The organism is Streptomyces sp. yr375, from assembly GCF_900110755.1.
Classification (GTDB): Bacteria; Actinomycetota; Actinomycetes; order Streptomycetales; family Streptomycetaceae; genus Streptomyces.
Genome location: NZ_FOFF01000011.1, coordinates 1 through 57289, shown reverse-complemented (window position 1 = coordinate 57289; position 57289 = coordinate 1). Strand labels below are relative to the sequence as shown.

At 71.4% G+C, this 57289-nt stretch carries 41 protein-coding genes and 8 pseudogenes (1 of these 49 cut by a window edge); 18 read left to right on the top strand and 31 right to left on the bottom strand.

Going from position 1 to position 57289, the window contains the following annotated elements; genetic code table 11:
* On the top strand, positions 1–570 hold the 3' portion of the coding sequence (locus BMZ82_RS14340) for an SAM-dependent methyltransferase (protein ID WP_093775555.1). The gene continues 237 nt to the left of window position 1, outside the view; 570 of the gene's 807 nt are visible here — the last part of the coding sequence; its start codon lies off the left edge, out of view; its stop codon occupies positions 568–570.
* 22 nt (positions 571–592) lie between these two features.
* Positions 593–1582: a phosphotransferase enzyme family protein gene (locus BMZ82_RS14335; RefSeq protein WP_093775553.1), complete on the top strand. Its 990-nt coding sequence runs from the start codon at positions 593–595 to the stop codon at positions 1580–1582.
* A 20-nt stretch (positions 1583–1602) separates the two neighbouring features.
* Here the strand turns inward: BMZ82_RS14335 and BMZ82_RS14330 are convergent, their stop codons facing one another.
* The 5 genes and pseudogenes from BMZ82_RS14330 to BMZ82_RS14310 all read right to left on the bottom strand — a co-directional run.
* Positions 1603–2136: a P-loop NTPase family protein gene (locus BMZ82_RS14330; RefSeq protein ID WP_177244501.1), complete on the bottom strand. Its 534-nt coding sequence runs from the start codon at positions 2134–2136 to the stop codon at positions 1603–1605.
* 95 nt (positions 2137–2231) lie between these two features.
* Positions 2232–3221, bottom strand: coding sequence for an MASE1 domain-containing protein (locus BMZ82_RS14325; protein ID WP_177244492.1), 990 nt, complete (start codon positions 3219–3221; stop codon positions 2232–2234).
* A gap of 119 nt (positions 3222–3340) precedes the next feature.
* Complete coding sequence (locus BMZ82_RS14320; RefSeq protein WP_093775548.1) at positions 3341–4189, bottom strand: PP2C family protein-serine/threonine phosphatase; 849 nt, start codon at positions 4187–4189, stop codon at positions 3341–3343.
* A gap of 143 nt (positions 4190–4332) precedes the next feature.
* Positions 4333–5025, bottom strand: coding sequence for an urea ABC transporter ATP-binding subunit UrtE (gene urtE / locus BMZ82_RS14315; protein WP_093775720.1), 693 nt, complete (start codon positions 5023–5025; stop codon positions 4333–4335).
* A gap of 32 nt (positions 5026–5057) precedes the next feature.
* Positions 5058–5351, bottom strand: a pseudogene (locus BMZ82_RS14310) (ABC transporter ATP-binding protein); the annotation flags it as partial.
* Here BMZ82_RS14310 and BMZ82_RS41780 point away from each other — a divergent pair.
* Positions 5346–5573 (top strand): annotated as a pseudogene (locus tag BMZ82_RS41780) (urea ABC transporter permease subunit UrtC); the annotation flags it as partial. The pseudogenes BMZ82_RS14310 and BMZ82_RS41780 sit on opposite strands and share 6 nt — an antisense overlap.
* Here BMZ82_RS41780 and BMZ82_RS14300 read toward each other — a convergent pair.
* A pseudogene (locus BMZ82_RS14300) lies at positions 5561–5971 on the bottom strand (transporter substrate-binding protein); the annotation flags it as partial. The pseudogenes BMZ82_RS41780 and BMZ82_RS14300 sit on opposite strands and share 13 nt — an antisense overlap.
* 241 nt (positions 5972–6212) lie before the next feature.
* Here BMZ82_RS14300 and BMZ82_RS14295 point away from each other — a divergent pair.
* Entirely contained in the window at positions 6213–6707 is a 495-nt protein-coding gene (locus BMZ82_RS14295) for a MarR family winged helix-turn-helix transcriptional regulator (RefSeq protein WP_093775546.1), read from the top strand.
* Here the strand turns inward: BMZ82_RS14295 and BMZ82_RS14290 are convergent.
* Both BMZ82_RS14290 and pgm read right to left on the bottom strand, forming a co-directional pair.
* Positions 6664–7810: pseudogene (locus BMZ82_RS14290) on the bottom strand (substrate-binding domain-containing protein). The gene BMZ82_RS14295 and the pseudogene BMZ82_RS14290 sit on opposite strands and share 44 nt — an antisense overlap.
* A gap of 316 nt (positions 7811–8126) precedes the next feature.
* Complete coding sequence (gene pgm / locus BMZ82_RS14285) at positions 8127–9767, bottom strand: phosphoglucomutase (alpha-D-glucose-1,6-bisphosphate-dependent) (protein ID WP_093775544.1); 1641 nt, start codon at positions 9765–9767, stop codon at positions 8127–8129.
* Positions 9768–9971: 204 nt separating this feature from the next.
* Here pgm and BMZ82_RS14280 point away from each other — a divergent pair, with 204 nt between their 5' ends.
* A complete protein-coding gene (locus tag BMZ82_RS14280; RefSeq protein WP_093775542.1) occupies positions 9972–10625 on the top strand; it encodes a lysophospholipid acyltransferase family protein in 654 nt (217 codons plus the stop codon).
* A gap of 571 nt (positions 10626–11196) precedes the next feature.
* On the opposite strand, the gene BMZ82_RS14275 is transcribed toward BMZ82_RS14280, so the two are convergent.
* Positions 11197–12282, bottom strand: coding sequence for a LacI family DNA-binding transcriptional regulator (locus BMZ82_RS14275; protein ID WP_256251905.1), 1086 nt, complete (start codon positions 12280–12282; stop codon positions 11197–11199).
* Positions 12283–12530: 248 nt separating this feature from the next.
* Here BMZ82_RS14275 and BMZ82_RS14270 point away from each other — a divergent pair, with 248 nt between their 5' ends.
* The 5 genes from BMZ82_RS14270 to BMZ82_RS14250 all read left to right on the top strand — a co-directional run bounded on the left by BMZ82_RS14270 (position 12531) and on the right by BMZ82_RS14250 (position 20214).
* A complete protein-coding gene (locus tag BMZ82_RS14270; protein WP_093775537.1) occupies positions 12531–13457 on the top strand; it encodes a carbohydrate ABC transporter permease in 927 nt (308 codons plus the stop codon).
* Between the two features lie 4 nt (positions 13458–13461).
* A complete protein-coding gene (locus BMZ82_RS14265) occupies positions 13462–14412 on the top strand; it encodes a carbohydrate ABC transporter permease (protein ID WP_093775535.1) in 951 nt (316 codons plus the stop codon).
* A gap of 112 nt (positions 14413–14524) precedes the next feature.
* Positions 14525–15862 (top strand): ABC transporter substrate-binding protein, encoded by a 1338-nt coding sequence (locus BMZ82_RS14260; protein ID WP_093775533.1) that lies wholly within the window; start codon positions 14525–14527, stop codon positions 15860–15862.
* Positions 15863–16004: 142 nt separating this feature from the next.
* Positions 16005–18062, top strand: coding sequence for a beta-galactosidase (locus BMZ82_RS14255; protein WP_093775532.1), 2058 nt, complete (start codon positions 16005–16007; stop codon positions 18060–18062).
* A gap of 124 nt (positions 18063–18186) precedes the next feature.
* Entirely contained in the window at positions 18187–20214 is a 2028-nt protein-coding gene (locus BMZ82_RS14250) for a glycoside hydrolase (protein WP_093775531.1), read from the top strand.
* Positions 20215–20225: 11 nt separating this feature from the next.
* On the opposite strand, the gene BMZ82_RS14245 is transcribed toward BMZ82_RS14250, so the two are convergent.
* From BMZ82_RS14245 to BMZ82_RS14225, 5 genes are read right to left on the bottom strand one after another with little or no spacing between them, the layout of a single operon-like run.
* Positions 20226–21146 carry an STM4011 family radical SAM protein gene (locus tag BMZ82_RS14245; RefSeq protein ID WP_093775530.1) on the bottom strand — a complete coding sequence of 307 codons (921 nt, stop codon included), beginning with the start codon at positions 21144–21146 and terminating at the stop codon, positions 20226–20228.
* Between the two features lie 10 nt (positions 21147–21156).
* A complete protein-coding gene (locus BMZ82_RS14240; RefSeq protein ID WP_093775529.1) occupies positions 21157–22500 on the bottom strand; it encodes an STM4012 family radical SAM protein in 1344 nt (447 codons plus the stop codon).
* Positions 22497–23330: an STM4013/SEN3800 family hydrolase gene (locus BMZ82_RS14235; protein ID WP_177244500.1), complete on the bottom strand. Its 834-nt coding sequence runs from the start codon at positions 23328–23330 to the stop codon at positions 22497–22499. Before BMZ82_RS14235 ends, BMZ82_RS14240 begins: the two co-directional genes overlap by 4 nt.
* 7 nt (positions 23331–23337) lie before the next feature.
* A complete protein-coding gene (locus BMZ82_RS14230; protein ID WP_177244491.1) occupies positions 23338–24510 on the bottom strand; it encodes an STM4014 family protein in 1173 nt (390 codons plus the stop codon).
* Entirely contained in the window at positions 24507–25463 is a 957-nt protein-coding gene (locus tag BMZ82_RS14225) for an STM4015 family protein (RefSeq protein ID WP_093775525.1), read from the bottom strand. The genes BMZ82_RS14230 and BMZ82_RS14225 overlap by 4 nt, the downstream gene beginning before the upstream one ends.
* A 229-nt stretch (positions 25464–25692) precedes the next feature.
* Here BMZ82_RS14225 and BMZ82_RS14220 point away from each other — a divergent pair, with 229 nt between their 5' ends.
* Together BMZ82_RS14220 and BMZ82_RS14215 are read left to right on the top strand one after the other, a co-directional pair.
* The gene (locus BMZ82_RS14220) at positions 25693–26019 is read left to right on the top strand and encodes a hypothetical protein (protein ID WP_093775523.1); all 327 of its coding nucleotides are present in this window, start codon (positions 25693–25695) and stop codon (positions 26017–26019) included.
* Between the two features lie 49 nt (positions 26020–26068).
* Positions 26069–27124 (top strand): annotated as a pseudogene (locus tag BMZ82_RS14215) (DUF6745 domain-containing protein).
* 24 nt (positions 27125–27148) lie between these two features.
* Here the strand turns inward: BMZ82_RS14215 and BMZ82_RS14210 are convergent.
* Positions 27149–27883 (bottom strand): FAD binding domain-containing protein, encoded by a 735-nt coding sequence (locus BMZ82_RS14210; RefSeq protein WP_093775521.1) that lies wholly within the window; start codon positions 27881–27883, stop codon positions 27149–27151.
* Positions 27884–28097: 214 nt separating this feature from the next.
* Entirely contained in the window at positions 28098–29216 is a 1119-nt protein-coding gene (locus tag BMZ82_RS14205; RefSeq protein ID WP_093775519.1) for a M23 family metallopeptidase, read from the bottom strand.
* A 304-nt stretch (positions 29217–29520) separates the two neighbouring features.
* Between BMZ82_RS14205 and BMZ82_RS14200 the strand changes: the two genes are divergently transcribed.
* A complete protein-coding gene (locus BMZ82_RS14200) occupies positions 29521–30459 on the top strand; it encodes an STM4015 family protein (protein ID WP_371271218.1) in 939 nt (312 codons plus the stop codon).
* Positions 30460–30494: 35 nt separating this feature from the next.
* Here BMZ82_RS14200 and BMZ82_RS14195 read toward each other — a convergent pair whose 3' ends face one another.
* Together BMZ82_RS14195 and BMZ82_RS14190 are read right to left on the bottom strand one after the other, a co-directional pair.
* Entirely contained in the window at positions 30495–33869 is a 3375-nt protein-coding gene (locus tag BMZ82_RS14195; RefSeq protein ID WP_093775515.1) for a pyruvate carboxylase, read from the bottom strand.
* A gap of 189 nt (positions 33870–34058) precedes the next feature.
* The gene (locus BMZ82_RS14190; RefSeq protein ID WP_093775513.1) at positions 34059–35846 is read right to left on the bottom strand and encodes an FAD-binding dehydrogenase; all 1788 of its coding nucleotides are present in this window, start codon (positions 35844–35846) and stop codon (positions 34059–34061) included.
* A 216-nt stretch (positions 35847–36062) separates the two neighbouring features.
* Between BMZ82_RS14190 and BMZ82_RS14185 the strand changes: the two genes are divergently transcribed.
* From BMZ82_RS14185 to BMZ82_RS14175, 3 genes and pseudogenes are all read left to right on the top strand, one after another.
* Positions 36063–37205, top strand: a complete 1143-nt coding sequence (locus BMZ82_RS14185; RefSeq protein ID WP_093775511.1) for a helix-turn-helix domain-containing protein — start codon at positions 36063–36065, stop codon at positions 37203–37205.
* A gap of 150 nt (positions 37206–37355) precedes the next feature.
* Positions 37356–39620: pseudogene (locus BMZ82_RS14180) on the top strand (immunoglobulin-like domain-containing protein); the annotation flags it as partial.
* 89 nt (positions 39621–39709) lie between these two features.
* Positions 39710–41278: a hypothetical protein gene (locus tag BMZ82_RS14175; RefSeq protein ID WP_093775507.1), complete on the top strand. Its 1569-nt coding sequence runs from the start codon at positions 39710–39712 to the stop codon at positions 41276–41278.
* Here the strand turns inward: BMZ82_RS14175 and BMZ82_RS14170 are convergent.
* The 12 genes and pseudogenes from BMZ82_RS14170 to BMZ82_RS14115 all read right to left on the bottom strand — a co-directional run bounded on the left by BMZ82_RS14170 (position 41271) and on the right by BMZ82_RS14115 (position 55108).
* Complete coding sequence (locus BMZ82_RS14170; RefSeq protein ID WP_093775505.1) at positions 41271–44138, bottom strand: DUF5682 family protein; 2868 nt, start codon at positions 44136–44138, stop codon at positions 41271–41273. The two genes, BMZ82_RS14175 and BMZ82_RS14170, sit on opposite strands and share 8 nt — an antisense overlap.
* On the bottom strand, positions 44135–45259 hold the full coding sequence (locus tag BMZ82_RS14165) for an ATP-binding protein (RefSeq protein WP_093775503.1): 1125 nt from the start codon (positions 45257–45259) through the stop codon (positions 44135–44137). The genes BMZ82_RS14170 and BMZ82_RS14165 overlap by 4 nt, the downstream gene beginning before the upstream one ends.
* Before the next feature lie 57 nt (positions 45260–45316).
* Positions 45317–46714 carry a VWA domain-containing protein gene (locus BMZ82_RS14160; protein WP_177244490.1) on the bottom strand — a complete coding sequence of 466 codons (1398 nt, stop codon included), beginning with the start codon at positions 46712–46714 and terminating at the stop codon, positions 45317–45319.
* Between the two features lie 8 nt (positions 46715–46722).
* Entirely contained in the window at positions 46723–48093 is a 1371-nt protein-coding gene (locus tag BMZ82_RS14155; protein ID WP_093775718.1) for a hypothetical protein, read from the bottom strand.
* Between the two features lie 54 nt (positions 48094–48147).
* Positions 48148–48645: pseudogene (locus tag BMZ82_RS41775) on the bottom strand (hypothetical protein); the annotation flags it as partial.
* A 259-nt stretch (positions 48646–48904) separates the two neighbouring features.
* A complete protein-coding gene (locus BMZ82_RS14145; RefSeq protein WP_371271213.1) occupies positions 48905–49270 on the bottom strand; it encodes a hypothetical protein in 366 nt (121 codons plus the stop codon).
* Positions 49271–49329: 59 nt separating this feature from the next.
* Positions 49330–49941, bottom strand: a complete 612-nt coding sequence (locus tag BMZ82_RS14140; RefSeq protein ID WP_093775716.1) for a flavin reductase family protein — start codon at positions 49939–49941, stop codon at positions 49330–49332.
* Between the two features lie 530 nt (positions 49942–50471).
* Positions 50472–51044: a YbhB/YbcL family Raf kinase inhibitor-like protein gene (locus BMZ82_RS14135; RefSeq protein ID WP_093775497.1), complete on the bottom strand. Its 573-nt coding sequence runs from the start codon at positions 51042–51044 to the stop codon at positions 50472–50474.
* Entirely contained in the window at positions 51041–51607 is a 567-nt protein-coding gene (locus BMZ82_RS14130; RefSeq protein ID WP_093775495.1) for a cysteine hydrolase family protein, read from the bottom strand. The genes BMZ82_RS14135 and BMZ82_RS14130 overlap by 4 nt, the downstream gene beginning before the upstream one ends.
* A gap of 27 nt (positions 51608–51634) precedes the next feature.
* A complete protein-coding gene (locus BMZ82_RS14125) occupies positions 51635–53464 on the bottom strand; it encodes an MFS transporter (protein ID WP_093775493.1) in 1830 nt (609 codons plus the stop codon).
* A 29-nt stretch (positions 53465–53493) separates the two neighbouring features.
* On the bottom strand, positions 53494–53934 hold the full coding sequence (locus tag BMZ82_RS14120) for a MarR family winged helix-turn-helix transcriptional regulator (RefSeq protein ID WP_093775491.1): 441 nt from the start codon (positions 53932–53934) through the stop codon (positions 53494–53496).
* Positions 53935–54472: 538 nt separating this feature from the next.
* Positions 54473–55108 carry a TetR/AcrR family transcriptional regulator gene (locus BMZ82_RS14115; protein ID WP_093775489.1) on the bottom strand — a complete coding sequence of 212 codons (636 nt, stop codon included), beginning with the start codon at positions 55106–55108 and terminating at the stop codon, positions 54473–54475.
* Between the two features lie 147 nt (positions 55109–55255).
* Here BMZ82_RS14115 and BMZ82_RS14110 point away from each other — a divergent pair, with 147 nt between their 5' ends.
* Positions 55256–56014: an SDR family NAD(P)-dependent oxidoreductase gene (locus BMZ82_RS14110; RefSeq protein WP_093775714.1), complete on the top strand. Its 759-nt coding sequence runs from the start codon at positions 55256–55258 to the stop codon at positions 56012–56014.
* 45 nt (positions 56015–56059) lie between these two features.
* Here BMZ82_RS14110 and BMZ82_RS14105 read toward each other — a convergent pair.
* Positions 56060–56583: pseudogene (locus BMZ82_RS14105) on the bottom strand (Tn3 family transposase); the annotation flags it as partial.
* A 463-nt stretch (positions 56584–57046) separates the two neighbouring features.
* On the opposite strand from BMZ82_RS14105, the gene BMZ82_RS14095 reads away from it, so the two are divergent.
* A partial coding sequence (locus BMZ82_RS14095) for a transposase (RefSeq protein WP_143098857.1) occupies positions 57047–57289 on the top strand: 243 nt, incomplete at its 3' end.

The window sequence follows — 57289 nt, the reverse complement described above, 5'->3', positions numbered from 1 at the left end:
ACCGGCATCCCCACCGAGCCGAACCTGCACCAGGTCGCGCAGTCCGTGGTCCCCGAGGCGCGGGTGGTCTACGCCGACAACGACCCGCTCGTCCTGAAGTACGCCGAGCGCCTGATGCGCAGCACCACTCAGGGCCGTACGACCTACGTCGAGGCGGACGTCAACGACCCCGGCACGCTGCTGAACTCGCCCGCGCTGGCCGAGATCCTGGACCTGGACCAGCCGGTGGCCCTGTCGCTCAACGCCCTCATGCACTTCGTCACCGACGCCCAGGACCCGTACGGCATCGTCGGCCGGCTGCTGGAGGTACTGCCCTCGGGCAGCGCGCTGGCCCTGAGCCACTGCACGCCCGACTTCGACCCGGCCACCTGGCAGAAGGTCACCGACATCTACACGGGCGCCGGCACGCCGGTGCAGTTCCGCGCGCAGAAGGACGTCGCCCGCTTCTTCGACGGGCTGGACCTCCTCTCCCCCGGCGTCACGGTCGGCCACCGCTGGCGCCCGGACGGCCCCGTCGAGGCCACGGACGCCGAGGTCAGCCTCTGGACGGGCGTCGGCATCAAGCCGTAACCAGGTACTGAGAGGTACGCACATGCAGCACATGGCCGACGTCATCGCGGACGCCTATGCGCTCGGCAGCGGGCCGTGGACCGTCGAACCCGTCACCCGTGGCGCGCTGGGGCAGATCTGGAAGCTGTCCGGGAACGGCTCGTCATGGGCGGTGAAGGAGCTTCTCTTCGGCTGCGACGAGGCGCAGGTCCGCCGGGAGTCCGCGCTGCGCGACGCCGCCGAGGAGCTGGGCATCGCCTCGCCACGGCTGCTGCCGAACCGCGCGGGCACCCACGTCTCGCGGCTGGCCCCCACGCCGGACGGGTCCGACGGGTCCTACGTGAAGCTGTACGACTGGGTCGACGGGACACGGGCGGACGCCTCCGACCCGGAGATCCTGAGCTGGTGCGGCCGGACCCTGGCCCTCCTGCACACGGCAGGCGCGGGCACGAGCGAGGCACTCGATCCCTGGTACGAGCAGTGCCCCGAGGCCGCCGACTGGGCGAGGCTCCACGAAGGGGTCCGGCGGGCGGGCCTGCCGTGGTCGGACGCGCTGGGCCGTTTCATCGCCACGTCGGCCACCGACCTCGCACCCCACGTCACGCCGTCCGGCACCGGCGACCGGGTGACCTCGCACCTCGACGTACAGCCCCAGAACGTGCTGGTCGGCCCGACCGGACCGGTTCTCCTCGACTGGGACAACGCCGGACCGATCCCGGCGGGCCGCGAACTCGCCCGCGCCGTGTACATCTGGTCGGGCGGCAACCACTTCGACGCCACCGCCGCCCGACGCGTGCTGCGGGCCTACCGGGAGGCCGGAGGGGGCCCGGTCGTCAAGGGCCTGGACTCCTTCTCGATGCTCTTCGCAACGGCCCTCAACTACATCCGCGTCCAGACCGAGTCCGCCATCGACCCGACCCTGACCCCGGCGCAACGCGACTTCGCCAGCCACCAGGCCGTCACCTCCCTGCACACGGTGCCCGACCTGACCGCGGTCTCACGACTGGCGGAAACGCTCGACGCCGAGTACTGACGGGGGGCTGACGAAGAGTGTCAGTGCTCCCGGGCGGGAAGGCGGTCCAAGCCCGTGTCGCGCATGATGCGGTCGACGGTCTGGGTGAGGGTGCTGTCGGCGCCGATGACGGTCTCGACAGCGCCCGGCAGCAGATCCAGATCCTTGTACCAGTCCCGCAGGTCCGCCTCGCCGACCTCGTGGGCGATCGGCTTGCCGGCGTGGCGTACGAGGGTTTCGGCGAACGGCACGTGGAGGTAGTAGCCGTGGGTCGGGCCGCGGTGGTCCGTACGCAGTCGCGCGAGCATGGCGGCGTAGCGGTCGGCGTACAGGATGCCCTCGATGACGACGTGATACCCGGCGTCCAGTGAGTAGCGGGCGACAGCGTCGATCAGGCCGACGTTCGCCGCGCCGGGGCGGTCGTGCTCGCGCAGCACGACCCGGCGGAGGTTGTCCTGACCGACCAGCGCCAGACCGCGGCCGAACCTGTCCCGCAGGCCGGCCGCCACCGACGACTTGCCCGAGGCGCTGTTGCCCCGCAGCACGATCAACCGGGTCTCCCGGGCACCCACCATCACCCCCGCCACGCTACCGGCGCCGACACGACGGCGGGGTGCTTCTCCGCACGGCCGACCGGCGGCAGGGAGTCGACGGCGGCGACCGGAGCCGCTCAGTGCTCCGTTTCCTTCGTCGGCCGGCCGGGTGGGGTCTCGCCTGCGGTGAGGTGTTCCAGGACCTCGACCAGTTCCTGGCAGGCGTGTTCCACGGAGCGTCTGGTGTTGCGTTGCTCGGTGATCACCGCGGAGAGGAGCAGCGCGGTGAGGGCCATCGTGCCGTTGAAGGCCTGGAGCTTGATCATCACCTCGACGCGGGTGAGGCCCTCGAAGGGGCCGACCTCGTCCGTCGCGGCGATCGTGGCCATGACCGATGTGAAGAGGGCGCACAGCATGCTGCCGGCGAGCTGGAAGCGCAGCGCCGCCCAGATCAGCAGCGGGTAGACGAGGAACAGCAGGCTGACGGGGCTGTGCGTGGCCAGGGGGACGAGGGCGCAGGCGGTCAGGGCCAGGCCCGAGGCCTCTTTCCAGCGGGACAGGCGCAGGGGGCGGCGCACCGTGTGCAGGACGAGCAGGACCGGGGTGACGATCAGCACGCCCATCGCGTCGCCGACCCACCAGGCCAGCCAGACGGGCCAGAAGCTGTGCTCGGCGAGCCGGTCGGTGAGGACGAGCAGACCGACGCCGATGGTCGAGCTGAGCAGCATGGCGGTGAGAGCGCCCAGGAAGACCAGGGCGAGGCCGTCCCGTAACCGGGCCAGGTCGGTGCGGAAGCCCACCCCGCGGAGCATGAGGTACGCGCAGACGGGGGCGGCGGTGTTGCCCACCAGGTTGCCGATCACCACGGGCCGGAGCGGGGTCAGGGACATGATCACGAGGAGGGCTCCGAGGGCGATGCCGACCCAGGAGCGGAGCCCGAAGATCAGCAGGCAGGCCACCGCCACGCCGGTGGGCGGCCAGATGGGCGTGAAGACGGCGCCCTCGACGACCAGCTCCCGCATGAGCCCCAGCCGCCCCGCCGCGTAGTAGCAGACGGCGACGGCCAGCGTCTCGACGGCGAAGACGGCTGGTCGGCGCAGATCCGGGGTACCCACCACAGCAGCCATCAGACACCGGCGCGCTGCCGTCGGCGAGGCGGGAGACACCGGGTCCGGGCCCTATGGCTGAACCCGGGGTCCGCCGGGCCCGGCCCTACGGCTCAACCCGGGGGCGTCCGGGCCCGGCCCTATGGCTCAACCCCGGGGGCGTCCGGGCCCGCCCGTCCGTCGTGGCGTACGACGAGCACGGCGGCGTCGTCCTCGTGGCCGACGCGCTCCGCGCCCTTGATCACCTCGGCGGCGAGCGCGGCCGCGTCCATGCCCGCGACGGCGGCGCTGCCCGCGAGCCGTACGACCTGGTCGAGGCCCTCCTCGACGTTCAGGGTCGGCCCCTCCACCACCCCGTCCGTGAGCAGCACGAACACTCCGCCCTGGGTGAGCCGGTACCGGGTGACCGGGTAGTCCGTGCCGCCTTGGACGCCGAGGGGCGGTCCGCCCTCGTCCTCGGCGACGCCGGACCTGCCGTCCGCCGTGGCCCACACGCACGGGACGTGCCCGGCCCGGGCGCTCTCCAGGATCCCGGTGGCGGGGTCGAGGCGCATGAAGGTGCAGGTGGCGAAGAGGTCGCTGCCGAGGGAGAGGAGCAGTTCGTTGGTCCGGGCGAGGAGTTCGCCGGGCTCGCCGGTGACGGAGGCGAGGGCGCGCAGGCCGACCCGGACCTGGCCCATGAACGCGGTCGCCTCTATGTTGTGGCCCTGGACGTCGCCGATGGACAGGCCGATGCGCCCGTCCGGCATGGTGAAGGCGTCGTACCAGTCGCCGCCCACGTTGAGGCCGTAGCAGGCGGGCGCGTACTGCACGGCCAGGCGGAATCCGGGGGCCGCCGGCAGGTCCCTGGGCAGCATGCCGCGCTGGAGGGCGAGCGCCAGCTCGACGCGGGAGCGCTGGAGCTCCGCGCGCTCGCGCGCCTGGGCGGTCAGCGAACCGAGCCTGGCCAGCAGCTCGTCACCGTCGTCCGTGGGGCGCTTGCGGAACATCGATCACTCCGGCGGGACGGCAGCTCGTCGGGAGGGCGGCCCCCGACCCATGCGGGCAAACCTCACATTTTACCTTTAGAGGATGATAGCGGCCCACGGCTGTGAACATCAGGGGCCGACCCCTGCCCGACCCCGACTGCCCCCTACACGCTGAGTGCCGCCCGTACCGTCTGCTCGGCGTCCGTGCCGCCCTCGCCGGAGGAGGTCACGCGGCCCGCCTCCAGGACGTGGTAGTGGCGGGCGGCGCGCATGGCGAAGCCGACGTGCTGTTCGACGAGGAGGACGGAGAGTCCGCCGCGCCGGGCGAGCGTCAGGATCGTCTCCTCGATCTCGGCGACGACGGAGGGCTGGATGCCTTCGGTCGGTTCGTCGAGCAGGAGCAGCCGCGGCCTGGTGACCAGGGCCCGGGCGATGGCGAGCTGCTGGCGCTGCCCGCCGGAGAGCAGACCGGCGCGCCGCCCGGACAGTTCGCGCAGGACGGGGAACAGGTCCAGCGCCTCGGCGATCGCCTCCCTGCCCGCGGGGCGGCCGTCGGCGACGAGCTGGAGGTTCTCCGCGGTGGTGAGGTGCGGGAAGGACTGCTGGCCCTGCGGGACGTACGCCATCCCGCGCGCGACGCGCTGGTGCGGGGCGAGGCGGGTGATGTCCTCGCCGTCGAGCCGGACGGTCCCGCCGGTCGGCCTGATCAGGCCCATGGCGGCGCGCAGCAGGGTGCTCTTGCCCGCGCCGTTGTGGCCCAGGACGGCCGCGACGCCGTCCTTCGGCACCGCCACGGTCACCCCGTGCAGGACGGTGGTGCGGTCGTAGCCCGCCCGGACGTCGTTGATCTCCAGCATGTGCAGCGTCTCCAGCGTCTCTGGCATGGGTGTCACGCCTCCTCGGCGACGGGCACGGCAGCGGCGGCCGGTTCGGGCACGGGCACGGTCACGGGTTCGGAGGCGCGGCCGAGGTAGACCTCCTGGACCTTGGCGTCGGCCTGGACCTCGGCGACGGAGCCCTCGCTGAGGACTTTGCCGGCGTGCAGGACGCTGACGCTGCGGGCGAAGGAGCGCATGAAGTCCATGTCGTGCTCGATGACGACGACGGTGTGGTCCGCGCTCACCCGCTGCAACAGCTCGCCGGTGGCCTCGCGTTCGTCGTGGCTCATGCCGGCGACGGGCTCGGCGCGGCGGTCGGCGGCCGGGCCTCGCTGGTGGGCGCGGTGCTCGGCGCGATCGCCGTGGCCTGGGCGCAGAGCACCCTCTCCGACGCCTTCCCCGCCGCGTGGACGTACCTCCAGGGCCTGCTGTTCGTCCTGGCGGTCGGCTTCCTGCCCGGCGGCCTCGCCTCCCTCGGGGTCCTGCGCGGACGCCGTACCCGTAACCCCACCCGTACCGCCACCACGGCCTTGCGGCTGGCGGAGGTCCAGCAGCCGAAGGTGGCCGCGACCTTGTCGTCCTTGATCAGCGCCTCGGCCTTCTCGGCGAAGGTGGGCCAGTCGGAGGCACCGTCCTGGCTGACGGCCTTGAGCTTCTTGCCGAGCACCCCGCCGGCCGCGTTGATCTCCTTGATGGCGAGCAACAGCGCGTTGTGGACGGTGACTTCGCTGATGGCCATGGTGCCCGACAGCGAGTTCAGCAGACCCACTTTGACCGTGCTGCCGGAGGTGTCGGCGGAGGCGCCGGCCCCGTCCGTCGAGGTGCTGTCACCGGTCTTGGCGCCACAGGCGCTGAGCGCGGCGGTGGCGCCCACGGCCGAGATACCGGCCAACAGGCCTCGTCTGCTGATGCTGAGCCCGGACATACGAAACCTCCGTGCCCCGAGGGGCGATGCGAAGAGAGCGGAAGGACACTGGGGACAGTGGAAGCGCGCCCAGCCTGCGAGGAAACTGTTTCCCCCGCGTTTCCGCGCAATTGAAGAACAGTTTCTGGCGGAAGTAATTACGCGAGCATTGTTACTTCCTACGGAAAGGATCTATTCGCCTTTCCGGTAGGCTCCCGCCAACCCCGCACGGGGAACCAGGACTTCGAGCGCAGGAGTGGCGATGGCGAGGCGGCCCCAGGAACTGCTCCGTCTGCTGACCCGGGCCGAGCGCCTCGCCGTCCGCCGACTCCAGTCCGTGCTCGACGAGTTCGACTGCTCGGTGGAGGCGTGGCGAGTCCTGGACCTGCTGTCGGACGGGCAGGGGCACCACATGACGGCCGTCGCCGACCACGCCTTCCTGCCGGCCCCGAGCGCCACCAAGCTGATCGACCAACTCGTCGACCAGAACCTGGTGTTCCGCCGGATCGACCCCGCCGACCGGCGCCGCGTACTGGCCTGCCTCACCCCTCGGGGCCTACGGCGCTGGCAGCGACTGATCCGCGAAGTACGGGCCGACTGGGCCGAGTTGGAGCCCCTGCTCAGCGACGAGGACAAGGGCACGGACCGTGACCCGGCGGGCCTGCTGGAGCGGCTGGACCGGCTGGCCGGGGTGCTGGAGGACGAAGAGGACGTCACAACAGCTCGTGCGGAGCGCGCAGTTGGGCGAGGACGTTGAAGTCGAGCCCGTCCGCCCGGGCCAGGTAGATGCGCTGGCGCACATGCCGGCCGTCCAGACTCAACAGGCCGCGCGGACCCTCGTACGAGACGGTGTCGGCGGCCGCTCCGATCGCGGACACGTCCAGGGTGCGGGCCCGTTCGATGAGCGCGGCGAGCAACAGGACGCCCTCGTAACAGGATTCGCCGAGACTGCCCGGCGTCGGGGCGCTCACGCCGAAGCGGTCGGCGTACTGCCCGTGGAAGTCCATGGTGTTCTGGTCGGCCAGTGAGGCGAAGAAACCGGCGGTGCTGTAGAGGTCGGCGGTGGCCTCGGGACCGCTGCCCAGCAGCATGTTCTCGTCCATCAGCGTGCTCAGCCTCAGACAGCGCTGGTCGAGTCCGGCGGCGGCGAAGGCCCGGTTGAAGCGGACCGCGTCACTGCCGACGAGCAGCATCAGGACGGCGTCGGCGTCGGCCCGCTCGATGCGGCGCAGCACGTCGTGGAAGTCGTCCGCGCCGAGCGGGAGGTACGCCTCGCCGCAGACCCGGCCGCGCGCGTCGCGGGCGTAGCGGCGGGCGGCGCGGGCGGTGCGCCGGGGCCAGACGTAGTCGTTGCCGACGACGAACCAGCGGCGCACCCCCCCGGGACTCGGTCAACAACCGCATGGCGGGCAGCAGTTGCCAGGCGGGGGTCTCGCTGGTCAGGTAGACGCCGTCGGTGCGCTCGCCGCCCTCGTAGAGCGCGGTGTAGACATAGGGCACCCGGTGGGCGATGCGCGGGGCGATCGCCTGCCGCACCGAGGAGATGTGCCAGCCGGTGACCCCCTGGACGGCGCCGGTGGCCACCAGGGCCTCCACGTCCTCCGCGACCCGCTGCGGTTCGGCGCCCCCGTCGACCTCCAGGAGCCGCAGCTCCTTGCCCAGCACACCGCCCGCCTTGTTGACCTCCTCGGCGGCCAGCCGCGCGCAGGTCTCGCAGGTGGGGCCGAACACGCCGGCGGGCCCCTGCATCGGGTACACGAGCGCGACGTTCAGCGTCGAGCCGTCGACCGTGAACCATTCGGGCACGCTCAAGGGAACGGGGCCAGGGACGGGGACTGAGCCGGGGACGGGCCGCTGCATGGCCCCATGATTGCCGTACCGCTCCCCCGGCCCACACCGCACCCCGTATCCAGACCGTTTCGTAGACATCCGGCCGCCGCCACCAGAGAGCCTCCGGTCCTGCGGGCCTCCGGACCTCCGCCCCGACGGCCGTAACGCCCGTATGCCGACGAAGGCAGCCGGTCTCGCGGCGCGGACGCCCGCGCGATCCGATCGGCGACGCCGTGACCGCGCGCGGGCACGCGCGGGCACGAACGCCGCGTCGTCGTCGCCGGGCCCACCGCCGCCTTCGCGCTGCGACTCGCCCCCCGGCACCGCCGGCCCGGCGGGCCTCGGGTCAGCCGCCCAGTGCCGCGTCGACCACGTCCTTGGCCTCCTCCTGGACCCGGCTGAGGTGGTCGGGGCCGAGGAAGGACTCGGCGTAGATCTTGTAGACGTCCTCGGTGCCCGACGGGCGGGCCGCGAACCAGGCGTTGGCGGTGGTCACCTTGATGCCGCCGATGGCCGCGCCGTTGCCCGGGGCCTCGGTGAGCACGCCCGTGACCGCCTCCCCCGCCAGGGTGTCGGCGGTGACCTGGGCGGGCGAGAGCTTGGCGAGCAGCGCCTTCTCGTCCCGGCTCGCGGGGGCGTCGATACGGGCGTAGGCGGGCGCGCCGAACCGCTCCGTCAGGGCGGTGTAGTGCTGCGATGGGGTCTTCCCGGTGACCGCCGTGATCTCGGAGGCGAGCAGCGCGAGGATGATGCCGTCCTTGTCGGTGGTCCAGACGGAGCCGTCGCGGCGCAGGAAGGACGCGCCGGCCGACTCCTCGCCGCCGAAGCCGAGCGAGCCGTCGACCAGCCCGTCCACGAACCACTTGAACCCGACGGGCACCTCGACCAGCCGGCGCCCGAGGTCGGCGGCGACCCGGTCGATCATCGAGGACGACACCAGGGTCTTGCCGATGCCCGCGGCGGCGGGCCACTGCTCGCGGTGCGCGTAGAGGTAGGCGATCGCGGCGGCCAGGTAGTGGTTGGGGTTCATCAGGCCCGCGTCCGGGGTGACGATGCCGTGCCGGTCGGCATCGGCGTCGTTGCCGGTGGCGATGTCGAACCGGTCGCGCTGCCCGATCAGCGAGGCCATCGCGTACGGCGACGAGCAGTCCATGCGGATCTTGCCGTCCCAGTCGAGCGTCATGAAACGCCAGGTGGGGTCGGTGAGCGGGTTGACCACCGTGAGGTCGAGGCGGTGCTGTTCGGCGATCCGACCCCAGTAGGCGACCGACGCCCCGCCCAGCGGGTCGGCGCCGATGCGGACGCCGGCGGCGCGGACCGCGTCCAGGTCGAGGACGCTCGGGAGGTCGGCGACGTACGTGCCGAGGAAGTCGTAGCGGCCGGTCGTGGGCGCGGCGAGGGCCTGGGTGTAGGGGATGCGCCGTACGTCCTTCAGGCCGGCCGCGATGATGTCGTTGGCGCGGTCCTGGATCCAGGACGTGGCGTCGGAGCCGGCGGGGCCGCCGCTCGGCGGGTTGTACTTGAAGCCGCCGTCGGCGGGCGGGTTGTGCGACGGGGTGACGACGACTCCGTCGGCGAGGGCGGCGGCGCGGCCCCGGTTGTGGGTGAGGATCGCGTGCGAGACGGCGGGCGTGGGCGTGTAGCCGTCGGCGCTGTCGACGAGCACCGTCACGCCGTTGGCGGCGAACACCTCCAGGGCGGTGACCTGGGCGGGCTCGGACAGGGCGTGGCTGTCGGCGCCGAGGAAGAGGGGGCCGTCGGTGCCCTGGGCCGCCCGGTACTCGCAGATGGCCTGGCTGGTCGCGGCGATGTGGTCCTCGTTGAACGCCGTGTTCAGCGACGAGCCCCGGTGTCCCGAGGTGCCGAACGCCACGCGCTGCGCCGGGTCGGCCGGGTCGGGGTGCAGCGCGTAGTACGCGGTGACCAGCCGGGCGACGTCGACGAGATCCTCGGGGCCGGCCGTCCGACCCGCTCGCTCGTGCTGCATGTGCCCGCTCCTCCACATCGGTTGACCATGGACCTACGGTTCCATCTTCCCTTGCGGGAGCGGCTGTCCGCGAGTACGGGCCGCTTTCCGGCCGGGGCGGGGCGAGGAGCGTCACGTCGGTGGATCTGAGTAGCCGTACTCAGGCGCGGGTCGTCCCCGCGCCACGACACTGGGGCTCCGACCGCCCTTACCGGAGGCTCCCTCGTGTTCAGCCGTGCCGTCATCGCCCTGACGCCGTTCTTCGGGCGGCTCACCGTCACCAGTGAGATCAAGCTGCGGCTGCCCGCGGGGACCATCTTCGTGGCCAACCACGACTCCCTGGCCGACCCCGCCGTCGTCATGACCGCGCTGCGGCGGTTCGAACTGGAGCCGGTGGTCATGGCCACGGCAGGCCTGTGGCGGATCCCGCTGCTTGGCAGGGCGCTGACCCGCGAGGGGCACATACCGGTCCACCGCCGGACGGCCCACGCGGCGCTGGCCCTCGACGCCGCCGCCGAGGCACTGGCCGGCGGCCGGCACGTACTCCTCTACGGCGAGGGCGGGCTGCCGGGACGCCGGGACGCGGCGCCCACCGCGCCGGAGCCGTTCCGCACCGGCCTCGCCCGCCTGGCGCAGGCGACCGGCGCGCTGGTCGTGCCGGTGGGCCACGCGGGCGCGCGGCGGATCGCGTCGGGGTCGGCCGCGAAGCAACTGGCGGGCACGCTGACGGCCCCGGTCCGGCGCCCCCACTGCCACGTCCACCTCGGCGCACCCCTGCGCCTGCCCACGGAAACGGAGAGCGGCACGACGGCCGCCCGCCTCGCCGTCACCCGCGCCTGGCGAACAGCGGCCCGCGCCGTCGGCGAACACCCGAGGTAGCGGAAACGCCCCCGGCACGGCCGCCGGAAGCCGAACCCAACGGCGCCGGGCCCGGACGACGTCCCCCACCCGCGCCGCCCGCAGCGACGCCGTGAATGATCCCGAAGCAACACCACACCCCCTGGGCCGGCACCTCGAGCCGCACCTCGCCGGCGACCGCCCCATCCGGCGGGCCCACTCGCACGTACTCGCCAACGCCCACGCCGTAACGGGCACCCGAAGCGACAGAGCATCCCTTGCGTCCCTTGCACGGGCACCTGAAGCCGCACCCCACCGGCGGAGCACACCCGCACACACCGGCCAACGCCCACGCCGTAGCAGGCATCCGAAGCGACAAAGTGTCCCTTGCACGGGCACCTGAAGCCACAACCCACAGCGCAGCGCACCCAGGGGGTGCGACCCGCACTCGTCTGCCGGCTCGCACCCAGGTCTGGGCGAACCCCCGAAGACGCCCCCGCCGAACCGCCGGCGGCAACGGCAACCGCAGCGGCCCCACCGGCACCGCCCGCCCGCCGTCTCCCGACCCGGCCCCCGGCCGGGCGACACCGCGGCCGAGCTCGCCGGCAACCCCCTACCGAAGCGGCACCCCCGCCGGAGGCGCTGGCGCCCCCGCCGGAGGCGGTGCCGTGCTGTCGCGTAGGACCAACCGCGTGGGCACCAGCGTGGTGCCGTGTTCCGAGCCGTCCGGCCGCATCGTGTTCAGCACCGCCTGGACGCAGAGGCGGCCGACCTCGGCGAAGTCCTGGTGGAGGGTGGTGAGCGGGGGCAGGAAGGAGCTGGCCTCGGGGATGTCGTCGAAGCCGATGACGCTGACGTCCTGCGGCACCCGGCGACCGCGTTCGTGCAGGGCGCGCAGCAGGCCCAGGGCCATCTGGTCGTTGGCGGCGAAGACGGCCGTGCACTCGTCGTGGGCGGCGAGTTCGAGGCCGGCCCGGTAGCCGGAGTCGGCGGACCAGTCGCCCCTGACGAGGGGCGGCGCGGTGCGGCCCGCCTCGGTGAGGGCGGCGCGCCAGGCGTCGGCGCGGCGCTGCGCGGCGAACGAGCCCTCGGGGCCGCCGAGGTGCCAGACGGTGTCGTGGCCGAGGTCGAGGAGATGCTGCACGGCGGCGCGGGTGCCGCCGGCCTGGTCGGTGTCGACGACGGTGTAGTGGTCGCCGGCGTCGGAGTCCACGACGACGACCTGGACGTGCGGCGGGAGTTTGACGGTCGCCGCGTCCAGCAGGTGCACCTCCATGATGACGATCACCGCGTCGACGGCCAGTTCCTCCAGCCGGGAGAACGCGCCGCGCACCTCGTCGGTGGTGGGGACGGCCACCGGCAGCAGCGTCACCGCGTACCCCTCGGCGGCGGCCGAGGTGGCGATCGCCTCCAGGGTGCGCACATTGCCGGTCGTGGACAGCGTGAACGTGATGACGCCGATGGTGCGGAACTCCCCGCGCTTGAGGGCGCGGGCGGCGCTGTTGGGCCGGTAGCCGAGTTCCTTCATGGCCGCGAGCACCTGTCGGCGGGTCTCCTCGTTCACACCGGCGTAACCGTTGGAGACGCGGGAGACGGTCTGCGAGGACACCCCGGCGAGGCGCGCGACGTCCGCCATGGAGGCCGTGGCCCGGGGGGCCCGGGGGCGTCTCGGCACCTTCGCGGGTGTTTTTTCAGCCATGTCCACTCGGTGTGCGCACCTCTCTGTCGGCTCAGGTGTCACGGTCACCCCGATGGTCTCTTCAGAGGACCCTTGACCTTCGTTATCGGCGCAGTGTAGACATGCCGCCATCAGATGTTTACGTAAACATAACAGCTCATCGAGCCCCTTGCGTGGCAGATGTTTACGCAAACATCATGGTGGCGGCGGGCGTCCGGACATCTCCGCGCAACGCCGCCGGCTCCAGGACTGGACGAGCGAGGAACGACATGACGACGCTGCAACCGCCGGTGGCCGCCGAGCCGCGGCCGGCACCTCCTCCGGCGAAACGGGACCGCCGCTCCTGGACAGGGTGGGGTTTCATCGGTCCTTTCGTGGCCGTGTTCGCCCTGGTCTTCCTGGCCCCGATCGTGTATTCGATCTACCTGAGCCTCTTCCGCGACCAGCTCATCGGCGGAAACCAGTTCGTCGGCCTGGACAACTACGCGCAGGCGCTCAAGGACGACCAGTTCTGGGCTTCCCTCGGCCGGGTGTCGCTGTTCCTCGCGGTCCAGGTGCCGGTCATGCTCGGCATCGCCCTGCTGGCGGCGCTCGCGCTGGACAGCGGGCGGCTCTACGGCAAGAGCTTCTTCCGCATCACGATCTTCCTGCCGTACGCGGTGCCCGCCGTCGTCGCCACCCTGATGTGGGGCTTCATGTACGGCACGGAGTACGGCCTGGTCGGCGACATCAACGAGGCGTTCGGTGTCACGCTGCCCAACCCGCTCTCGCCCGACCTGGTGCTTGCGTCGATCGGCAACATCGTGACCTGGGAGTTCGTCGGCTACAACATGCTGATCTTCTACTCGGCGCTGCGCGTCATCCCGCACTCGCTGTACGAGGCGGCGGAGATCGACGGCGCCGGACAGATCCGCGTCATCACCGCGATCAAGCTGCCCGCGATCCGCGGCGCCCTCGTGATCGCGACGATCTTCTCCATCATCGGCAGCTTCCAGCTCTTCAACGAGCCGAACATCCTGCGGCCGCTCGCGCGCAACGCCATCACGACCGACTTCACCCCGAACTTCTACACGTACTCGCTGTCCTTCAACGGCCAGCAGCACAACTACTCCGCGACGGTGGCCATCATCATGGGCCTGATCACGATGGTGATCGCCTACGTCGTGCAGCTACGCGGCATGCGCAAGGGAGCGTGACCCGATGAGCACCCCTCTCACCACCGCCTCCCCGTCCGCAACCGAGGAGCCGACCGGCCCCGGCAAGTCCGCGCCCCGGCTGCGCAGTGTCGCCCGCAAGCACAGCGCCGGGCGTCCCAAGCGCAGCGTGCTGCTGACGGTGCTGGCCACGCTGGTCGTCGTCTACACCGTGGTGCCGCTGATCTGGCTGATCATCAACGCCACCAAGACGCAGGCGGGCCTGGCCGATTCGAACGGGCTGTGGTTCGCCCACGACTTCGCCCTGTGGGACAACATCCGTGACACGTTCACCTACGACGACGGCGTGTTCACGCGCTGGCTGCTGAACACCCTGATGTACGTGGTGCTCGGCGCCGGCGGCGCGACTCTCCTCGCGGTGCTCGGCGGGTACGCGCTGGCGAAGTTCGACTTCCCCGGCAAGAAGGGCATCTTCGCCCTCGTCATCGGCGCGGTGGCCGTCCCGGGTACGGCGCTCGCGGTGCCGACCTTCCTGATGTTCAGCAAGATGGGCCTCACCGACACCCCCTGGGCGGTGATCATCCCGTCGCTGGTCTCGCCGTTCGGCCTCTATCTGATGTGGGTCTTCGCCACCGAGGCCATCCCCACCGAACTCCTCGAGGCCGCCCGCATCGACGGAGCCGGCGAGGCGCGCACCTTCTTCACCGTGGCGCTGCCGCTGCTCTCCCCCGGCATCGTGACCGTGCTGCTGTTCACCACGGTCGCCACCTGGAACAACTACTTCCTGCCGCTGATCATGCTCAAGGACTCGGACTGGTACCCGCTGACCCTGGGTCTGAGCGTGTGGAACTCCCAGGCGGAGACCATCGGCGGTGACGTGATCTTCAACCTGGTGATCACCGGTTCGCTGCTCACCATCCTGCCGCTGATCGCCGCGTTCCTGCTGCTCCAGAAGTACTGGCAGTCGGGTCTGGCCGCCGGCAGCGTCAAGGAGTGACCCCGCGGCCCCCGGGCCGCCCCCAAACCCCACGTACAGCCCTTGTTCGGCCCGCGTCTCGCGCGACCCCCACCCTCACCTGTCCCACCCACGAAGAAGTGGAAGCACCTCCATGCGCAGAAAGTCCAGCCGCCTGCTGCGCGGCATCGCCCTCCTCTCCACCCTCGCCCTGGGCGCCACCGCCTGCGGCAGCTCGGACGACAGCTCCGACACGAAGGCGGTCTCCGCCTCGGACATCCAGGCTGCCCTGAAGAAGGGCGGGACGGTCACGGTCTGGTCCTGGGAGCCCACCCTGAAGACGGTCGCCGCCGACTTCGAGAAGAAGTACCCCAAGGTCAAGATCAACCTGGTCAGCGAGCGGTCCGGCGACAAGCACTACACCGCCCTGTCGAACGCGATCTCCGCCGGCAAGGGCGTGCCCGACGTCGCGCAGGTCGAGTACTTCGCGCTGGGTCAGTACTCCCTCACCAAGGGCCTGACGAACCTGGCCCCGTACGGCGCCGACAAGCTCGCGTCGAAGTACACGCCGGGCCCGTGGAACGCCGTGAGCGACGGCGACAAGGTGTACGGCCTGCCGATGGACTCCGGGCCGATGGCGCTGTTCTACAACAAGAAGGTCTTCGACAAGTACAAGGTCGCCGTCCCGACCACGTGGGACGAGTACGTCGACGCGGCCCGCAAGCTGCACAAGGCCGACCCGAAGGTCTACATCGCCGCCGACGCCGGCGACGCGGGTCTCACCACCAGCCTGCTGTGGCAGGCCGGTTCGCGTCCCTACAAGGTCGACGGCACCAAGGTGAAGATCGACTTCGCGGACGCGGGTGCCAAGAAGTACACCGACACCTGGCAGAAGCTCATCGACGAGAAGCTCGTCGCGCCCATCTACGGCTGGACCGACGACTGGTACAAGGGCCTGGGCGACGGCACCATCGCCACGCTGCCCAGCGGCGCCTGGATGCCGGCCAACTTCGTGACCGGCGTGCCCGGCGCCAAGGGTGACTGGCGCGCGGCCCCGATGCCGTCCTGGACCAAGGGCGACAAGGCGAGCACGGAGAACGGCGGCAGTTCGCTGACCGTGCCCGCGCTGGCCCAGAACAAGGAACTCGCCTACGCCTTCGTCGAGTACGCGAACGCCGGTGACGGTGTGCAGACCCGCGTCAAGCAGGGCGCCTTCCCGGCGACCACGGCGGAGCTGAAGTCCACCGAGTTCCAGAACACCAAGTTCGACTACTTCGGTGGCCAGCAAGCGAACAAGATCTTCGCCGAGTCGGCCGCCAACGTCGCCTCCGACTGGTCGTACCTGCCCTTCCAGCAGTACGCCAACTCGATCTTCAACGACACCGTCGGCAAGGCCTACGTCTCGGGCACCAAGCTGTCGGACGGTCTGAAGTCGTGGCAGGAGGCCTCCGTCAAGTACGGCGAAGAGCAGGGCTTCACCATCGAGAAGTAGCCGACAAGTAGCCGAGAAGCAGTCGGCGAACAGTCGGTACGCAGTAATCGGTACGCAGTAAGCAGTCGGTACGCAGTAAAACGCCGGGCGGCGCGGCTCCCGGGCCGCGCCGCCCCCGTGCACCACCTTCGGAAGGACCGCCATGATCTCCACCCTCCAGTCCCGCATGCTGCGCGGGGCGGACGGTGACCCCGCTCCGCGTCTGGCCTACGGGGCCGACTACAACCCCGAGCAGTGGCCCCGGGACGTGTGGGAGGAGGACGTCCGGCTGATGCGGGCGGCCGGTGTCACCGTCGTCTCCGTGGGGATCTTCTCCTGGGCCCGGATCCAACCGGGCCCGGACACCTGGGACTTCGGCTGGCTCGACGAGATCATGGACCTGCTGCACGCGGGCGGCATCGGCGTCGACCTGGCCACCGCCACCGCCTCCCCGCCGCCCTGGCTGACCACCGCGCACCCGGAGATCCTGCCGGTCACGGCGAACGGCGAGACGCTCTGGCCGGGCGCCCGCCAGCACTGGCGGCCGACCTCGCCGGTGTTCCGCGAGCACGCCCTGCGGCTGGTCCGGAAGATCGCCGACCGCTACCAGGACCATCCGGCGCTGGTCGCCTGGCATGTCTCCAACGAGCTGGGCTGCCACAACATCTACGACTACTCGGACGACGCGGCCCGTGCCTTCCGGGTCTGGCTGCGCGCCCGTTACGGCAGCCTCGACGCCCTCAACCACGCCTGGGGCACGGCGTTCTGGTCGCAGCGCTACAGCGACTGGGAGCAGATCCTGCCGCCCCGGCTGGCCGCCTCGCACCCGAACCCCACCCAGCAGTTGGACTTCAAGCGGTTCTCCTCGGACGCGCTGAAGGACCACCTCGTCGCGGAGCGCGAGATCCTGCGGGAGATCACGCCCGGTGTCCCGGTCACCACCAACTTCATGGTGATGGGCGGCACCAAGGGCATGAACTACCCGGACTGGGCCGGCGAGATCGACTTCGTCTCCAACGACCACTATGTGCACCCCGGCCCGCAGGACCGCGACGAGCTGTCCTTCTCGGCGAACCTCGTCAGCGGCATCGCGGGCGGCCGGCCGTGGTTCCTGATGGAGCAGTCCACCAGCGCCGTCAACTGGCAGCACGTCAACGTGGCGAAGCGGCCAGGCGACCTGGCCCGTGACTCGCTGCTGCACGTGGCGCACGGCGCGGACGCGGTGTGCTTCTTCCAGTGGCGGCAGTCGGCGGCCGGCGCCGAGAAGTACCACTCGGCGATGGTCCCGCACGCCGGCGAGGACAGCGACCTGTTCCGCGCCGTGGCCGACCTGGGCGCCACGCTCAAGTCCCTTGCCCCGGTGGCGGGTTCGGAGCGCGAGCCGGCGGCCGTCGGCATCCTCTACGACTGGCAGTCGTGGTGGGCCAGCGAGCAGGACTCCCACCCCACCGCCCTGCTGGACTACCGGCAGGAGGCGCTCGACTGGTACTCGGCGCTCCTCGCCCTCGGCATCCGCGCCGACCTCGTCACCACCCGCGCCGACCTCTCCCGCCACCGGGTGCTCGTCGCGCCCGTGCTGCACGTCGTGCCGGCCGAGCTGGCCAAGGAGCTGACACGCTACGCCGAGCAGGGCGGCCACCTCGTCACCACGTACTTCTCCGGCATCGTCGACGAGAACGACCATGTCTGGCTGGGCGGTTACCCGGGCGCGCTGCGCGACCTGCTCGGCATCCGCATCGAGGAGTTCGGTCCGCTGCTCGCCGGGGAGAGCGTGGAGCTGGACGACGCCACCTCGGGCAGCCTGTGGACCGACCGGATCACCGTGACCGACGACTCCGACACCGAGGTCCTGGCCCGTTACCGCACCGGTGTGCACACCGGACGTCCCGCGGTCACCCGGCGTACCACGGGCGGCGGTTCGGCCTCGTACGTCTCCACCCGGCTCGGCGTGGACGGGCTGCGCTCGCTGCTGCCCCGGCTGCTGGAGCCGGCCGGTGTCAGCAGTGAACTGCCTTCCAGCGCACGGGGGTTGGTCGAGCTGACCGTCCGGCGCGGTGCTGAGGGCCGGTTCCTGTTCCTCGTCAACCGGACCGACGACACGGTGGCCGTGCCGGGTCTGGACGGCGACGTGCTGATCGGCGGCGACGGCGCGGACAGTACCCCCGGCACCCTCGTCCTCGGGCCGCGCGAGGTCGCCGTACTGCGGCAGCCCGGCGGCTGAACCGACGCACCACCCGCACTTCATGGCTCCCGGCCCGGCGCTCGACCGGGCCGGGAGCCATCCCCTCCTGCGCGCGTGACGGGAGGGGCCCACCACAGCGACCGCACCGCAGTTGGGAGCACAGATGGCACGCCGTATCCGCAAGCGACGGTCCCTCGGGGCCGCGGCACTCACCGCGCTGGCCACCGGGGCCGCCCTGCTCAGCGCCCCCGTGCAGGCGCACGCCGAGGCCGCCGTCACCGTGACGCCGGACCCGTCGTACCAGCAGGAGAAGTTCGAAGGCTGGGGCACCAGCCTGGTCTGGTTCGCCAACGCCACCGGCGACTATCCCCCGGCGGTCCGCGAGAAGCTCGCCAAGCTGCTCTTCGGCGACGACGGTCTCGCGCTGAACATCGCCCGCTACAACATCGGCGGCGGCAACGCGCCCGACGTGACGGACTATCTGCGGGCCGGCGGCGCGGTCCAGGGCTGGTGGAAGGCGCCCGCGGGCACCACCCGCGAGGACACCGACTGGTGGAGCCCGGACGACCCGGCGGACTGGAACAAGGACGCCGACGCCACCCAGCGCTGGTGGGTGGACCGCATCAAGAAGGACATCACCCACTGGGAGACGTTCAGCAACTCCCCGCCGTGGTTCATGACGAACAGCGGATACGTGTCCGGCGGCTTCGACGCCAACGCCGACCAGTTGAAGGCCGACTCGGTCGACGACTTCGCCGCCTATCTCGCGGGGGCGACGAAGCGGCTGGAGCAGGCCGAGGGCATCAAGGTCGACACGATCGACCCCTTCAACGAGCCCAACACCGGCTACTGGGGCACCCGGTTGGGCGCGGACGGCCAGCCCGTCGGCGGCCGTCAGGAGGGCGCCCACATCGGCCCGGAGCTCCAGCAGAAGGTGCTCGCCGCGCTGGCGCCCGCGCTGAAGAAGGCCAAGGTCAAGGCCGGGATATCGGCGATGGACGAGACCAACCCGTCGATCTTCGCGACGAACTGGAACTCCTACTCGCAGGCGTCCAAGGACCTCGTCGACCAGATGAACGTCCACACCTACGGCACCGGGCAGCGCACCACCGTGCGCGACCTCGCCAAGGCGGCCGGCAAGCCGCTGTGGATGAGCGAGGTCGAGGGCGACTGGGGCGACGGGCAGAGCTTCACCGACATGCGGCCGGGCCTCGGTCTCGCCCAGCAGATGGTGAACGACCTGCGTGAACTGGAGCCCACCGCCTGGGTGTTCTGGCAGCCGGTCGAGGACTACGACAACATGAAGCCGGGCGGCGAGTCCGCCAAGGGCGGCAACTGGGGTTCCATCCAGCTCCCGTTCAGTTGCACCAAGGCGGACACGCTCCAGTCCTGCCCGATCTTCACGAACACCAAGTTCGACACCGCGCGCAACTTCACGCACTTCATCAAGCCCGGCGACAAGCTGATCAAGGTGGACGACACCTCCAGCGCCGCCGCCGTGACCGCGGACGGCAAGGGCGCCTCGCTCGTCCACGTCAACTCCACCACCGCGGCCCGTACGGTCACCATCGACCTGGCCAAGTTCCGCACCGTCAAGGGCGACGCGACCGTCACGCCTACCGTGACCAGCGCCGACGGCAAGCTCGTACGGCAGGCCCCGGTCAAGGTCGTGGACGGCAAGGCCACTTACACCGTGCCGGCCCAGTCCGTGACCTCCTTCGCCGTCACGGGCGTCTCGGGTGTCGCGAAGAACGCGGGCCTGTTCAGCAAGGGCCACTCGTACACGCTGACCGGCGTGCAGAGCGGCAAGGCGGTGACCGTGTCCGCCAACGGCACGAACCTGGTCCTCGGCTCGGCCAACGGCACCGTCGCGCAGGAGTGGCGGTTGGCCGCCCGGCACGGCAAGAAGGGCGCCCGCCAGCGCTACGTCTTCGCCAACCCGGCCGAGGGCAAGCGCCTCGCCGTGCGTGACGACGTGCCGGTGATCGAACCGGACACCGGCGAGCAGGACCCGGCCACCGAGTGGACCATGTCGACCACCGGTGACGGCACCTGGACCCTGGTCAACGCGGCCACCGGACGCCTCCTCGAAGTCGGCGGCCAGGCCACCAACGAGGGCGCGGCCGTCACGACGTGGCTGGCCAACTCCGGTGCCAACCAGCGCTGGAGGGTCACGGACGTGACCCCGTAACACCCGAGCGGCTACTCGCTCACCTCCGCCCGCATCGCGATCGTCGTGATGCGGGCGGAGTGCTGTGCGGGGGCGGAGGCCGGGGTGGGGGTCGTTGTCGGGATGCGTTCGAGGACGCCGCCGGCGAAGACGTCGTACAGGGGGAGCGTCTCGAGGTGGACGTAGCCGATGTGGCAGTCGCAGACGGCGAGCGGGCAGGGGCGCGGGCGCAGGGCGGCCCGGTACGAGCCGTCGTAGAGGTTGCCGAGTTCGGCGCGGACGAAGTGGCAGCGGCGGACCGTGCCCTCGCCGTCGACCGAGATCACGGACTCGCCGGTACGGCACGGCAGGCCGCCGCTGGTGTGCGGGCGGCGGCTGTACGGGAAGAGCGGGTCGAGGGCGGTCCAGACGTCGGCCTCCGCGTCGGTGTACGTGTGCCCCTCGGCCGCGTTGACCCACAGGTAGACGTGTTCGGGCAGGTCGGCGCGGAGTCGGCGGGCCGCTTCGAGGTGCTCGGTGAGGCCGACGATGCCGACGCTGAAGCGGATCCCGCGAGCGGCCAGGTCACGGCACTTGGCGAGGAAGCGGTCGTAGGGGGTCTGGCCGGGGTGGTAGGTGCACCACAGGGCGAGGGTGTCGGGGTCGGCCTCGGCGAGCCAGTCGGTGCGGCAACTGAGGTTGGTCTGGATGGCGACCCGGCGGATGTGTGGGAGGCGGGAGAGGTCGGCGAGGGCGCGCCGGTACCAGGAGCGGACCAGGCCCTCGCCCCACGGGGTGAACAGGAGCGACAGCCGGTCGTCGGTCCGGTCCGCCGCCCACTGCGCGAACCGCTCCAACGCTGCGCGGTCGGCGCGCAGTTGGGCGGTGGAGTCGCGGCGCTTGGCGAACGGGCAGTAGGGGCAGTCGTAGTCGCAGGAGGCGAGCGGGCCGCGGTAGAGGAGGGTCAGGTCCATGACGGCCGTCTCACTTCCGGTCGTACTCGGCCATGGCGGCGCGGACGGCCGGCGAGAACAGTTCGGGGCCGATGGCGTCGGAGTGGGCGAGGCCTTCGGGGGTGAGCCGGAGGGTCGTCGGGTCGGCGTCGGTCAACCAGCCACGATCCGCGAAGCGTTCGAGCTCCGGGCCGAAGTCGTCGGCGGGCGCACCGCCGAAACGGGCCCGGTAGTCGGCCACTTGGAGTCCCTCGGCCTGGAGGAGCGACTGCAGGAGGTGGCGGCGGCGCGACTCGTCGTGGTCTTCCATGGCGTGGCCGAACTCGGCGTGGGTGAAGTCGTCCGTGGTGACGTAGTCGTCGATGATGCCCCGGATCTGCTGCATGCCGACGGCGTAGTCGAAGGAGTAGTGCAGTGCGCGCGTGTAGGAGCGGGCGCCGCAGCCGAGGCCGATCATGCCGTCGGTCTGGCAGGCGTAGTCGTCGGCGCCCTGGGGCGGGGCGTCGGTGCGGCGGAACATGCGCATGGACTGCTGGGTGTAGCCGTGCGCGAGGAGGTGGTCGCGGCCGACGCGGTACAGCCGCAGCCGCTGCTCGTCCCAGGCCGGGTCGGGGCCGGGATCGGGGGTACGGCGGTCGAGACCGGTCCCGGGGCGGACGTAGAGGGGGTAGAGGTAGAGCTCCTCGGGACGCCAGGCGAGGGCCGCGTCCAGGGAGTGCAGCCAGGTCTGCTCGGTCTGGCCGTCGATGCCGTAGATGAGGTCGATGTTCAGGACCGGGACGGCCGTGTCGCGGATGCGGCCGAGGGCCGCCTCGACGTCGGCGCGGCGCTGTGGGCGTACGGCGGCCCGCGCCTCGGCGTCGACGAAGCTCTGGATGCCCAGGCTGAGCCGGGTGGTGCCGCGCTCGGCGAGGACGGCGAGCCGGTCGGCCGTGGCGGTGGCGGGCGAGGCCTCGACGGAGAGCGGGACGGCGCGCAGGTCCGCGCCCATGCGGTGCTCGGCGATGTCGCACAGCCGCTCCAGCTCGGCGGCGGTGAGGAAGGTGGGGGTGCCGCCGCCGAACGCGGCCGTGGCGAACCGGACCTCGTCCGCACCGGCCCCGAGCGCTTCGCGTACGGCGGTGGCCTGGCGCTCCAAGGCGTCCAGGTAAGCGCCGGTCAGGCCGTCGGGAGCGCCGATGCGGGTGAAGAGGTTGCAGAAGCCGCAGCGGACCTCGCAGAACGGTATGTGCAGGTAGAGGGAGAGGGCGTCCTTGGCTTCGCCCGCCCACAGGTCCCGCAGCAGGGGGCGCTCTTCCAGTTCGCGGTAAACCGTCTTGTGCGGGTAGGCGTAGACGTAGTGCTGGTAGGGGCTGGTGAGCTGGGCGGTGGTCATACGGCGGCCTCGGCGGGATGGGCGGGGTCGGCGGGGTCGAGGAAGAAGTGGGCGTACGGGACGGTCCACACGGACTCGTGGCCGAGGCGGTGGCCTGTGTAGCCGTCGTCGCCGTAGGCGGTGCCGTGGTCGGAGCAGACGATCGCGAAGCAGCGGCGTCTGCTGCTGGCGGCGGCGAACAGTCGGCCGATGTGCCGGTCGACGTACTCCAGCGCGGCGGCGTGCGTCGCGCGGCTGTCGCCGGCCTCGCGGGTCGCGCCGGGCAGATGGAACCAGTTCGGCTGGTGCAGTGCGGACACGTTGACGAAGAGGAACAGCCGCTGCTCGTGCGGCAGTCGGCGGACGACCTGTTCGGCGCGGGTGATCTGGTTCTCGAAGGAGTGGGGTGAGGTGACGCCGAACTCCGGTGCCCAGTGGGACTCGTGGAAGAGGCCGGGCAGCACCGAGCCCAGCGGGCCCTGCTTGTTGAAGAAGCCCACTCCCCCGACGCACACCGTGTGGTAGCCGTCCTTCGCCAGACCGGAGACGAGGTCGGGGGTGTCGTAGACGTAGGTTCCGTCGGCGGTGGTCTCGCTGCCCGCGAAGCTCGCGGCGAACAGGCGCGGATGCGGGCCGGGGGCCGCCGGGGTGGGCAGGAAGCCGGCGAAGATCGCCTGGTGGGAGGCGTAGGTGAAGCTGCCCGGGGCGTGCCGCTCCTCCCATCGGCCGCCGGGGAGGTGGCGGGCCAGGTTCGGGATGCGGCCGGCCGCCGCCAGCTCTTCGGCGACGTCGTGGCGCAGGGTGTCGAGGGTGACGAGGAGCAGGTCGTGACTGCCGACCACCTCGGTCATGTCCGGCTCAGGCATGCAATGTTCCTGTTCTGTGCTGAACTTCCGTGCTGTGCCGCTGAGCCGCCGTGGTGGGCGGGGCGAGGTCGCGCAGGACGGCGGCCACCTGGGTGGCGTACGTGTCGAGGCCCTCCACGCCGCTGCCGGGCAGGCCGGTGAGGCGGGGCAGCAGGTCGCCGAAGGCGTTGACCTCGCCGACGGCGGCTCTGCGCCAGCCGACGGCCGGCAGCAGGTCGACGCCGACGCACAGGGTGCGCGGGAAGCAGGCCGCGGCCTGCTCGCACACACCCAGCAGGTCGGCCCAGCGCGCGCCCGCCGCCTCGACGGCCTCGCGGGCGGCGGCCAGGTCGCCGCGCCGGCCGCCGAGGTGGAGGTTGGTCAGCGGTGTCCGGCTGGTGCGGACCACCGCGTGGGTGGCGCGGCCGGCCACCACGACGACCCTGAGGTCGGTGGCCCGGCCGTCCTGGGAGGCCTTCGGCAGCCAGCGTTCGAGGTGCAGTCCGTCCGGGGCGAGCGCGTCGACGATGGCCGCGATGTCCCGCTCGCGTTCGTAGCGGCGCACCTTCAGGGAGTTGTACAGGCCGCCGTCGGCGGTGAGTTCGACGGAGGTGGTGGCTCTGATGCGGTCGCCGCCGCCCGACTCGACGGCGAGGACGCCCGACGCGGACGATCCGTGCGCGAGCTTCACGAAGAGCCGGGGCAGCCGGTGCTCGCGCATCAGCGCCCGTACGTCGTCCCAGCCGCGTACCGGTGCGGCCTGCGGGCCCGAGGTGGGTGAGGCGGGCACCGGGACGCCCGCCGCGTCGAGGACGGCGTGGCAGAGCCGTTTGTCGAACAGCACGGCCAGGTCGTCCGGGTCGTCGAGGCGGACACCGCCGCGCAGTGCGCGCACCGCGCCGAGGAAACCGGCGTACCAGCGCGCCGAGCCCTCGACCCGGGTGGGGTCCTGGGCACCCCGCAGCAGCCGGTCGACCTCGGGGTTCTCGCCGGGCGAGTCGATCCGGACGATCTCGTCGGCCGCGAAATCGGCACCCCGGGCGCGCAGTACGTCCGTCCAGGGGACGACGCGCGGGGCGGGCAGGCCGGCCGCGCGGACCGCGTCCTCGAAGAGGGCGACCCGACGGTTCTCGGGGTTGCCGACCACCGCGAAGCGCGGCCCGGCGGCGCCGGGTGTCACCCTCACTCCCCCACGGCGATGTAGCGCCACACCGTGCCGTCGTCCTCCGCGTCCTCCTGGGCGTGGCCGCGGTCGAGGTCCACCTCGACGCCGGCGGCCTCCAGGGTCTGCCGGACGCGCTCCTTGACGGGCTCGCTGAGGTAGTGGTGGTGCAGGTCGAGCTTCTTGAGGTGGGTGAGGGGCTGGCCGCCGAGCAGGGCGGCTGCGCCCTCGTCGGTCAGGACGCCCATGGAGAGGTCCAGCACCTCAAGCCGGGCCACCACGGGCGCGGCGGCGACCGCGCCGGCCACGGCGTCCTGGATCTCGCTGTCGCGCAGGGCCAGGTGACGCAGGCTCGGCAGCCGGGCGCCGGACAGGATCGGGGCCAGGTCGGCGACCTCGCTGTCGCAGCCGTACTCGGGGGTGCCGAGCCACAGGTCGAGGTGGACCAGCGCGGGCAGGTCGCTGGCGCCGACGGCGCGCACGATCGCCGCGGACAGCCCGCCCGTCTCGATGACGAGCTTGCGCAGCGCGCCGTGGGTCACGGCGGAGAGGACCAGCCCGGATCCGCCGCGCACGCCGAACTCCTCCAGCTCGGGGAAGGCGGCCAGGAGGGGGGTGACGTCGGACTGGTTGATCCACGAGATCTCGCACTCCTCCCCCACCATGTCCCCCAGGAACAGGGCCCGCAGGGCCGGGAAGCGGTCCCGGGCGGCCACCAGCGCCTCGATGACGGCGGCCGAACTCTCCTCGTACGCCTCCGCCCAAGCGCCCACGATCAGGGCCTTCACGCGGGTGGTGTCGACGGTGTCGCAGAACCGGGCGAACGCCGCCGTCCAGGCCCCGTCGGAACCGTAGACGTCGCTGCCGACCCGCCAGGCGAGCGTGTCCGGTTCGACCGGGCGCGGCTCGTGGCCGGGGCCGGGGAAGGTGTACGCGGGCAGCCCGTACAACGCGTTGAGGTGGTTGCCGATGCTCATGCGGCTGCTCCTGAGGAGAAAGAGGAAAAGTGTGCGGTCCGTGATGTGTTGGCAGTTCTACCAACAGCCACTGACATTGATACAACGCCCCTCGGCGGGGCCTCGGTTCGCAGGTCACGGCTTCGCAGGCCCGGCTTCGGACTCGTCGTCGGGGGGCGTTGTCAGTGGTGGCCCGTACGGTTTTGGTCATGAGGCCGGTGCGTGTGCACCCGGCGGGGAGGGGAGTGCCATGTACCGGCAGGGAGACGTGCTGATCGTGCCCGTCACGGAGGAAGCGGTGCCGCCGCATGTGGCGCAGGCGCCGAGGGAGGCGCGGGACGGGCGGGGGCGGCTGGTGCTGGCGCTCGGCGAGGTCACCGGGCACGCCCACGCGGTCGTCGGACCGGGTGATCTGGTGCGCGAGCCGGGGCCGTTCGGTCCGCTGCTGCTGCGCCTGCCCCAGGGCGGCCGGGTGGTCCACGAGGAGCACGCGGCGATCACCCTGCCGAAGGGCTGGTACCGGGTGATCCGGCAGCGGGAGTACGTGCCGGGGTCCGTGCGGATCGTGGCGGACTGAGCGGACTGAGCGGCGGGGGCGGAAGGTGCGGGAGGGACAGATGACGACGATGGACATGCAGGAGACCGTGATCTCCTACGACTACGACGAGAGCGTCCATGCCTGGCGCGCGTGTGCGGCGGCGGTGGGCGCGGCCGACCGTGTCGCCGCCGAGGCCGGCGTCCGGCGGGCCTACCGGCAGGCCGGGCTCCGGGAGCCGGAGGAGGTGGTGTGGGCCGGTTCGCCGCGCGAGGCGGTGACGTTGATCCGGGCGTTGGCGGAGCCGGGTCCCAGTGTGCGCGAGACCGTCCGCAGTGCCCCCTGGGCGCGTGAACGGCAGCGGCTGCACACGGAGTTGGGCGCGGCGGGCTGGGCGGCGCACTGGGCGGCGACCGGTGGCCGGCTGTGGGACTCGACGCAGGCGCTGGTGAACCGGATCCGCGCCGGGGTGCTGGCGGATCTGGTCGGCCAGGACACGGGGAAGGCCGCCTCGGAGGTCCGGCTGATCCTCCTGGACGCCGTGCTCGGACAGCACGACGCGCCGTGGCTCGCCGCGTTTCCCACGGCCGACGGACCACTCGACGGACCCCTCGGCGGGCTGGCCGCGGTGAGCCGCAGCGCCGGCTGATGGTGGCCGTTCGCGCGCGTGGCGGTGGTGTGCGAACGGCCCGTCGCCCTGCACCGGGACGAGGCGGGCCGGCTCGACCACGGGGACGGTCCGGCGCTGGCCTACCCCGACGGTTTCGCCCTGTACGCCTGGCGCGGCATGCCGGTGCCGGCCGGCTTCCGCGCGGAGCTGCCCGCGCTCACCCCGGAACGGATCCGGTCCGAGGAGAACGCCGAACTGCGCCGGGTCATGCTGGAGTACTACGGCTACGACCGCTATCTGGCGGACTCCGGCGCCCGTCCCGTCCACCGGGACGAGACGGGCACGCTGTGGCGCATCGATCTGGCCGCCGACGAGCCCGTCGTCATGGTGGAGGTCCTCAACTCCACACCGGAGCCTGACGGGACACGGCGCACCTACTGGCTGCGGGTACCGCCGACGACCCGCACGGCGCGGGCGGGCGTCGCCTGGACGTTCGGGCTGACGGCGGAGGTGTACACGCCCCTGCGGGAGACGTGACCTGGGGAGTGACGCGGGTGGGCCTCAGACGTCGGCGGCGCGGGCCAGCACGGCGGTGACCTCGGCGCGGACCGCTTCCCGGGCCGTGGCAGGAAGGGCGCCCAGGTCCGTGCCCGCCAGGGCATCGAGGACCCGCTCGGCGTCGGCGTCGGCGTCGGCGTCGTACGGCGTGGTCTCGCTGAGCACCTCGTAGCCGTCGCGCACCGCCACGCGCAGACGGCCGGGGGTCTCGCCGTCGGCGTGCACCGCGGTGGCGACGACGAGGGGCGGCGGGCCGCCCGCGTCACCCTCCAGCTTGCGATGACCGCTGGCCAGAGGGGTGCGCCAGCGCAGGGCGAGCAGTACGTGGCGCTTGGCCAGCAGCTCGGTCAGGTCGGTCTCGAACACGCCCTCGGGATCCAGGACGACGGCCTTGGCCTCGAGGACCAGGGCGGCCGGGAGCAGGCAGCGCAGGGTGCTGCCGACGATGTTGCCGCCGACCGTGGCCGCCCGGCGCACCGCGCCCGTGCCCACGCCGGAGGCCGCCCGCTGCAGCACCTCGGGCACGGTCGCGTCGACCCGGTGCAGCGGTACGGCCCCGCCGAGTTCCTCGGGGCCGACCGTGTTGGCCTCCGGCAGGTCGCGCAGCGACACGGCCCGCTCGGGGAAGCCGTCGCGCTGCCAGCCGGCCCACACCAGGGTGGCGCCGCCGACCGGTACCGCCCCCTCGGCCAGACACCGCTGTGCCTCGGATATGGAGGAGGGAAGACGCAACTCCACGACAACCGACCTGCCTTCCCTGGGACTTCGAGGGGAGCGCCGTGTCGCTCGCGCACCCGCGTGATCACGTGCTCCATGGCAGAACGGATTCTGCCCAGGCGTGCGGGGGCGCATACAGGGCTCATGGCTGCATCGCGCGCGACCCGTACCCCCTACGCCCCGTACCCCCTACGACCCGCCACGCCCGCCGACGCGCCGGCCGACGCACCGACCGTCACCGGCCGCCGTTCAGCGCCAGCCAGGGCTGCGGGTCGGTGTAGGAGCCGTCGTAGATCACCTCGAAGTGCAGGTGGGGGCCGGTGGAGAGGCCGGTGGAGCCGACGCGGCCGAGCGGGGTGCCGGTCGTGACGGTCTGTCCGGCGGTGACCTCGATGGCCGACAGATGGCTGTACGTCGTCTCCAGGCGCTTGCCGTCGATGCCGCCGTGGTCGACGACGACGCGGTTGCCGTACGCCTTGGTCATGGCCGCGAACACCACCCGGCCGTCGCGGGCCGCGGAGACCTGGGCGCCCTGCGGGGCGCCGAAGTCGACGCCGGTGTGGAGTTTGGTGACGCCGGTCAGGGGGTGTTTGCGTGATCCGTACGGGGAGGTGATGGTGAGGGTGGTGACGGGCGGGGCCAGGATCGCGTTCGCCTGTCCGCCGCCGCTGAAGTCCTCCCGGTCGAACTCCTCGTACCGCGTGAACAGGGCCTTCACCTCGGTGAGGTAGGTCTGCGCGTCGGCGGGCACCCGGCCGGCCTCGGTCACCGCGTCCGTGCCGACGGCGTACGCGGCGAGGGTGAGGTCCACGAGGTCGCCGGAGACGGCCCCGTCGGTCCTGAGGTCGGTGACCTTCCCGGCGAGGGAGCAGTCCTGCCGGCCCAGCGCCATGATGGCGTCGGCCTGATCGCGGGGCGAGGAGGTGCCGTTGCCGTCGTCGTCCTTGCCCCACTTCCGCCATTCGGCGCCGGTGAACGCGGCGATGCCCTGTTCGTCCGACGTCGTGGCGCCGTCGTTGCGCCAGCCGGACAACTGGTCGATCTGGGCTGCGAGGAAGGACGGGGTGACGACCGTGCAGGCGTCGGCGGCCTTGCGCAGCCAGGGCCCGTAGGTCTCGTCGACGCCGTCCGCGGCGGGTTGTCCGGAGCTGTCGCCGGGTGTCAAGGCCGAGGGGAAGCCGCCGGTCAGGATGAGGAACCCGGCCACGGCCGACACGGTCAGCAGGGCGGGCATCACGAGCAGGGTGACGGGGCCGGGGCCGCGTCGGCGGGGGCGTGGGGCGGGTGGCTGCGGGCGGGGCGGGGCCGGCGGTGGGTCGGCCGGGCGGGTCTCGACGGCGTGCTCGTCGTTCACGCGGAGAACTCCGGACGGTCCGTCACGAGCCGTTCCGGGAAGGTGCTGTTGTTCACGGCCGGACGTTAGCCCGTCGCCTCGCGGACGTCACCGGACGCGGGGGCAGACGTGCTGCCCGCGAGGGCAGACCTGTCGGCGGGCCTTGTCCGCGGGCGGACCGGTTTCGGGCCAAGGCTGTCGGGGGTCTTGTCGGGGGGCCTTGATAAAAAGGGCCGCGCACGGGCCGGGACCCTGGTCGCCGGCCGCCGTCCGCACGGAAGGCGCTGCTGCCTTGTCCCTGGGCCACATATCGGAATTGCACGGTCTGCCGGTGTACGACTTCCCGCTGCCCGGGGCGAACGTCCCGGCTCTGCCGGAGGCGGAGTCCGTCGCCTGGAAGCTCGTCCGGCGCGAGGGCGAACCGGAGGACTACGACGACTGCTGGGACCGTTTCCTGGACACCGTGGACCCGGCGCGGGTGCGTGCCCTGGTCCTCGGAGCGGGCGCCTACGGGAGCGAGCTGGACCTCTGCGAGGGGCCGCAGGAGACGGCGGCGCGGCTGGCCGGGGCGGCGGACCGGCTGACGGGGCTGCGGGCCCTCTACCTCGCCGACCTCGACTTCGAGGAGGCCGAGCTGTCCTGGATCGTGCAGGGCGACGTCGCTCCGTTCCTCACCGCCTATCCGGAGCTGGAGGAGCTGGCGGTGCGCGGTTCGGGCAACGGGTTCGACGGCGGGCCGGGGCTGGATCTCACGCCGGTGCGGCACGAGCGGCTGCGGATCCTGCGGTTCGTGAACGGCGGGCTGCCCGCCCGGGTGGTGCACGGGCTGGTCGCCTGCGAGCTGCCCGCCCTGGAGCACCTGGACCTGTGGCTGGGCGCGCAGTGGTACCGCCGTGACACCACGGTGGCCGACCTCGCGCCGGTCCTGGACGGCTCCCGACTGCCCGCGCTGCGCCGGCTGGGCCTGCAGAACGCCGACATCCAGGACGAGGTGGCCGCCGCCGTCGCGTCCGCCCCGGTGGTGGCCCGGCTGACCGCCCTGCACCTGGGCCGCGGCACCCTGACGGACGCGGGCGCCGAGGCCCTGCTGAGCGGTCAGCCGCTGGGGCATCTCCAGGAGCTGGACCTGCACCACCACTATCTGTCCGACGCGATGGCGGAGCGGGTGCGGCAGACCCTGGAGCCCTACGGCGTCAAGGTCGACGTGTCCGGGCAGGAGCAGGCGGACGACCTGGGCGACCGGTACGTGTCCGCGGGCGAGTGACCGCCCGCGGCACGTGCGTACGTGCGTGCGTGTCGTCAGCGGACCTCGACCAGCAGGTCACCGCCCTCGACCTGCTGGATCCGGTTGATGGCGAGCCGCGAGACCGTGCCGGCCTTCGGGGCGGTGATGGTGGCCTCCATCTTCATCGCCTCGATGGTGGCGATGGTCGCGCCGACCGCGACCTCGTCGCCCTCGGCGACCGCCAGCGTGACCACGCCCGCGAACGGCGCGGCGACATGGCCGGGGTTGGCGCGGTCGGCCTTCTCGGTCGCCGGGATGTCGGAGGCGGCCGCCTGGTCGCGGACCTGGATGGGCCGCAGTTGGCCGTTCAGGGACGACATGACGGTGCGCAGGCCGCGCTCGTCGGCCTCGCCGACGGCCTGTAGCTCGATGAGCAGGCGGACGCCCGGTTCGAGGTCGACGGCGTACTCCTTGCCCGGGCGCAGGCCGTAGAAGAAGTCCTTGCTGTCGAGGACGCTGGTGTCGCCGTAGGCCTGCCGGTGGGTCTCGAAGTCGCGGGTCGGGCCGGGGAAGAGCAGCCGGTTGAGGGTGGTGCGGCGGGTCTTCTCCAGGCCCTCGCGCTCCTCGGTGGTCAGCTCCGGTACGGGCTTGGCGGCGGCGCGGCCCTGGAGCGCCTTGCTGCGGAACGGCTCGGGCCAGCCGCCGGGCGGGGTGCCGAGCTCGCCGCGCAGGAAGCCGATGACGGAGTCGGGGATGTCGTACCGGTCGGGCGTCGCCTCGAAGTCCTGCGGGGAGACTCCGGCGCCGACCAGGTGCAGGGCGAGGTCGCCGACCACCTTGGACGACGGGGTGACCTTCACCAGGTGGCCGAGGATGCGGTCGGCGGCGGCGTACATCGCCTCGATGTCCTCGAAGCGGTCGCCGAGGCCGAGCGCGACGGCCTGGGTGCGCAGGTTGGAGAGCTGTCCGCCGGGGATCTCGTGGTGGTAGACGCGGCCGGTCGGGGAGGCGAGGCCGGCCTCGAAGGGGGCGTAGATCCTGCGGACGCCCTCCCAGTACGGCTCCAGGTCGCCGACGGCCTGGAGGTCGAGGCCGGTGGGCCGCTCGGAGTGGTCGGTGGCGGCGACGATCGCCGACAGCGAGGGCTGGGACGTCGTACCGGCCATGGAGGCCACCGCGCCGTCCACGGCGTCCGCGCCGGCCTGGATCGCGGCCAGGTAGGTGGCGAGCTGCCCGCCCGCGGTGTCGTGGGTGTGCAGGTGCACCGGCAGGTCGAACTCGCGGCGCAGCGCCGAGACGAGCTTGGCGGCGGCGGGGGCGCGCAGCAGGCCCGCCATGTCCTTGACGGCCAGGACGTGGGCGCCGGCCTCGACGATCTGCTCGGCCAGGCGGAGGTAGTAGTCGAGGGTGTAGAGGCGCTCGCTCGGGTCGGACAGGTCGGAGGTGTAGCAGAGGGCGACCTCGGCGATCGCCGTGCCGGTCTCGCGGACGGCGTCGATGGCGGGGCGCATCTGGCCGACGTCGTTGAGGGCGTCGAAGATGCGGAAGATGTCGATGCCGGTGGCGGCGGCCTCCTGTACGAAGGCGTCGGTCACCTCGGTCGGGTAGGGGGTGTAGCCGACGGTGTTGCGGCCGCGCAGCAGCATCTGGAGGCAGATGTTGGGGACGGCCTCGCGCAGGGCGGCCAGCCGCTCCCAGGGGTCCTCTGCGAGGAACCGCAGGGCGACGTCGTAGGTGGCGCCGCCCCAGCACTCCAGGGACAGCAGGTTCGGCAGGGTGCGGGCGACCAGCGGCGCGGAGGCGAGGAGGTCCTTGGTGCGGACGCGGGTGGCGAGCAGGGACTGGTGGGCGTCGCGGAAGGTGGTGTCGGTGACGCCGATGGTCGGCGACTCGCGCAGCCAGCGGGCGAAGCCCTCGGGCCCGAGGTGGACCAGCCGCTGCCGTGAACCGGCGGGCGGCTCGGTGTCGGGCGTCCGGGGCAGCTTGGCGGTGGGGTCGATGAGGTCGGGGCGCTCGCCGTGCGGCTTGTTGACGGTGATGTCGGCGAGGTAGGTGAGCAGCTTGGTGCCGCGGTCGGCCGAGGAGCGGGCGGTGAGCAGGTGCGGGCGCTGCTCGATGAACGACGTGGTGACGCGTCCGGCCTGGAAGTCGGCGTCGTCGAGGACGGCTTGCAGGAACGGGATGTTGGTGGCCACGCCACGGATGCGGAACTCGGCCACGGCGCGCCGGGCGCGGCCGATCGCGGTCGGGAAGTCCCGGCCCCGGCAGGTGAGTTTGACCAGCATGGAGTCGAAGTGGGCGCTGATCTCCGTACCCGCGTGGGTGGTGCCGCCGTCGAGGCGGATGCCGGAGCCGCCCGGGGAGCGGTAGGCGCTGATGCGGCCGGTGTCGGGGCGGAAGCCGTTGGCGGGGTCCTCGGTGGTGATGCGGCACTGGAGGGCCGCGCCGTGCAGGGTGACCGTCTCCTGCGACAGGCCGAGGTCGGCGAGGGTCTCCCCGGCGGCGATGCGCAGTTGGGCCTGGACCAGGTCGACGTCGGTGACCTCCTCGGTCACCGTGTGCTCGACCTGGATGCGCGGGTTCATCTCGATGAAGACGTGCTTGCCGGCCGGGTCGAGGAGGAATTCGACGGTGCCCGCGTTGCGGTAGCCGATCTGGCGGGCGAAGCGGACCGCGTCGGCGCAGATCCGGTCCCGCAGCTCCGGGTCGAGGTTGGGGGCGGGGGCCAGCTCGACGACCTTCTGGTGGCGGCGCTGGACCGAGCAGTCGCGTTCGAAGAGGTGGATGACGTTGCCCGCGCCGTCGGCGAGGATCTGCACCTCGATGTGGCGGGGGTCGACGACGGCCTTCTCCAGGAAGACGGTGGCGTCGCCGAACGCGGACGCCGCCTCGCGGGAGGCCGCCTCGATGGACTCGCGCAGGACGGCGGGGTCCTCGACGCGGCGCATGCCGCGTCCGCCGCCGCCCGCGACCGCCTTCACGAACAGCGGGAAGCCGATCTCCTCGGCGGCCCGGACGAGTTCGTCCAGGTCGTTGGAGGGTGCGGACGAGCCGAGGACGGGGACGCCCGCCGCGCGGGCCGCGGCGACCGCGCTCGCCTTGTTGCCGGTCAGTTCGAGGGTCCGTGCGTCGGGGCCGACGAACGTGATACCGGCCTCTTCGCAGGCGCGGGCCAGTTCGGGGTTCTCGGAGAGGAAGCCGTAGCCCGGGTAGACGGCGTCGGCGCCCGCCCGGCGCGCGGCACCGACGATCTCCTCGACGGAGAGGTAGGCGCGCACCGGGTGGCCGGGCTCGCCGATCTCGTAGGCCTCGTCGGCCTTCAGCCGGTGCAGTGAGTTGCGGTCCTCGTGCGGGAACACGGCGACCGTGCGCGCGCCCAGCTCATAGCCGGCGCGAAACGCCCGGATCGCGATCTCACCACGGTTGGCGACCAGCACCTTGCGGAACATCCTGGGACCCCTTCAGCCTGCCGGTGACGGGACCCATCGTGTCGGTGAGCGGCCCGGTTGACCATGTGAGCCGGGCCACTCACCGCATGTCTCGCTCGTATGGACCGTGCGGCCGAAGGGTCCTGCCGGGCGGCCGGAGGGTTCTGCCGTGTGACCTAAGGGTTCTGCCGTGCGGCCGATGCGTTGTTCTCAGGTCGCGGTGGCCGCCGCTGCCGCCCGGCCGGCCTGGCGTCCGGAGAACAGGCAGCCGCCGAGGAAGGTGCCCTCCAGGGAGCGGTAGCCGTGCATCCCGCCGCCGCCGAACCCGGCGACCTCCCCGGCCGCGTACAGGCCGGGCACGGGGTTGCCGGTCGCGTCCAGGACCCGTCCGGAGAGGTCGGTCTGGAGGCCGCCGAGGGTCTTGCGGGTGAGGACGTTGAGGCGTACGGCGATCAGCGGCCCGGCGCTCGAGTCGAGGATCCGGTGGATGGCGGCCGTCCGGCTGAGCGAGTCGCCCGTGTAGCTCAGGGCGTTGCGGATGCCCATGACCTGCGCGTCCTTGCTGTACGGGTTGTCGATCTCCCGATCGCGGGCCTCGATCTGCCGTTTGAGGTCGGCGAGCTGGATCAGGTTGTCGCCGGTCAGCTTGTTCATGCCGGCGACGAGGTCGGTGAGCGTGGTGGCGACGACGAAGTCCTCGCCCTTGTTCTTGAACTTCTCGATCGGCTCGGGGGTCTGCCAGATCCGCGACAGCAACTGCCAGACGTTCTTGTTGGTGAGGTCGGGGTTCTGTTCGGACCCGGAGAGCGCGAACTCCTTGGCGATGATCTTCTGGGTGGTGACGAACCAGGAGTAGTCGTGCCCGGAGTCCACGATCGTCTTGAGCGTGTGCAGGGTGTCGTAGCCCGGCATGTCGGGCGTGCTGAACCGCTTGCCCGTCGCGTCGAACCACATGGAGGACGGGCCGGGGAGGATCCGGATGCCGTGACCCGGCCAGATCGGGTCGTAGTTCCTGAGGCCCTCGGTGTAGTGCCACATCCGGTCCGGGTTGACGATGCGGCCGCCCGCCTGCTGCGTGATCGCCAGCATCCGGCCGTCCACGTGCGCGGGGACGCCGGTGACCATGAACTTCGGCGGGGTGCCCATGCGGGCGGGCCAGTTCTGCCGGACGAGGTCGTGGTTGGCGCCGATGCCGCCGGAGGTGACGACGACGACCGGGGCGCGCAGTTCGAAGTCGCCGACGACCGTGCGGGAGCTGGGCTTGCCGCGGGCGGCGCTGCTCGGCTCCAGGATCGCGCCGCGTACGCCGGTGACGACTCCGCCGGTGGTGACCAGCCCGTCGACGCGGTGCCGGAACTTGAAGGTCACCTTGTTGTCGGCGACCGCGGCCCGCACCTTCTTCTCGAACGGCTCGACCACGGCCGGTCCGGTGCCCCAGGTGACGTGGAAGCGGGGCACCGAGTTGCCGTGCCCGGTCGCGAGGCCGCCGCCGCGCTCCGCCCAGCCGACGATCGGGAACCACTGCACGCCGAGCCCGGACAGCCAGGACCGCTTCTCGCCGGACGCGAACTCGACGTACGCCTTGGCCCACTGGTAGGCCCAGTAGTCCTGGCCCTTGGGGTCGTCGACGCCCCGGTCGAATCCTGCCGTGCCCTGCCAGTCCTGCCAGGCCAGGTCGTAGGTGTCCTTGACGCCCATCAGGCGCTGTTCGTCGGAGTTGACGAAGAACAGGCCGCCGAAGGACCAGAAGGCCTGCCCGCCGAGGCTCGCCTCGGGTTCCTGGTCCAGGAGCAGCACCTTGCGTCCGGCGGCGGCGAGTTCGGCGGTGGCGACGAGTCCGGCGAGGCCGTGGCCGACGACGATCGCGTCCGCGTCCTGCGACTCGGCGCCGAAGGCGGGGAAGGCCTGGGCGGCGAGGGACGCACCCGCCAGGACCCCGCCGGTCACGGTCAGGGCGTGGCGGCGCGTGATCCCGGCAGCGGATTCTGGGTTGTCCATGAGTGGCCCTCCCAGGGCGTTACGAGGGGCATGACGAGGGGTGTTACGAGGGGTGTTACGAGGGGTGTTACGAGGGGTGTTCCCGTGACGCGGGCACTGTTACCGTCGGTAGCCCACAGGAAACCAGGTCGTCACAGCGGTGCGATAGTGCACGAGCGCCAACGCGGCGCCCGCTTGCTTGTGGCCCGGAGACATCGGCGGCGCGGGGAGGGGACCATGACCGTCGTCCACGGACCGGAGGAGGTCACGGCGGTCCTGCGGGGCATGGCCGTCGACCCGGACGTGTGCGTCGAGCTCGTCCGCGTGGCCAGGAGCCGTTCTCCGGAGCTGTCCCGGCTCACCGAGGAGGCGACCCGGTCGCACGCGGCGGCGATGATCCGCGCGGCCGGTACCTGGTTCGCCGCGCCCGGGCCGACCGCGTCGGTCGACGAACAGGACTTCACCGCCGCTCTGTTGCTCGGCGCCGACCGCGCCGTCCAGGGCGTGGCGATGACCGCCGTGCTGCGCGGTGTGCAGGCGGCGCTGGCCCGCGCGGCCGAGATCACGGTGGACCGCTGCCGTTCGGCGGGCGTCCCGGACCGTGAGCTGCTGTCGGTGGTGCTGCGCCTCCAGGAGTACGGGAACGCGGTCGAACGGCAGGTGATCAACGGCTACCGCGCCGCCGAGCACGAGTCGCCGCGCGCGATCGGCGCGGTGCGCGCGCGGCTGCTGCGGCAGGCCCTGCTGGGGGAAGTCGCCCCGCCCGTGGAGGAGTTGGCGCGGGCCGGTATCCGGGCCGACGCCGACGGGCGCTACCGCTGTCTCGCCCTCACCCCGGCCCGGGGCCGGGCGCTGCGCTCGGCGCACGTGGTCACGGCGCTGGTCGACGGACACCTGGCCGGGGTGTGCCCGCGACCGCCGAGCGCCGACGAACTCGCCCCGGACGCCCTCGTCGTGGTCGGCCCGGCCGCCGCCCTGCCCGAACTGCCCGCGCTGTACCGGCTGTGCGTGCGGGCGGTGGCCCTGGGCCGGGAACAGGGGCTGCGCGGCCTGTTCGACGTCACGGAGTTCGCGGCCCGGCTCGCCTTGTCCGAACAGCCGTTACTGGGTTCGCTGTTGAGCGGCCGGCTGCTCGGCGGGCTCGATGCGTCGAACGACTTCCACCGTCAACTCGCGCTCACCGCACTGGCGTTCCTCGACAACGGGCGTCGCCTGGACCAGACGGCCGCCGCCCTGTTCACCCACCCCAACACGGTCCGCTACCGGCTGGGCCGACTCCGCCAGATCACCTCCACGTCCCTCACCGACGGCGATCCCGGCCCACTGGACGGACTGCACTGGTGGTGGGCGCTGACGTCATGGCTGTCACCTCAGGGCTGAGCAGAGTCCTTGACGCTTCGGGACGTTGACACTTCGGGACGTTATGTTCGATCAGCCGGACATCGTTCGGCATGGCTTGACGCGACCATGCCCAGCGTTTGACACTCTCGCAACATCACGTCACACGGCTGAAACGGCGATCCCCCCCCCATGACGCACAGAGAACGCTTCCGCGTCCGCACGCTACGCGGAGCGGGACAACTGGCCGCGCTGACCGCCGGGTCACTACTCCTGGGGCTCACCGGTTCCACAACTCCCGTGCAGGCGGCGGAGGTTGCCGACGTGTCGGACGGTCTGGCCCTCTGGTACAAGCTCGACGCCGCCTCCGGCGCCACGGCGACCGACGCCTCCGGCCACGGCCGTGACGGCACGGTCGTCGGCACCGCCGGCTGGTCGGCCACCGGCCAGGGCCTCGCCTTCAACGGCTCCGACACCTACATCAAGGTGCCGGACGACGTCATGAAGGGCCTGGACGCGATCAGCGTCGCCATGGACGTGCGGATCGACGCCGGCCAGTCGACGCCGTACTTCCTCTACGGCTTCGGCAACTCCAGCGGCTCCAACGGCGACGGCTACCTGTTCGCCACGGGCAACTCCCTGCGCACCTCGATCGCCACCGGCAACTGGTCGACGGAGCAGACCACCAGGCCCGCCGACGCGCACAACCTCACCCGCGCGGTGTGGAAGCACCTCGCCTACACGCAGTCCGGCACCACCGGCGTGCTGTACGAGGACGGCGTCGAAATCGCCCGCAACACGTCGGTCACCATCACGCCCGGCGCCATCGGCTCCGGTATCACCACCGCCAACTACCTCGGCAGGTCGGTCTATTCGGGCGACAAGCTTTTCAAGGGCGACCTGCGCGACTTCCGGGTGTACGACCGCGCGCTGGCCGCCTCCGACGTGGAGCGGCTCGCTCTCCCCGTGGCCACGCAGGGCGTCGCCGACGACAGGGCGGCGCTGGACCTCGGCGACACCGGCGCCGTCACCGCCGACCTGGACCTGCCGAGGACCGGCACGGCCGGCGGCTCCGCGATCACCTGGGCCAGCGACGACACCGGCGTGGTGTCGGACACCGGCGAGGTGACCCGCCCCGCCGCGGGCGAACCGGACGGCCACGCCACGCTCACGGCGACGCTGAAGAAGGGCACGGTCACTGCCACCAGGACCTTCGACGTCACCGTCCGCGCCGCCTTCGACGACGCGACCGCGACCCGGCTGGCCGCCGAGGCCCTCGAGGTGCACAACGTCGACGACGTACGCGGCAACCTCACCCTCCCGGCGGCCGGTTCGTACGGCACCGCCGTCACCTGGACCTCCGCGCGAGCAGACGTCCTCGCCGCCGACGGCGTGGTCCATCGCCCCGCGCACGGCACCGGCGCCACCACGGTCGACCTGACCGCGACCGTCACCAAGGGCGTGGCGAGCGCGACCCGCGTGTTCACCGCGAAGATCCCCGAACTCCCCGCGCAGGAACCCCTCAAGGGCTACCTCTTCAGCTACTTCACCGGCGAGGGCACCTCGGACGGCGAGCAGCTCTACGCCGCACTGAGTCAGGGCAACGACCCTTTGAAGTGGCGGGAGTTGAACGACGGCAAGCCCGTCCTGACGTCCACGCTCGGCGAGCGGGGCCTGCGCGACCCGTTCATCATCCGCTCCCCCGAGGGCGACAAGTTCTACCAGATCGCCACCGACCTCAGGATCTACGGCAACGGCGACTGGGACGCCGCCCAGCGCCGCGGCAGCAAGTCCGTCATGGTGTGGGAGTCCACCGACCTCGTCCACTGGACCGACCAGCGCCTGGTGCGGGTCTCCCCTGACAGCGCCGGCAACACCTGGGCCCCGGAGGCCTACTACGACAGCGGCCTCGGCGCGTACGTGGTCTTCTGGGCGTCCAAGCTGTACGGCGACGAGGCGCACTCCGGCGACACCTACAACCGCATGATGTACGCCACCACCCGCGACTTCTACACGTTCAGCGAGCCCAAGGTGTGGATCGACCGCGGCTACTCGGTGATCGACTCCACGGTGATCCAACACGACGGCACGTACTTCCGCCTCTCCAAGGACGAGCGCGACAACAGCTCCTCGACGCCCAACAGCAAGTTCGTCTTCGAGGAGAGGAGCGACTCGCTGCTCGACCTCTCCTGGGCTCCGGTCGCCGAGGGCATCGGCAAGGGTGAGATGAGCGCGGCCGAGGGACCGCTGGTGTTCAAGTCCAACACCGAGGACAAGTGGTACGCGTTCCTCGACGAGTTCGGCGGCCGCGGCTACCTCCCGTTCGAGACGACGGACCTCGCCTCCGGCACCTGGACCCCGTCCACCGACTACGATCTCCCGTCCAGGCCCCGGCACGGCACGGTCCTGCCGGTCACCCAGGCGGAGTACGACCGGCTGCTGCGCTCCTACCAGCCGTCGTAAGCGGAACGTCGTACGGCGGAATGTCGTACAACGGTATGTCGTAGGGGAACGCCGTAGGGGAACGTCGTAAGGGGGGACACAGCATGCCGACACCCGAGCAGATCTGGGAGGACGCCGATCTGCCCACCCGGCGGCTCGCCGGACTGGCCCTCAATCCGTCCGCTCCCCAGGACGTCCTGCTGCGGCTGCTCGCGGACGGCCCGCTCGCGGCGCGGATGGTGCTGTGCCGGGACCGGGTGCTGCCCGAGGCGGTCGTCGACGCGGTGATCGGGCATCCCGACCCCCGCACCCGGGCCTACTTCGCCAGGAACCGCCTCGTCGACCCGGCCGCCCGCGCACGGCTGGTGGACGACCCCGAGTGGCGGGTGCGCGCCATCCTCGCCGACGGGCCCTGGCGCGCCTCCCACGAGGACATCCGGCCACTGCCCGACGAGACCGTCGTCCACATGATGAACACGTACGACGGCGAATGCCTGGGCGGGTCCTTCCACTGGCAGTTCTCCCTCGGACTGCGCCGTTCCATGTCGACGCATCCGGACGCGAAGGTCCGTGCCTGGGGCGTCGGCATGTGGGGGTGGCTGCCGGCCGAGACGCGGGCCGCGCTGCTCCGCGACCCCGACGACGAGGTCCGGGAGCAGGCGGCCGACCAACTGCGGCACGAGGATCCGGCGTGGGTGGAGAGCGCGCTGCCCGTCCACTCCTGCCACGCCCGCACCGGCATGCTGCTGCACGACGCCCTCAGCCGGGCCGTCGTGGACAGTGTCCTCACCGCCCCGGCCCGTGCGGACGAACGGGCGACGATCGCGGCGAACCCCAGCCTTCCTCCCGATGTGGTGGCCTCGCTGGCCGCCGATCCGGACCCGGAGGTCCGCTGGCGCATCGCGCGCCGCGCGGACCTCGGCCGCGTCGAGCGGCGCGCCCTGGTCTCGGATCCGGACCCCGGCATACGCCGCATGGTCGCCCGCCACCCGGACCTCGACCACGACGAACGCCGACTCCTCGCGGCCGATCCCGACCCGAAGGTGCGGCTGTCCGTGTCCGTCCACCCCGCGTGGACCGAGGCGGAACGGGCCTCGATCGCCTACGAGGTCCCCTTGGACGAGCCGTTCTGCTTCCACCCCGAGCGGCTGGTGCCCAGGGACCCCGAGGCCGTCCGCCGGGACGCGCTCTCCGGTCACCCGATGCTGCGCCGGGAGGCGGCGCGGGAGCGCACACTGCCACCGGACCTCGTGGCCCGGCTGGCCGCCGACGGCGACCTCGGCGTGCGCGTCCTGCTGGCCCAGAACCATCCGGACGCCCCACCCGCCCTCCTGCTGCGCTGCTTCCTGGAGTACACCGGGCCCGAGCGCGCACATCTCCTCACCCGGCGCGACTTCCCCACCGACGGGCTGGCCGTGCACGCCGACGACGAGGATCCCGCCGTCCGAGCGCTGGCCGCCCGCGACCCCGGGACCGCGCCGGCGACCGTGGAACGGCTCACCCGGGACCCCGAGCCCGCCGTCCGGGCCGCCTTCGCCCGCCACCCGAACCTGCCGCCCGCCCGGCTGACGGAACTCCTCGACGACGAGGAACTGGTCCAACACGCCGCCGCCAACCCGGCGTTGGGGGAAGGTGCCATCCGCGCCTTGGTGGCGGCTCTGCCCGTCAGTTGACGGCGAGCAGCGCCTCCAGCGCCGTCGCGGTCCGCGGATGCCGGGCGAGGAGCGCAGCCGCTCCGGACGATCCGCATGATCCGGATGGCGTGACGTCGTGCGTCTGCCACGTTCCGTCGTAGCCCAGCAGGTCGGCCAGTGCGTCGCAGGTCGCGGGGTGGGCGGCCAGGAGGGGCAGGGTGCCTGCGGTGCCCGCCGTCGGCTCCGGGTGCGCGCGGGGCGGTTCCTGCGGGAGTCGCCACGGCGGTATCCAGGTGTCCAGCTCGGTGAGCCGGGCGGGGAAGACGCGGCCGGCCTCGCGGATCAGCAGCGGGGCCAGCTCGGTGCCGCTGGCGCGCAGGGTGGTGATGAGGGTCGGCAGCCAGGGCAGCAGCACCGGGTCCGGGAGCCGGGCGAACGCGTTCGACACGGCCTCGACGACGAAGTCGGCCAGGCCCGGCACCGGTTCCAGGGCGTGCACGAACCCGCTGAGGTAGCGCGGGTAGGCGGGCACCACCAGCGGGTTGCCGAGCAGTTCTTCGCAGCGCGCCCGCAGCGCCGTCCGCGCCAGGGTGCCCAGGTGGGTCTGCGCCCCCCACAGCAGTGCGGTGCGGGAGGGCTCGGTGGGGTGGGACTGGGCGAGGGACAGTTCGAGCTGGGCGCGGTCGCAGCCAAGGGACAGGGCGAGACTCTCCATACCGAACAGGAAGCCCAGCATCGCCGCGACCTGGCGGACGGTCGCGTCGTCGTCGGTGAACGCCGTCGGCAGCAGGGTGCAGTAGTGCGCGTAGCCGGTCTTGACGAAGGACTCGATCCAGGGCGGGAGCACCGGTTCGGCGGTGCGGTAGTAGGCCAGCAGGCGGCGGACGCGGCGCAGCACCTCCGGCGCGCCGTCGACGCTGCGCTCGCTCGCCAGGACTTCCAGGGCCCGGGTGCCGAGCTCGTCGGCGAGCCGGCGGCTGCGCAGCAGGAGCGTGGCGTCCTCGACGGCCGCCAGGACCTGGGCCGCCGTGGCCTGGGGGGCGTACGCGGCCCGCCGCAGCCGCTGTTCGAGGACCTGCTCGATGCTGACGCCCTCGTAGCCGAGTTCGATGAGGGCGCGCTGATGGGTGCCCAGGGCCAGGTCCCAGGACTCCTGGATGGGGCGCTCGCCGAGCCGCCGTTCGCCCATGATGGGCCGGGCGGCGCCGGCCGGCAGCAGGCGGCGCAGCATCCACAACAGGTCGGAGCAGCGCTCCAGTTCGGGCCGGGAGGCGATGTCGAGCAGGGCGCGCTGTACGCCGCTCTGCTGGAGCCGCAGGTGCAGCGGGGCGAGCCGGTCGTGCACGTCACGGGCCAGCGGCGGCAGCGCGTCGTAGCCGACCCGGCCGACGCGGTCGCCGCCCATCATGATCTCGACCAGCCGCCCCACGTCCCGCCGTCCCGGTACGGCGTCCTTCTCGATGCAGGTGACGGCCGCGTCCTGGAAGTCGTACGGCGTCGGCTTGGCGCGGTCGCGCATCCCGGCCAGCAGGATCGACGTCTCGAAGACGGCGATGGCGTCGGCGGTGGACGCGAGGTAGCCGCTGCGGCGCGCGGCCCGCACGATGTCCACCGACCAGCCGAGCAGCTCGGCCTCGTCGAGGGCGTCTAGGGCGGGCGGGCGTTGCAGGAAGCCGGTGAGGCGGTCGGCGGGCGAGGTGGTGTGAGCGGAGGCGGTGAGAGCGGGGGCCGCGTCGGCGGGGGCCGTGGGCAGGGCCTTCTTCGGCTTCGTGGTCGTCTTCGTGGGCTGCTTCGTGGTCCTCTTCGTGTCGGCCTGACCTTCCAGGCGGTACGGGCGGACGCCGGTGCGTTTGACGTTCTTCGCCCACTCCGTCGCGGCGATGGAGACCGAGCCCGCGGCGAGGCCGAACTGCGCCTCGATCGCCGCGTGGCTGGACGGGATGAGGCCGTGCCGCCACTTGGTGGGGGTCGGCGGGCTGATGGTGAAGGTGTCGCTGCCGTGCACGCCGAACTCCGCGACGCGGCTGGCGGCGTGGAAGGCGCCGCAGACGTAGAGGCAGTCGGCGGGGTCGGTGCCGGTGGCGGCCAGGTGCGCGCGCATCCTCGTCCACATGTACCGCTCGCGGTCCTCGTCGACCCGTGTCTTGGCGGGGTCGCCGGGGGCTAGGCGGCGGAAGAGGCTGCCGATGAGCAGCATGACCTGGCGGTAGGTGTCGTGGTCGCTGTCGCCGAGGGGCAGTTCGACGTACTGGTGCCACCACTCCGACCAGTGCCGCACCCGGCCGTGGCGCAGGAGGTGCTCCTCCACTTCGGCGAAGCGCGGGCGCAGGTCGCCGATCTCCACGCCGACGGCGTCGCCGTGCAGGGCGGCGTCCTCTTCCGCCTGCGGTGCGTCGGGGCCGGGCTGGTCCGGCTCGTCGGCGGGCCGGGTGTCCCACTGGAAGACGTGGTCCGAGGAGCGGTCGACGAGGACCAGTTCGACGCCCGGGGTGTCGAGCGCGTAGGCGATGGCCTGGTACTCGGCGGAGGCCTCGGTGACCGGGGCGACCACCGAGAGGGGCGCCCAGTCGGCGGGGAAGCCCTCGATCTCGGACGCGAACGCCTGGACCGCCACCGGGAGGCGGCAGTTGCGCAGTTCGGTGAGGAGGGGGGCCATGTCCTCGCACAGCTCCAGGTAGACCACCTTGGGCTGCTTCTCGCGCAGCCGGCGGGCCATGGCGATCGCCGAGGCCGGCGAGTGGTGGCAGACCGGGAAGATCTCCAGCGGCTCGCGCACCGCGCGTTCGACGTCGTCGACGATGCCGCGCAGGATGCCCTCCAGGGCTCCCGGTCCGTCGGCGAACGCTGTTGCCGCCTCGTGCAGTTGGCCGCGCAGTGCCTCGAAGGTGCCGCCGCTCATGACAGGTTCGCGATCGCGTCGCGGCCGCCCTGGAGGAACTCCGGCCAGGATCCGCCTTCTTCCTTGCTGCGCGGCTCGACGACGCCGTGCAGATACTTGTTGAGGATGGCGAGGTCCTCGGGCTCGCGCCGGGCCAGGGAGCCGACGAGGGAGGCGGCGAGGGCGTGGGCGGTCAGGGCGCGCTCGCCGAAGAAGTTGCTGTGCAGGATGGCGTCCTCGAGGACGCCGATCTGTTCGGCGGTGGACAGGGCGGACTCCAGTTTCTCGTCGTCGCTGCCGGCGGCCGCCGCGGAGGCCCGCAGGTCGGCGAAGCTCTGGAGCAGCACGTCCAGCAGGGTGGGCGGGACGTCCAGTTCGATCTGGTGGCGGCGCAGCAGTTCCTCGGTGCGGAAGCGGACGATCTCCGCCTCGCTCTTCTTGTTCGTCACCACCGGGATGCGGACGAAGTTGAAGCGGCGCTTGAGTGCCGAGGAGAGGTCGTTGACGCCCCGGTCGCGGCTGTTGGCGGTGGCGATGACGGAGAAGCCCGGCTTGGCGAACACGATGTTGTCGCTGTCCTGGTCGCTGCCCAGCTCCGGGACCGAGATGTACTTCTCGGACAGGATCGAGATCAGCGCGTCCTGGACGTCGCTGGTGGAGCGGGTGAGTTCCTCGAAACGGCCGATCGAGCCGGACTCCATCGCGGTCATGATCGGCGAGGGGATCATCGACTCGCGCGACTGGCCCTTGGCGATGACCATCGAAACGTTCCACGAGTACTTGATGTGGTCCTCCGTGGTGCCCGCCGTGCCCTGCACCACCAGGGTGGAGTTGCGGGAGATCGCGGCCGACAGCAGCTCGGCGAGCCAGCTCTTGCCGGTGCCGGGGTCGCCGATGAGCAGCAGGCCGCGGTCGGAGGCGAGGGTGACGATGGAGCGCTCGACGAAACTGCGGTCGCCGAACCACTTCGGGGCGATCTCCCGGTCGAGGCCGTCGGCACGCTCGGAGCCGAGGATGAACAGGCGCACCATCTTCGGCGACAGGCGCCAGGAGAACGGCTTGGGGTTGTCGTCGACGGACTCCAGCCAGTCGAGTTCCTCGGCGTACTTGAACTCGGCGGGGGCGCGCAGGAGGTCGGACATGGAGTGCCTTTCTCGTAAGTTCGTGAGGAGGGAGAAGTCCCAGGAATCTCAGGAATCTCAGGTGAGGAACGTCTTGAGTTCGTGGACGAGTTTGTTGATGTGGCCGGAGATCACCGGGGTGCCGAGGGTCTTGAACCGCTCCCGGAACCAGGGGTTGACCTCCTGCCGCCCGGAGCTGGTCACCGAGCCGACCGGGATGAACTTCACGCCGGAACGGTGGACTTCCTCGATGCCCTCGAACAACGGCTGCGAGCGGCCGAACTCGTAGAAGTCCGAGATCCACACCAGCACGGTGTTCTTGGGCTCGGCGATCTTCGGCCGGGCCATGGCCATGGCGACCGGACCGTCGTTGCCCCCGCCCAGCTTGGTGCGCAGCAGCACCTCGAACGGCTCGTTCACCCAGGGGGTGAGGTCGATGGCACGGGTGTCGTACGCGATGAGGTGGACGTCCACCTTCGGCAGGCCGGCGAAGATCGACGCCAGGATGGTGCAGTTGACCATGGAGTCGACCATCGAGCCCGACTGGTCGACGACCACGATGAGCCGCTGCGGGGTCGTCCTGCGGGCAGTGTGGCGGTAGTAGAGGCGGTCGACGTAGAGGCGTTCCTCTTCGGGGCTGTAGTTGGTGAGGTTCTTCCAGATGGTCCTGTCGAGGTCGAGGTTGCGGTACACGCGCTTGGGCGGGATCGAGCGGTCGATCGCGCCGACCGTGGCCTTCTCCACCTGGGTGCGCAGCACTTCGGCGACCTCGTCGACGAAACGGCGGATCAGGGCCTTGGCGTTGGCCAGGGCGACACCGGAGAGGTTGTTCTTGTCGCGCAGCAGTTGCTCGATGAGCGACATGCTCGGGGTGAGCCGTGCGGCGAGCGCGGGGTCGGCGAGCACTTCGCGCAGGTGCATGCGCCGGACGAGGTCCGCCTCGATGGCGCCGAGTTCCGGGCCGATGGTGGGGGCGATGGCGGGAGCGGATCCGCCGGCGTCGGCTGTCGGGCCCCGACCGCCGCGCAGCTCTCCCGGCCGGCAGCCGAGCGCGCGCTCCAGCCAGCCGGCGTCGCTCTGCCAGCGGGACAACTGCCCGGCGCCGACGGCTCCGGAGCCGGTGGCGAAGACGTTCAGCAGCACCTTGGAGACGAGCGCCGCGCGCCGCACCTCGGCCGCACGATCCCGCGCGTCACCGTCACCGTCACCGTCACCGTCACCATCAGCCGTCTCGGCGTCGGTCTCGGTCTCGGGGACCATCAACCCGTCGAATTCCGGGGCGAGTTCGGGGTGGCGTTGCACGATGGAGTCGACGGCGGTCTGCGGGTCGAGCAGGGCGGGCGGCAGGCCGATGTCCTCGACGACGGCGAGGCTCGCCGATTCCAGGCCGGCCTGCTCCTCGGGGTCGAAGAGGCGGGCCAGCAGCCGCCAGTAGAGGACCTGTCGGCGGTTGTCGTCGGGGACTGCCTCAAGCATGTGGTCGCTCATTTCCGCAGCAGCCTCCCCGCCCGTTCGCGCAGGACGGTCACGGCGTCGGTGGCGGCCTTCTCGGCCCGGACGCCTGCCTTGTCGGTGGTACCGCCGGCCCACGCGCCCGCGTGGACGGCGACGGTCTTCTTGCGCACGGTGGTCTCGACGGCGAGCGGCTGGAGCCGGAACCCGCCGCCGTCCCAGCGCAGCAGGCCGATGCACGCGTGGGAGGCGGCTACCGCCTCGGGGGTGAGCGGGCTCGCGGTCGGGATGCGGTCGGTGTCGACGGACAGGGCCTGTCCGGCGACGTCGAAGGTGAGGGTGTCGCCGTCCTGGCTCCTGACGTAGCCCTCCAGGAACACCGGCTCGGCGATGCGCGCGGGGTGACGGTCCAGGGGCGCGGTGGGCAGGGCGGTGGCGGTCGGCAGCAGGACCCGTGCGGTGGTCAGGGCGTCGGCCTGGTCGCCCTTGCGTGCTCGCGTGTCGTCCCAGATCAGGTCACCCTCGTCGGTGAGGGGCATGGCGTCGAGCTCCATCGCCCGGCCTTCGCCGAGGGCGGCGAGCAGCGACAGGTGCGGGCGCAGGAGCTGCCAGACGCCGGCCTCGACGACGGTGTCCGGCTTCGGCACCGAGACGGCGGCCCGGACCAGGCGGGGCGCGGTGCCGTCGGCGGGTTCGAACACCGCGTGGACCTGGGCCTGTGCGGCGGTGGCGTGTTCGTGCAGGTCGACGCCGAGCGGCAGCAGACGGCCGGTGGCGGTACCGGCGGCGGACTGCCCGGCGGCGCCGGGCCGGGTCAGCAGCAGGGCGCGGGACCACAGGTCGCCCCAGCGGCGGGCCGGGATCCGCTCCAGGGCTGCGCCGGGGCAGGAGGCGGCGAGTTCGGCGGCGAAACCGTCCAACAGGGTGCCCAAACGGCGTAGTTCGGGGTGCGGGAGCATCGCGGAGACGATCGGTGCGGCACCGCCGGCCAGGTCGTGGTCGATGCCCTGCCAGCCGGCGCGCGCGAGGTCCGACAGCCAAGTACGGGCGGCTGCCAGCAGGTTCACCGCCGGTCGCGCGGCGGGATCCGCCGCCGCGCGCTCCTCCCGCGTACGGCCCGTCGCCTCGTCGACGCCTGCCGTGAGCGCGTCGTGGACGGCACCGAAGAGGGCGGTGCGGGCGGCGGCGAGGGCGACGAAGTGGTCCTCGCTCGCGGCCCCGGCCGCGGCCTTCTCGGCGGCCTCGGCGACCCGCGCGGCCAGCGGACTGCCGGCGACGGCGCGGCCGAGGCCGGTGAGGTCCCCCACCCGGTCGGGCCGGGGCCGCAGCAGCCCGGCTACCAGGGCCCGATCGAAGGCGTCGACCGCAGCCAGAGCTTCGTCCAGCCCGGCCACGGTCGCGATGAACCGACCGGTGTCCTCCTGGGCCCGGACCCGGGCCGTGCCGGACGAGCCCGTCGCCCGGGTCGGCGGGAACCAGTGCAGCTCGGGCAACGGGACGGTGACCGGGGCCAGTTCCAGGTAGCCCAGGTGGCGCAGGAACCGGCTGAAGACGGAGGCGGCGGCCCCCTTGCCGTCCGCCTGCGCCGGGTGGGTGCCGGTCATCGCGGCGGTGAGGGCGGCGGCGTCCGCCTCGCCGCCCGCGGGCTCGACGCGCAGGTAGCGGGCGACGCGGTCCGCGCCGTACTGCAGGACGGCCTCGGTGATCAGGGCGCGGATGTGGTTGCAGAACGAGCCGCGCGCGCCGCCGCAGGGCCGGTTGTTGTTGGTGCTGCACGCGAAGGCGTACGTACCGGCGGCGACCGACGAGACGTACACCCGCTCGATGTCCGACCCGCTGGAGACCACGCCCTGCAACCGTCCGTCGGCCAGTTCGACGAAGGGGACCTTGGCCAGCTTTCGCGGTCGCGCGGGCGGCAGCACCCGGGCCGTACTCGCGCTCTCCCAGTCCGACAACACACCATCTCCTTTGCAGCACAAAGCTCCGCACGCCGAAACGGCGCAGCACAGGGGAGTTGTCGCACCGGAACGAAGCGACACCGACGAACTTACTGGCGACCACTGACAACGCCGTCCGCATGCCGGTCGGCGGGGAGGAGGTGGTGGACGCGAGGGGGACGACACGCCGGTGGGAGTGCGGGTGTTCCCGTACGGGACCGACGAATTCGTGGTCCGGGAACGGGAGTCGACCCGGCCGGCTGACCGGGGGGACCGGTCAGCGGCGGCGGCCCGACGTCCAGGTGTAGAGCGCCGCCAGCCCGGCGACCGTCGCCGCGCCGGCGAGGACCCCGCCCCGGGAACGCCAGGACAGTACGGAGCCGGTGGACCGGGCGGACAGGGCCGAACCCGCGCTGAGCCAGGAGCCCGCGGAGACGAAGGAGGCGGCGGAGCCGACGGACCCCACGGACAGGAAACTGCCGACCGAGGCCACGGACAGGGCGCTGCCCACGGAGCCGATGGAGAGGAACGAGTCGACCGAGCCGATCGACAGCGCCGAGTTCTTCGACCACAGCGAACGCCAGGAACCGTCGGCGTCGACGCTGTCACACAACGTCATGGAGCGAGCCGTCCGAGTCGTCATGGTTCGAGGATACGTTCGACAGCGTCGGACGGCAGTCAGTACGGCATTCAGTGCGGCGGTCAGGCCTGCGGCCAGTCGCGGTAGGCGATGCGTGCCAGGTCGCGGACCTCGCCGATCGTGCTCCACTCGTCGCCGCCCAGCCGGGCCAGGGGCCGCAGCCGCCGGATGTCGGGGTGGCCGTCGACGATGACGTCCTCCCGTACGGCGGCATGCACGACCTCGCCGAGGACCAACGTGGAGTTGCCGATGCCCAGGGTCGAGTGCAGTCGGCACTCCAACGCCACGGGCGAGGCCGCGACACGGGGCGGTTTCACGCGCAGCGACGGCTCCCGCTCGATACCCACGGCGTCGAACTCGCCCTCGTGCGCGGGAAAATCAACGGCGCTCGCATTGACCTGCTCGAAGAGCGGCTCGGCCGCGAAGTTGACGACGAACTCACCGGTGGCCTCCACGTTACGCAACGTGTCCTTACGGCCGACGGACGTGAACTGAACGATCGGCGGATCGGTACAGGCGACAGTGAAGAAGGAGTGCGGGGCAAGATTCGCACGGGACGGTTCCGCTGCCGAGATTGTGGAAACCCAGGCAATCGGCCTGGGCACCACCACTGCGGTCAACAGCCGATAGAACGCTCTGGCGTCCACGGCCCGGGGATCGAAGTCGATACGCATGCCGATCAGTATCCCGCGCCGGGCCGCAGCCGGTATCACCAGGTCAGCGGCAGGGCTCAACCGCGAAAGCGACCCCGAGACGACCGACACCGGGCCGTCGAGGTGCAGCAAGAGCTGCCAGTCGTGCTGACCCCTCCGGCGGTCGACGCCCCCCATGACCGTCTTCGTAGCCCCACAACGGGGTTACCGGCCTTCGGAGTAAGCATGACCACCGACTTTTCGCAGGCCGGGAGGTTCTTCGTCGTGTGAATGTGGCGCTCAGTGCCGCGGCAGGCCGGACGAGTGCGACCGGAGGACACCGCGTGATCGACACCAGCGACATCGACGTCTGCCTCGGCCTGAACGTCGGCAAGGGCGAAGCGCGAACACCACGCCACCTCCCTCACCCCGCCCGGGACATAGACCTTCCACCGCAGACCGCCCGACAACAAGCCTCAGATGCTTGTCGGGTTCGACGACGACCTCGCCGTCGATGCGCCCCGCCTGTCCAACCGGCTACAGCCGCTTGTGTGGGGGCCCGGGGACTGGTGTCAGCGTTCGAAGGTGCCGGTCAGTCGGCCGCGGGCGAGGACGGGTGAGGTGGTGGCGGGCAGGAGGGCGCGGGGCCGTACCCGGGCCACTGGCGTTGTGCCGGGGGTGCTGTCCACGGGGGTCGCCAGGGCGAACAACTGGAAGGTGTAGCGGTGTGGCCCGTGGCCTTTGATGGGCCCGGGACCGTGGTATCCGCGCCCGATGGTGGACCGAAGCAACTGCACTCCGGTGGACGGCTGCCGTGCGTCGAGGGCACCGGGCTCCAGGTGTCCGACTGCCGGCTCGATCAGGGTCATGCAGTGCACGGCGGGCTTGGCGAGGGGGACGTCGATGTCTTCGATGACCAGGAGGAGTTGGGCGGTGCCGGCCGGCGGCGGGGTCCAGGCCAGGTGGGGGGACAGGTTGTCGCCGCCGATGTTCTTCAGGCAGTGCTCCAGCGGAATGGAGTCGCCGTCGCCGAAGTGCCGACTGGTGAGGGTCAGCAGTTCGGGGCCTTGCAAATTGGGCAGATTCCACGCCGCGTGGGTCTCGCCTGCTCTGCGGTTGCTCAGGATGCGGCCCAGCAGAGTCATCGCGTTGCCTCGATCATGTCGATGATTTCAGTGGCGGTGGCGGTCTCGCCGAGTTTCGGGAAGACGCGTTCGACGCTGTGGCGGTGGGCGTCGGCATCAGGGTCGCTCATGGCGTCGGTGGCCAGGACGACGTGGTAGCCGTAGTCGGAGGCCGAGCGTGCGGTCGACTCAACACCTGAGCTGGTCGCGATTCCGGCGAGCACGATCTGGGTGGCGCCCAGGTCCCGCAGGAGGGTGTCGAGTCCGGTGTCGTGGAATGCGCTGCGCCGCCGCTTGGTGATCAGGTGGTCGGTCGGCTGGACGTCGAGTTCGTCGATGAGGTCGGCCCAGTCGGCCGGAAGTGCGGCGCTGCTCCCGAACCGCTGGGCTTCGGTGCGTCCCGGCGCCCGTCCTGTGACGTTGACGAGGATCACGGACAGGCCGTGTCGCCGGAACTCGGCGGTCAGGTGGGTCGCCTGCTTGACGGCGGCAGTCGTCCGGCTGTCGGTGTGGGCCGCCACGATGCCCTCTTGCAGGTCGATCACGACGAGTGCGGGCGTGCGGTCGATCGCTGTCAGTGTCATGGGGGGTGTTTCTCTTGTGGATATCGGCTAGTTGCCGGGATCAGGGCGCATGCTGGTCTCCGCGCGCGTCGTCTCTGCCCCGTCGTTTATGCCCCGTCGTCTCCCCCCGTCGTCGGTCGCAGCGGCAACGGTGGTGCCGGTAGCGGCTGTTGGTGGTCCGGGGGTCTTGGCGGTGGGGCTGTTGCCGCGCAGAAGGGAGGCGAGCGCGGCGAGGAAGGCGAGGGTGGCGCCGAAGGCGAACACGATGACCAGGCCGGAGTGGAAAGGCCCGGAGATCACGGTCGGGAAGAATTGACGTCCGGTCAGGGTCTGTTGCTGCACCGCCGTCAGGTGGGTCAGGACGCCGCTGGGCTGGAGCAGGTGCTCGATCGGGTTGACGCCCAGTTGGGCGGCGAACAGGGACGAGACCGGGGGCAGGCCGCCGACCTGGGTGGCGACGTGGGCCGCTACGCCCTGCTCTTGCAGGCCGGTGGAGAGGGTGCGCGGAAGGCTATTGGCCAGACCGGCGATCACGAGGGAGAAGAACACGCCGATGGAAACGGCGGTGCCGGAGTTCTGGAAGGTGGCGCGCATGCCGGAGGCGACACCGCGCAACTGCGCGGGCACGCTGCCCATGATCGAGGAGGAGTTGGGGGAGGCGAACATGCCGCTGGCGATCCCATTGAGCGCGATCAGCACGGCGAAGATCCAGTAGCTGAAGTTGATCGGCAGCAGCATCAGGCCCAGGAAGCTGGCGCCGAACAGCACCGCACCGCCAGTGGCCAGACCCCGGGAACCGAGCCGGTCGGACAGGTACCCGGACACCGGGCCCGCCGCGAGGAAGCCCGCGGTCAACGGCAGCATGAAGATGCCGGCCCACAGCGGCGTGTCGCCGTAGTCGTAGCCGTGGAGCGGAAGCCATATGCCCTGCAACCAGATGATCAGCACGAACTGCATCCCGCCGCGGCCGATCGAGATACCCAGGCCCGCCAGATTCCCGAAAGTGAAGGCCCGCAGGCGAAAGAGACCCAGTTGGATCATCGGTGCGGAGACGCGGTTCTCGATGGCGACGAACGCCGCCAGGAGAACCAGCCCGCCGGCGATCAGCCCGTCGACCAGCGGGTTGGTCCAGCCCATGGTGTGTCCGCCGTAGGGCTGCAGGCCGAAGGTGACCGCGATCAGGACCGCGCTGAGGCCCACCGCGAAGGTTGTGTTGCCCCACCAGTCGATCCGGCCGCCGGCGCGCTTGCCGGTCTCACGCAGGGTGCGGTAGGCCCACAGCGTGAAGAACACGCCGACAGGCACGTTCACCCAGAACACCGCTCGCCAGTCCCAGGCCGACAGCAGCCCTCCGGCGACCAGGCCGAGGAACATTCCGGCCAGGCCGGCGACCTGGTTGATGCCCAGGGCGAAGCCGCGCTGCTCCTTGGGGAAGGCGTCGGTGAGGATCGCGGCCGAGTTCGCAGCCAGCATCGCCCCTCCGACGGCCTGCACGACCCGCCAGACGATCAGCCACATCGCTCCGTGGCCGCCGTCGAAGGGGTCGAAGGACAGCAGGATCGACGCGAAGGTGAAGACCGCAAACCCGGAGTTGTAGATCCGGACCCGGCCGTACATGTCTCCCAGCCGACCCACCGTGACCACCAGGACGGCCTGCACCAGCCGGTACCCCATGATCATCCACAGCAGGTAGGCGATGTTGCCCGGGGCCAGCGGGTCCAGGTGCACACCGCGGAAGATCGCCGGCAGCGCGATCAGCACGATGGAGCCGTCCAGCGCGGACATGAAGACCGCCGCGGTCGTGTTCGTCAGCGCCGTCCACTTGTACCGGTCACCGGCCGAGCGGCCCGGGGCGCGCGTCCTGGGAGGATCCGTCATCAGCTTGCCTCCTCATGGTTCCGTCGGCGTCAGATGTTCTGGGCCAGCCGCTCCAGCAGCGGCGCGGCCGCCGCGAGTTGCTCCAGCTCCCTGGGGGTGAACTTGCCACTGGTCAGGGCCCGGGCGATGAGTTCGGCCCGCGCGTTGCGCTTGTTCTTCAGTGCCTGCAGACCGGCTTCGGTCACCGTCAGCACCACGCGCCTGCCGTCGTTCGGATCCGGGCGGCGTTCGACCAGGCCACGGGCGCGCAGCGCGCCGAGTGTCGCCCCCATGGCCTGTGCCGTGATCTGCACTTCCCGGGCCAGCGCCGAGGAGGTGGTGGGGCCCGAGCGGTCCAGGTGCGACAGGGCGGTCCGCTCGGGCATCGTGAGTCCGCCGTCGATCGGTACTTGACGTACCCGTCGCACCAGCACGCTGAGACCGCCCAGCAGGACCGAGGCGACTTCGTCGGGGTCCAGATCATCGTTCATATGCTAAGGCTAGTTTATCAGTCAGCCTTAGTAAATCCGCCTGGCCGTGCCCCCTCCCGGGAGAAGCGTGGCGGCCAGCGCGGACCTGCCCGCCGCCAGGACGAACATCGCCGCGCCGACGACGGGGGGTCCACCCCGAGCGGCACCGACCCCGACGTCGAGCGTTCGCACAAAACGGTGGCACCCTCAAGCGATCAAGGCACTACCCACGGATGATCATGTGATCGTGGAGGCACAGGTGCGCGACCACGGGTAGTCGCCTGCTCAGCGGGATGAGATCTGGAGACGACGGCGCAAAGGGCAATCGCTCAGCTTGATCGGGCGGGCGCTCGGGGCGCCGATGCAGAGCCCGTGGCAACGAGGCACCGACGAGAACACCAACCGACCGCTCCGGCAGCACCTCCCCAAGGGCACCGACCTCCTGAACAGCAGTGATGCGCTGACCGCTTGAACTCGCCATCGTTTGCCGACAGGTATCGCAGGTCAAAGCGTCGCGGTCTTTGGCATCGCGCGTCAGTGTCGACGTTCCGGCTACGAGTCAGGCCGGCGGGGCGGGGGCGTATCTGGCGAGCATGGTCTGGACGGCCTCTTCGACGGCGTTGTGGATGTCGGAGGCTGCGGGGTTCCAGCCGGTCAGCAGCATGCGGGGCCACAGGACGTAGTTGGCGATCATGCCGAGGAACTGGTTCGCGGCGCTCTCGGCGTCGGGCACATCAGCGTTGCCCGCCTCATGCTCGGATTCCAAGTAGTGCTGGACGGAGGCGAAGTAGGGCAGTTTGCCGAGCTGGAACTGCATCCGTCCCAGCTCGGGGAAACGAGGCAGTTCGGCGATGACGATCCGGAACAGGCCTGTCATGCGGGGCTGGCCGATCAGATCGGCGTAGCGGTGGCCGATGGCTGTCAGCCCGGAGCGCAGATCTCCCGCCTGTGGCCGGGCGACGGTATCGCCGGCGTCGCGCTGCCAGGACTCGGTGACGATGGCCTCGAAGAGGGCCGCCTTGGTGGGGAACTGCTTGAACAGGGTGGACTTCGAGACTTCGGCCGCTTCGGCGATCCGCGCGAGGGAGGTGCCGTCGTAGCCACGGTCCAAGAACAGGTCTGTGGCTGCGGTGGTGATCGCCTCGCGTTTCTGCTGGGCGAGCCTGCGGTGATGCGCGGTGAGTTCTGCTGCCATGCGGAGAGTATGCCGCAGCCCCGAGGCGAGTCACTTGACTCGCCTCGGGAGGTCCGCCTACGGTGCACCAGCAAGGCGAGTCGAGTGACTCGCCTCTGATCTGTGGCACCCGGACGCGTCCTGGTTGTCGCACGGTGGAGGATGTTCATGACAATCGACAAGATCGCTTTGGTGACCGGTGCGAATCGCGGCCTCGGGCGCAGCGCGGCCATCGCCCTGGCCACACGCGGAGTGCGGGTCGTGGTCACCCACCGCGGCGATGCGGCCGGGGCCGAGAAGACGGCAGAACAGGTGCAGGCCGTGGGTGGGACTGCCGCTGCTCTCCGGCTCGACATCAGCGACGTCTCCTCCTTCGCGTCCTTCACCTCCGAACTGGGCGCGCAGCTCGAGCGCTGGGGTACTTCGCGACTCGACATCCTGGTCAACAACGCGGGAGTGGGAGTCTTCGGGCCGCTGGAGACTGTCACGATCGACGACTTCGACACGGTGATGGGCACCAACGTCCGGGGCACGTTCTTCCTCATCCAGTCGCTCGTGCCGCTGCTGGCCCAGGGCGGCCAGGTCATCAACGTCTCGACGTCACTGACCCGCCACACCAGCCCCGCCACCTCCGCCTACTCCGCCTCGAAGGCCGCCGTCGAAGCTCTGAGCCGCACCCTCGCCGCAGAACTCGGACCTCGCGGCATCCGGGTCAACTCCATCGCCCCTGGGCCGACCGCCACCGACTTCAACGGCGGAGCGATGCGGGACGACGCCGGAATGCGCCGGCTTCTGGCCGGACAGACCGCGCTCGGCCGCGTCGGCGAACCTGAGGAGATCGGCGACGCCATCGCCACGCTGGCCTCCGAAGGACTGCGCTGGGTCACCGCCCAGCGCATCGAGGTCTCCGGCGGCGCCCTCCTGTGACGCCGGGCGACGGCCGGTAGGGAAGTAGGTGGTGACGGCCCCGACTCACTCCGAGCCGACCGACTCGTCCTCACCCTCGTCCAACTCCGGCGCATCAGGGTCCCGAAGCGGGCGCAGGGCGCCGGCGGCCGGAAGGACAGCGGTGAAGCTGTAGCGGCCGAGCAGGTTCAGGTTGCGGTGCTTGAGCGGGGAGAGCCGGGCGATGTCTTCGTCCTGGATCTCGTGGCCCTCGGCCTGGAGCTGGGCGGCGTCGGCGTCGGCGTCGATGTACTTCGTCGTCCAGAGCACGATGGCGTTGAGGACCAGGCCGGGCGCGCCGAGCTGGTTCTCCATGCCGTCGCGGTACGCCTGGTGGATGGTGCCGCGCTTGCCGTGGCACACGTCGCGGGCGAGCCGGTGGCGGGACTCCTGCACGGTGAGCTGCCGTTCATCTGACGGCGGTAGGTGTCGTCGACCGGGTCGACCACGCGGAGCAGGTGCTCGGCCCTGGCGATGCGCCCGTACTCGGCGAACGCCTACTTGTTCAGGTTCACGCGGTTGCGGGCCAGGTCTTCCCACGCGCCGTAGCTGTCGCACAAGTGCAGGAAGCTCCGAACGAGGGCACATGCGGCTTCCGGCGCGAGGTCGGCAGTTCCATGACCATCCCAACGACGGGACCACTGGAAAGATCGCAGCCTGGAATTCTGAACGAGGCCGGCGATCTGTAGTTGTGCCGTCAGCCGCCCTTCGGGCCGAAGTAGACCATCACCGTGAATCGGTGGGCCGCCGGCCTCATCCACGAAGTCGGCCCCGGCTTCTACGCCGCAACACCGTGGTCTCCAGGCCCATCTGCCGACGCACCCTCACCGTGGAGTTTCCCGATCAGGGTTGTGGCTCTGCCCGTGCTGTGGCTCCTTCGGCCCCGGTCGCGGCCAGGGCTCGCTTGATGGACTCGTCCGGCATGTCCACCCAAACCCGCACGGGGGTGAGGGGCCACGAAGTTTCCGGACAGGCACCCAATAGGGTTGTCCTGAACAAGGAAACGAGGAAGAAGTGGCGCCACCCAGTAAGTACTCGCCGGAGTTCCGTGAGGAAGCCGTCCAGATCGCATTGAGGTCAAGCAAGACGATCTCCGAAGTCGCCCGGGAGCTTGAGCTGAACTCGGAGACGCTACGCGGCTGGGTGAAGAAATACCAGAAGCAACAGGAACCGGCCCCCAATGCGGAACTGACGGTGAACGAGCGGGCGCGCCTGAAGGAACTCGAGCGCCGCAACCGTGAGCTGGAGATGGAAGTT

Excerpts from the sequence above, each read along its gene's own strand:
- BMZ82_RS14125 (WP_093775493.1), bottom strand. The coding sequence starts at position 53,464 with ATGACGGATCCTCCCAGGACGCGCGCCCCGGGCCGCTCGGCCGGTGAC.
- BMZ82_RS14110 (WP_093775714.1), top strand. The coding sequence starts at position 55,256 with ATGACAATCGACAAGATCGCTTTGGTGACCGGTGCGAATCGCGGCCTC.
- BMZ82_RS14130 (WP_093775495.1), bottom strand. The coding sequence starts at position 51,607 with ATGACACTGACAGCGATCGACCGCACGCCCGCACTCGTCGTGATCGAC.
- BMZ82_RS14250 (WP_093775531.1), top strand. The coding sequence starts at position 18,187 with ATGGCACGCCGTATCCGCAAGCGACGGTCCCTCGGGGCCGCGGCACTC.
- BMZ82_RS14260 (WP_093775533.1), top strand. The coding sequence starts at position 14,525 with ATGCGCAGAAAGTCCAGCCGCCTGCTGCGCGGCATCGCCCTCCTCTCC.
- BMZ82_RS14135 (WP_093775497.1), bottom strand. The coding sequence starts at position 51,044 with ATGACTCTGCTGGGCCGCATCCTGAGCAACCGCAGAGCAGGCGAGACC.
- BMZ82_RS14245 (WP_093775530.1), bottom strand. The coding sequence starts at position 21,146 with ATGGACCTGACCCTCCTCTACCGCGGCCCGCTCGCCTCCTGCGACTAC.
- BMZ82_RS14235 (WP_177244500.1), bottom strand. The coding sequence starts at position 23,330 with ATGACCGAGGTGGTCGGCAGTCACGACCTGCTCCTCGTCACCCTCGAC.
- BMZ82_RS14325 (WP_177244492.1), bottom strand. The coding sequence starts at position 3,221 with ATGGCTGCTGTGGTGGGTACCCCGGATCTGCGCCGACCAGCCGTCTTC.
- BMZ82_RS14145 (WP_371271213.1), bottom strand. The coding sequence starts at position 49,270 with ATGACGACTCGGACGGCTCGCTCCATGACGTTGTGTGACAGCGTCGAC.
- BMZ82_RS14320 (WP_093775548.1), bottom strand. The coding sequence starts at position 4,189 with ATGTTCCGCAAGCGCCCCACGGACGACGGTGACGAGCTGCTGGCCAGG.
- BMZ82_RS14185 (WP_093775511.1), top strand. The coding sequence starts at position 36,063 with ATGACCGTCGTCCACGGACCGGAGGAGGTCACGGCGGTCCTGCGGGGC.
- BMZ82_RS14255 (WP_093775532.1), top strand. The coding sequence starts at position 16,005 with ATGATCTCCACCCTCCAGTCCCGCATGCTGCGCGGGGCGGACGGTGAC.
- pgm (WP_093775544.1), bottom strand. The coding sequence starts at position 9,767 with ATGCAGCACGAGCGAGCGGGTCGGACGGCCGGCCCCGAGGATCTCGTC.
- BMZ82_RS14220 (WP_093775523.1), top strand. The coding sequence starts at position 25,693 with ATGTACCGGCAGGGAGACGTGCTGATCGTGCCCGTCACGGAGGAAGCG.
- BMZ82_RS14195 (WP_093775515.1), bottom strand. The coding sequence starts at position 33,869 with ATGTTCCGCAAGGTGCTGGTCGCCAACCGTGGTGAGATCGCGATCCGG.
- BMZ82_RS14275 (WP_256251905.1), bottom strand. The coding sequence starts at position 12,282 with ATGGCTGAAAAAACACCCGCGAAGGTGCCGAGACGCCCCCGGGCCCCC.
- BMZ82_RS14190 (WP_093775513.1), bottom strand. The coding sequence starts at position 35,846 with ATGGACAACCCAGAATCCGCTGCCGGGATCACGCGCCGCCACGCCCTG.
- urtE (WP_093775720.1), bottom strand. The coding sequence starts at position 5,025 with ATGCTGGAGATCAACGACGTCCGGGCGGGCTACGACCGCACCACCGTC.
- BMZ82_RS14175 (WP_093775507.1), top strand. The coding sequence starts at position 39,710 with ATGCCGACACCCGAGCAGATCTGGGAGGACGCCGATCTGCCCACCCGG.
- BMZ82_RS14335 (WP_093775553.1), top strand. The coding sequence starts at position 593 with ATGCAGCACATGGCCGACGTCATCGCGGACGCCTATGCGCTCGGCAGC.
- BMZ82_RS14240 (WP_093775529.1), bottom strand. The coding sequence starts at position 22,500 with ATGACCACCGCCCAGCTCACCAGCCCCTACCAGCACTACGTCTACGCC.
- BMZ82_RS14170 (WP_093775505.1), bottom strand. The coding sequence starts at position 44,138 with ATGAGCGGCGGCACCTTCGAGGCACTGCGCGGCCAACTGCACGAGGCG.
- BMZ82_RS14295 (WP_093775546.1), top strand. The coding sequence starts at position 6,213 with ATGGCGAGGCGGCCCCAGGAACTGCTCCGTCTGCTGACCCGGGCCGAG.
- BMZ82_RS14225 (WP_093775525.1), bottom strand. The coding sequence starts at position 25,463 with ATGAGCATCGGCAACCACCTCAACGCGTTGTACGGGCTGCCCGCGTAC.
- BMZ82_RS14330 (WP_177244501.1), bottom strand. The coding sequence starts at position 2,136 with ATGGTGGGTGCCCGGGAGACCCGGTTGATCGTGCTGCGGGGCAACAGC.
- BMZ82_RS14140 (WP_093775716.1), bottom strand. The coding sequence starts at position 49,941 with ATGCGTATCGACTTCGATCCCCGGGCCGTGGACGCCAGAGCGTTCTAT.
- BMZ82_RS14160 (WP_177244490.1), bottom strand. The coding sequence starts at position 46,714 with ATGCTTGAGGCAGTCCCCGACGACAACCGCCGACAGGTCCTCTACTGG.
- BMZ82_RS14270 (WP_093775537.1), top strand. The coding sequence starts at position 12,531 with ATGACGACGCTGCAACCGCCGGTGGCCGCCGAGCCGCGGCCGGCACCT.
- BMZ82_RS14120 (WP_093775491.1), bottom strand. The coding sequence starts at position 53,934 with ATGAACGATGATCTGGACCCCGACGAAGTCGCCTCGGTCCTGCTGGGC.
- BMZ82_RS14115 (WP_093775489.1), bottom strand. The coding sequence starts at position 55,108 with ATGGCAGCAGAACTCACCGCGCATCACCGCAGGCTCGCCCAGCAGAAA.
- BMZ82_RS14265 (WP_093775535.1), top strand. The coding sequence starts at position 13,462 with ATGAGCACCCCTCTCACCACCGCCTCCCCGTCCGCAACCGAGGAGCCG.
- BMZ82_RS14165 (WP_093775503.1), bottom strand. The coding sequence starts at position 45,259 with ATGTCCGACCTCCTGCGCGCCCCCGCCGAGTTCAAGTACGCCGAGGAA.